At 61.2% G+C, this 57,671-nt stretch carries 48 protein-coding genes and 2 tRNA genes (1 of these 50 running past the window's edge); 40 read left to right on the plus strand and 10 right to left on the minus strand.

Annotated features, from left to right (window positions below):
• The first annotated feature begins 383 nt into the window (after positions 1-383).
• The 11 genes from ACTQXI_RS06200 (at position 384) to ACTQXI_RS06250 (ending at position 12,547) form a co-directional block, all read left to right on the plus strand.
• Positions 384-1,466, plus strand: a complete 1,083-nt coding sequence (locus ACTQXI_RS06200) for a DMT family transporter (protein ID WP_441049008.1) — start codon at positions 384-386, stop codon at positions 1,464-1,466.
• 183 nt (positions 1,467-1,649) lie between these two features.
• Positions 1,650-2,573, plus strand: a complete 924-nt coding sequence (locus tag ACTQXI_RS06205) for a PTS mannose/fructose/sorbose transporter subunit IIAB (protein WP_441049007.1) — start codon at positions 1,650-1,652, stop codon at positions 2,571-2,573.
• 36 nt (positions 2,574-2,609) lie between these two features.
• Positions 2,610-3,404, plus strand: coding sequence for a PTS mannose/fructose/sorbose/N-acetylgalactosamine transporter subunit IIC (locus ACTQXI_RS06210; protein ID WP_154518546.1), 795 nt, complete (start codon positions 2,610-2,612; stop codon positions 3,402-3,404).
• Between the two features lie 13 nt (positions 3,405-3,417).
• Positions 3,418-4,251, plus strand: coding sequence for a PTS system mannose/fructose/sorbose family transporter subunit IID (locus ACTQXI_RS06215; protein ID WP_117855153.1), 834 nt, complete (start codon positions 3,418-3,420; stop codon positions 4,249-4,251).
• Between the two features lie 198 nt (positions 4,252-4,449).
• Positions 4,450-5,433, plus strand: coding sequence for an SIS domain-containing protein (locus tag ACTQXI_RS06220; protein WP_441049006.1), 984 nt, complete (start codon positions 4,450-4,452; stop codon positions 5,431-5,433).
• A gap of 156 nt (positions 5,434-5,589) precedes the next feature.
• The gene (locus ACTQXI_RS06225) at positions 5,590-6,219 is read left to right on the plus strand and encodes an HAD family hydrolase (protein WP_441015582.1); all 630 of its coding nucleotides are present in this window, start codon (positions 5,590-5,592) and stop codon (positions 6,217-6,219) included.
• A 206-nt stretch (positions 6,220-6,425) separates the two neighbouring features.
• The gene (locus tag ACTQXI_RS06230) at positions 6,426-7,433 is read left to right on the plus strand and encodes a YitT family protein (RefSeq protein WP_441049005.1); all 1,008 of its coding nucleotides are present in this window, start codon (positions 6,426-6,428) and stop codon (positions 7,431-7,433) included.
• Positions 7,434-7,575: 142 nt separating this feature from the next.
• A complete protein-coding gene (locus ACTQXI_RS06235; RefSeq protein ID WP_427719478.1) occupies positions 7,576-8,295 on the plus strand; it encodes a GntR family transcriptional regulator in 720 nt (239 codons plus the stop codon).
• 398 nt (positions 8,296-8,693) lie between these two features.
• Complete coding sequence (locus tag ACTQXI_RS06240) at positions 8,694-10,676, plus strand: RecQ family ATP-dependent DNA helicase (RefSeq protein WP_441049004.1); 1,983 nt, start codon at positions 8,694-8,696, stop codon at positions 10,674-10,676.
• 2 nt (positions 10,677-10,678) lie between these two features.
• Complete coding sequence (locus tag ACTQXI_RS06245; RefSeq protein ID WP_441049003.1) at positions 10,679-11,434, plus strand: GntR family transcriptional regulator; 756 nt, start codon at positions 10,679-10,681, stop codon at positions 11,432-11,434.
• Between the two features lie 144 nt (positions 11,435-11,578).
• Entirely contained in the window at positions 11,579-12,547 is a 969-nt protein-coding gene (locus ACTQXI_RS06250; protein WP_427793944.1) for an SIS domain-containing protein, read from the plus strand.
• A 381-nt stretch (positions 12,548-12,928) separates the two neighbouring features.
• Here ACTQXI_RS06250 and ACTQXI_RS06255 read toward each other — a convergent pair whose 3' ends face one another.
• Entirely contained in the window at positions 12,929-13,906 is a 978-nt protein-coding gene (locus ACTQXI_RS06255; protein WP_152067319.1) for an L-lactate dehydrogenase, read from the minus strand.
• Positions 13,907-14,117: 211 nt separating this feature from the next.
• On the opposite strand from ACTQXI_RS06255, the gene metA reads away from it, so the two are divergent.
• Positions 14,118-15,044 carry a homoserine O-acetyltransferase MetA gene (gene metA / locus ACTQXI_RS06260; protein ID WP_427719472.1) on the plus strand — a complete coding sequence of 309 codons (927 nt, stop codon included), beginning with the start codon at positions 14,118-14,120 and terminating at the stop codon, positions 15,042-15,044.
• Positions 15,045-15,135: 91 nt separating this feature from the next.
• On the opposite strand, the gene ACTQXI_RS06265 is transcribed toward metA, so the two are convergent.
• From ACTQXI_RS06265 to ACTQXI_RS06275, 3 genes are all read right to left on the minus strand, one after another.
• Entirely contained in the window at positions 15,136-15,732 is a 597-nt protein-coding gene (locus tag ACTQXI_RS06265) for a 5-formyltetrahydrofolate cyclo-ligase (protein WP_441049002.1), read from the minus strand.
• Between the two features lie 389 nt (positions 15,733-16,121).
• Positions 16,122-19,166, minus strand: a complete 3,045-nt coding sequence (locus ACTQXI_RS06270) for an insulinase family protein (RefSeq protein WP_441049001.1) — start codon at positions 19,164-19,166, stop codon at positions 16,122-16,124.
• 258 nt (positions 19,167-19,424) lie between these two features.
• A complete protein-coding gene (locus tag ACTQXI_RS06275; RefSeq protein ID WP_441049000.1) occupies positions 19,425-19,916 on the minus strand; it encodes a hypothetical protein in 492 nt (163 codons plus the stop codon).
• Positions 19,917-20,131: 215 nt separating this feature from the next.
• Here ACTQXI_RS06275 and ACTQXI_RS06280 point away from each other — a divergent pair, with 215 nt between their 5' ends.
• Entirely contained in the window at positions 20,132-21,214 is a 1,083-nt protein-coding gene (locus tag ACTQXI_RS06280; RefSeq protein ID WP_441038653.1) for an HNH endonuclease, read from the plus strand.
• A 445-nt stretch (positions 21,215-21,659) separates the two neighbouring features.
• Here the strand turns inward: ACTQXI_RS06280 and ACTQXI_RS06285 are convergent, their stop codons facing one another.
• A complete protein-coding gene (locus tag ACTQXI_RS06285) occupies positions 21,660-22,346 on the minus strand; it encodes a DUF5710 domain-containing protein (RefSeq protein ID WP_441048999.1) in 687 nt (228 codons plus the stop codon).
• A gap of 297 nt (positions 22,347-22,643) precedes the next feature.
• On the opposite strand from ACTQXI_RS06285, the gene ACTQXI_RS06290 reads away from it, so the two are divergent.
• Positions 22,644-23,747, plus strand: a complete 1,104-nt coding sequence (locus ACTQXI_RS06290) for a hypothetical protein (protein WP_441548426.1) — start codon at positions 22,644-22,646, stop codon at positions 23,745-23,747.
• A gap of 545 nt (positions 23,748-24,292) precedes the next feature.
• Here the strand turns inward: ACTQXI_RS06290 and ACTQXI_RS06295 are convergent.
• A tRNA-Val gene (locus tag ACTQXI_RS06295) sits at positions 24,293-24,367 on the minus strand.
• 290 nt (positions 24,368-24,657) lie between these two features.
• On the opposite strand from ACTQXI_RS06295, the gene ACTQXI_RS06300 reads away from it, so the two are divergent.
• Both ACTQXI_RS06300 and glmM read left to right on the plus strand, forming a co-directional pair.
• A complete protein-coding gene (locus ACTQXI_RS06300) occupies positions 24,658-25,680 on the plus strand; it encodes a DMT family transporter (RefSeq protein WP_441048998.1) in 1,023 nt (340 codons plus the stop codon).
• A gap of 82 nt (positions 25,681-25,762) precedes the next feature.
• Entirely contained in the window at positions 25,763-27,094 is a 1,332-nt protein-coding gene (gene glmM / locus ACTQXI_RS06305; RefSeq protein ID WP_441048997.1) for a phosphoglucosamine mutase, read from the plus strand.
• A gap of 205 nt (positions 27,095-27,299) precedes the next feature.
• Here glmM and ACTQXI_RS06310 read toward each other — a convergent pair whose 3' ends face one another.
• Positions 27,300-28,874, minus strand: coding sequence for a carboxypeptidase M32 (locus ACTQXI_RS06310; protein ID WP_441048996.1), 1,575 nt, complete (start codon positions 28,872-28,874; stop codon positions 27,300-27,302).
• A gap of 505 nt (positions 28,875-29,379) precedes the next feature.
• On the opposite strand from ACTQXI_RS06310, the gene pheS reads away from it, so the two are divergent.
• The 6 genes from pheS to ACTQXI_RS06340 all read left to right on the plus strand — a co-directional run bounded on the left by pheS (position 29,380) and on the right by ACTQXI_RS06340 (position 36,980).
• Complete coding sequence (pheS, locus tag ACTQXI_RS06315; protein WP_154517607.1) at positions 29,380-30,456, plus strand: phenylalanine--tRNA ligase subunit alpha; 1,077 nt, start codon at positions 29,380-29,382, stop codon at positions 30,454-30,456.
• 181 nt (positions 30,457-30,637) lie between these two features.
• Positions 30,638-33,091, plus strand: coding sequence for a phenylalanine--tRNA ligase subunit beta (gene pheT, locus ACTQXI_RS06320; RefSeq protein ID WP_441048995.1), 2,454 nt, complete (start codon positions 30,638-30,640; stop codon positions 33,089-33,091).
• 246 nt (positions 33,092-33,337) lie between these two features.
• Positions 33,338-34,423, plus strand: a complete 1,086-nt coding sequence (gene cbiM / locus ACTQXI_RS06325) for a cobalt transporter CbiM (RefSeq protein ID WP_441048994.1) — start codon at positions 33,338-33,340, stop codon at positions 34,421-34,423.
• Positions 34,401-35,237 carry an energy-coupling factor transporter transmembrane component T family protein gene (locus tag ACTQXI_RS06330; RefSeq protein ID WP_441548427.1) on the plus strand — a complete coding sequence of 279 codons (837 nt, stop codon included), beginning with the start codon at positions 34,401-34,403 and terminating at the stop codon, positions 35,235-35,237. The genes cbiM and ACTQXI_RS06330 overlap by 23 nt, the downstream gene beginning before the upstream one ends.
• A gap of 44 nt (positions 35,238-35,281) precedes the next feature.
• Positions 35,282-36,052 (plus strand): energy-coupling factor ABC transporter ATP-binding protein, encoded by a 771-nt coding sequence (locus tag ACTQXI_RS06335; RefSeq protein ID WP_441048992.1) that lies wholly within the window; start codon positions 35,282-35,284, stop codon positions 36,050-36,052.
• Between the two features lie 79 nt (positions 36,053-36,131).
• A complete protein-coding gene (locus ACTQXI_RS06340; protein ID WP_441048991.1) occupies positions 36,132-36,980 on the plus strand; it encodes a hypothetical protein in 849 nt (282 codons plus the stop codon).
• Here ACTQXI_RS06340 and ACTQXI_RS06345 read toward each other — a convergent pair.
• Together ACTQXI_RS06345 and pyk are read right to left on the minus strand one after the other, a co-directional pair.
• A complete protein-coding gene (locus ACTQXI_RS06345; RefSeq protein ID WP_427795924.1) occupies positions 36,977-38,050 on the minus strand; it encodes a hypothetical protein in 1,074 nt (357 codons plus the stop codon). The two genes, ACTQXI_RS06340 and ACTQXI_RS06345, sit on opposite strands and share 4 nt — an antisense overlap.
• Before the next feature lie 421 nt (positions 38,051-38,471).
• Positions 38,472-39,932 carry a pyruvate kinase gene (pyk, locus tag ACTQXI_RS06350; protein ID WP_346964805.1) on the minus strand — a complete coding sequence of 487 codons (1,461 nt, stop codon included), beginning with the start codon at positions 39,930-39,932 and terminating at the stop codon, positions 38,472-38,474.
• A 442-nt stretch (positions 39,933-40,374) separates the two neighbouring features.
• Between pyk and ACTQXI_RS06355 the strand changes: the two genes are divergently transcribed.
• Both ACTQXI_RS06355 and rsgA read left to right on the plus strand, forming a co-directional pair.
• Entirely contained in the window at positions 40,375-43,056 is a 2,682-nt protein-coding gene (locus tag ACTQXI_RS06355; protein WP_427728430.1) for a cation-translocating P-type ATPase, read from the plus strand.
• 486 nt (positions 43,057-43,542) lie between these two features.
• The gene (rsgA, locus tag ACTQXI_RS06360; RefSeq protein WP_427795936.1) at positions 43,543-44,496 is read left to right on the plus strand and encodes a ribosome small subunit-dependent GTPase A; all 954 of its coding nucleotides are present in this window, start codon (positions 43,543-43,545) and stop codon (positions 44,494-44,496) included.
• Between the two features lie 67 nt (positions 44,497-44,563).
• Here the strand turns inward: rsgA and ACTQXI_RS06365 are convergent, their stop codons facing one another.
• Entirely contained in the window at positions 44,564-44,767 is a 204-nt protein-coding gene (locus tag ACTQXI_RS06365) for a hypothetical protein (RefSeq protein ID WP_195838599.1), read from the minus strand.
• On the opposite strand from ACTQXI_RS06365, the gene cpaB reads away from it, so the two are divergent.
• From cpaB to metG, 16 genes are all read left to right on the plus strand, one after another.
• On the plus strand, positions 44,754-45,413 hold the full coding sequence (gene cpaB, locus ACTQXI_RS06370; protein ID WP_370450646.1) for a Flp pilus assembly protein CpaB: 660 nt from the start codon (positions 44,754-44,756) through the stop codon (positions 45,411-45,413). The genes ACTQXI_RS06365 and cpaB overlap by 14 nt on opposite strands.
• Positions 45,413-47,050 carry an AAA family ATPase gene (locus ACTQXI_RS06375; protein WP_441048990.1) on the plus strand — a complete coding sequence of 546 codons (1,638 nt, stop codon included), beginning with the start codon at positions 45,413-45,415 and terminating at the stop codon, positions 47,048-47,050. Before cpaB ends, ACTQXI_RS06375 begins: the two co-directional genes overlap by 1 nt.
• Positions 47,047-48,375, plus strand: coding sequence for a CpaF family protein (locus ACTQXI_RS06380; RefSeq protein ID WP_441048989.1), 1,329 nt, complete (start codon positions 47,047-47,049; stop codon positions 48,373-48,375). Before ACTQXI_RS06375 ends, ACTQXI_RS06380 begins: the two co-directional genes overlap by 4 nt.
• Complete coding sequence (locus ACTQXI_RS06385) at positions 48,348-49,274, plus strand: type II secretion system F family protein (RefSeq protein ID WP_441048988.1); 927 nt, start codon at positions 48,348-48,350, stop codon at positions 49,272-49,274. Before ACTQXI_RS06380 ends, ACTQXI_RS06385 begins: the two co-directional genes overlap by 28 nt.
• On the plus strand, positions 49,271-49,912 hold the full coding sequence (locus tag ACTQXI_RS06390) for a type II secretion system F family protein (RefSeq protein WP_441048987.1): 642 nt from the start codon (positions 49,271-49,273) through the stop codon (positions 49,910-49,912). Before ACTQXI_RS06385 ends, ACTQXI_RS06390 begins: the two co-directional genes overlap by 4 nt.
• Positions 49,913-49,979: 67 nt before the next feature.
• Positions 49,980-50,156 (plus strand): hypothetical protein, encoded by a 177-nt coding sequence (locus tag ACTQXI_RS06395; RefSeq protein WP_441044823.1) that lies wholly within the window; start codon positions 49,980-49,982, stop codon positions 50,154-50,156.
• Positions 50,157-50,449: 293 nt separating this feature from the next.
• Entirely contained in the window at positions 50,450-50,680 is a 231-nt protein-coding gene (locus tag ACTQXI_RS06400; RefSeq protein ID WP_154517646.1) for a hypothetical protein, read from the plus strand.
• A 1-nt stretch (position 50,681) separates the two neighbouring features.
• Positions 50,682-50,900, plus strand: coding sequence for a hypothetical protein (locus ACTQXI_RS06405; protein WP_154517649.1), 219 nt, complete (start codon positions 50,682-50,684; stop codon positions 50,898-50,900).
• On the plus strand, positions 50,836-51,372 hold the full coding sequence (locus ACTQXI_RS06410) for a TadE/TadG family type IV pilus assembly protein (protein WP_441548428.1): 537 nt from the start codon (positions 50,836-50,838) through the stop codon (positions 51,370-51,372). Before ACTQXI_RS06405 ends, ACTQXI_RS06410 begins: the two co-directional genes overlap by 65 nt.
• Positions 51,344-53,509 carry a hypothetical protein gene (locus ACTQXI_RS06415; RefSeq protein WP_441548429.1) on the plus strand — a complete coding sequence of 722 codons (2,166 nt, stop codon included), beginning with the start codon at positions 51,344-51,346 and terminating at the stop codon, positions 53,507-53,509. The genes ACTQXI_RS06410 and ACTQXI_RS06415 overlap by 29 nt, the downstream gene beginning before the upstream one ends.
• Positions 53,509-53,985: a hypothetical protein gene (locus ACTQXI_RS06420; protein WP_441048984.1), complete on the plus strand. Its 477-nt coding sequence runs from the start codon at positions 53,509-53,511 to the stop codon at positions 53,983-53,985. Before ACTQXI_RS06415 ends, ACTQXI_RS06420 begins: the two co-directional genes overlap by 1 nt.
• A complete protein-coding gene (locus ACTQXI_RS06425; protein WP_441048983.1) occupies positions 53,982-54,341 on the plus strand; it encodes a DUF192 domain-containing protein in 360 nt (119 codons plus the stop codon). Before ACTQXI_RS06420 ends, ACTQXI_RS06425 begins: the two co-directional genes overlap by 4 nt.
• A 158-nt stretch (positions 54,342-54,499) precedes the next feature.
• A tRNA-Phe gene (locus tag ACTQXI_RS06430) sits at positions 54,500-54,572 on the plus strand.
• A 603-nt stretch (positions 54,573-55,175) separates the two neighbouring features.
• A complete protein-coding gene (locus ACTQXI_RS06435) occupies positions 55,176-56,237 on the plus strand; it encodes a glycoside hydrolase family 5 protein (RefSeq protein WP_441048982.1) in 1,062 nt (353 codons plus the stop codon).
• Between the two features lie 6 nt (positions 56,238-56,243).
• A complete protein-coding gene (gene rsmI / locus ACTQXI_RS06440) occupies positions 56,244-57,122 on the plus strand; it encodes a 16S rRNA (cytidine(1402)-2'-O)-methyltransferase (protein WP_441048981.1) in 879 nt (292 codons plus the stop codon).
• A 69-nt stretch (positions 57,123-57,191) separates the two neighbouring features.
• A protein-coding gene (gene metG / locus ACTQXI_RS06445) for a methionine--tRNA ligase (protein WP_154517665.1) crosses the window boundary here: on the plus strand, positions 57,192-57,671 show its start. It continues 1,122 nt past the right edge of the window; only the first 480 of its 1,602 coding nucleotides appear in the window; it begins with the start codon at positions 57,192-57,194; the stop codon falls past the right edge of the window.

Consider the following 57,671-nt stretch of genomic DNA (forward strand, 5'->3'; position numbering starts at 1 on the left):
GCGGCGCGGCTGCGCCTATGGCACTTCAACATCATTGTCGCAGCCCCGACCCGCGGTCACGAGCGGGGGCTCCTATCTTTTTAGTGCCCTCGGATTGGGTCATAGTGTCTGACGTTGCCAAAGCATCGGCGTCGCCTTGGTCCAGATGTGGCAGTTGAGGACGTTCCCTTTCTGCCGGCAGTTGGGGACAGTCCTAGTCGTTGGGGACGCTCTTAAACGACTAGTCATTCAGGAACGTCCCCAATGACTAGTCGTTTAAGTACGTCCCCAATGAGTATGTAGGGGAGCAGATTTTTCCGTTCGGCGATTTGTGGCTTGAAAAATGTATATAACGACTATAACGTAGTATGAAACATATTGGAAACAATACCGAGGAGGCTGCGTTGAAGAAAAGCAATCTGGGCTATGTGCTGGTGCTGATCGCCGCGCTTATGTGGGGCAGCATCGGAATCTTTGTAAACGGCATCTCGGCCATGGGTGTTTCGTCTCAGAGCATGGCGGCCTTTCGCTTGTTGGTCGGAGCGCTTATCTTGGCGCCGGTCCTGATGTTTATGGGCTGCCGCCCGGGTGAGGGGTCTACCGTGGCTCAGGGTCCGCTGACCCTGTTCAAGGCAAGCCCTAAAGAGCTTGTTCCCTGCGCGCTTGTCGGTATCGTCGGTTTGGCCGCCGCCAACACCTGCTATTACGAGTGCATGGGCGAGGTGGGCATGTCCACGGCCTCGGTGCTGCTCTACACCTCGCCGGTGTTTGGCGTCATGCTCGGCCGCGTGCTTTATCGCGAGGACGTGACCCCTAACAAGCTCGTTGCCATTGTCTTTAACATCGTTGGCTGCGTGCTTGCAGTGACCAATGGCGACCTTTCCGGTTTTCATTTTTCGGTTTGGGGCGTCACGTCGGGTGTGATTGCAGGCCTTTGTGGTGCGTCGCTCGCGGTGTTTAGCCGAATAGCAACCAAGACGGTCCACCCGCTGGCTGTCACGTTTTGGGGCTTTGTTTTTGGCGGTGCGGTTATGGCAGCTATCGCGGCTCCGTGGCCGGATGTCGCCGCGGCAATGTCGCCACAGCTGCTGCTGTTGTTCCTTGGCTTTGGACTCATCCCCACAGCCGTGGCTTACATCTTATATATGCAGGGTCTGTCCATGGGGCTCGAGACGTCGAAAGTTCCCGTCGTAATGTCATTCGAGACAGTTGTCACCGTACTGCTGGGCATTGGTGTCTACGCCGAGCCCGCCGGCGCGATCAAGGTCCTGGGCATCGTGCTGGTGCTCGCGTCCATCCTGATCATGAACACCGACTTCTCCAGGCTGCGCAACAGTGTGTTTGTCGGTCATGTCATTGAGAGCATGACCTTTAAGCCCAACGCGTGGTGGACGGAGAAATCGCAGGACATGGATCTGTTTAAGGAACGCACCGGCATCGCGCTGGAGCCCACCGTACAGGAAAGTCCCTGGTACTTCGTGCGATAGGGAATTGCGTGCGGCATCCGACCTGGGGTTATCCAGCCAGTGCCCGCCTACCCAGCCCCAACGTTTCGAGTACGTTAAACCCGTAAACGGTCGATTTTTAACCGCGAACGGTCTTTATACTAATTATCAATGTAAGTAGCGTATAAGACGTTATAATGACCATAACGAAAAGGAGGAGGCAAGATGAATCAGATCATTCTCGCATCTCATGGCGGCCTGGCCGCAGGCGCCAAAGACACGCTCGAGATGGTTCTCGGCGACGTGTCGAACGTCCACGTCGTGTCGCTTGCTCGTGACGACAAGGAGCCCATCACCAATAAGGTGGACGCCATGATCGCCACGTTCAACGCGGACGACACCGTCTATGTGCTGACCGATATGCTCGGCAGCTCGGTCAACAACAGCATGGTCGAGCTTTCCAAGAACGGCACGAAGTTCACGGTTGTCAGCGGTTTCAACATCCCGCTGGCGCTCACGCTCGCTATGAGCCCCGCCCCCGTCAAGGGCACCGAGCTCGCGGCCCTCATCAACGAGGCCCGCACTGGTCTGACCAACCCCAACGCACCGGTCGAGGCCGTCGCGGCTCCCGCCAAGAAGGCCAAGGCGTCCCATCACAGCTCCGGTCCCGCCAAGATCGTCCTCGCACGTCTTGACTACCGTCTGCTGCACGGTCAGGTCGTCTTTACCTGGACCACCAAGGTTCAGGCCGAGCGCATCATCGTCGTCGACAACGCTGCCGCCAACGATGACATCAAGAAGGGCGCTCTTAAGCTGGCCAAGCCCCAGGGCGTGCGCCTGAACGTCTTCACCGTCGAGCGCGCCCTCGCCAAGATGGACAAGCTCAACACCCTTGGCGAGCGCGTCATGTTCGTCTTTGGCAACACTGCCGAGATGCTGCAGTTCTGCCAGGGCTACAAGCTCGACGCCATCAACCTGGGCGCCACCGCCAACCACGACGGTGCCGATCAGGTCGGCGGCAAGGACAGCTCCGTCTTCTTCGACGCCACGCAGAAGGCCGACATCAACCAGCTGCTCGACATGGGCATCAAGCTCTATGTCCAGCAGACCCCCACGTATCAGAGCGTCGACATCGACGCCAAGCTGTAGTCAACCAGGCTTTTGCCTGACTGAAAGGAGAAGGGTATGAATACGTTCATCAGTGCGGTGCTCGTCGGCCTCGTCGGCGTGTTCTGCATGTGGGACTCCCGCCTGCTCGGTCGTCTTAACTTCGAGCAGCCCCTCGTTGGCGCTACGCTCGTCGGTCTGCTGCTGGGCGATGTGCCCACCGGCCTTGCCGTCGGTGCCGCCGTCGAGCTCGTGTCCATGGGCCTGGTGCAGGTCGGTGCTGCCGTTCCGCCCGATATGGTCCTGGGCGGCATCGTGGCCGCTGCCTTTGCGTGCCTGACCGATGCTTCCGCCGAGACCGCCATGACGATCGCCATCCCGGTCGCCGTCCTGGGTCAGCTCCTCGGCATCGTGTTCCGTTCCATCATCGCCGCCCTCACCCATGTGGCAGATAGCGCGATCGATAACGGAAAGTTCAAGACCGCCTACCGTATGCACATCTGCGTCGGCACTGGTCTGTACGCCGTCATGTACTTCCTGCCGATCTTCCTCGCCGTCTTTGTTGGCACCGACCTGGTTCAGGCCATCGTCAACATGGTTCCCGAGTGGCTGTCCACTGGTCTTAACGTTTCGACCAAGATCATGACCGCCTACGGCTTGGCCCTGCTGCTCACCATGATGATCAAGAAGGGTATGACTCCGTTCCTGTTCATCGGCTTCCTGCTCGCCGCTTACCTCAACCTGTCCGTCATCGCGGTCGCTCTGATCGGTGTGTGCCTGGCTGTCGTCTTCATGGGCTTCAAGTTCAACGGTTCCCATGCAGCCGCCGGTGTCGATTCCGACTACGATCCGCTCGAAGACGACGAAGACTAAGGAGGAACACACTATGGCAACCGCAACCAAGGACGTGTCCCTGAACAAGAAGGTCAGCCAGTTCTTCTGGCGCTCCTGGGCCATCCAGGCCTCTTGGAACTACGAGCGTCAGATGAACATGGGCTTCCTCTATGGCATGGTTCCCACGCTCGATCGCCTCTATCCGGATGAGTCCGACCCCAAGCAGCTCGCTGCCAAGAAAGAGGCTTACCACCGTCACATGGCGTTCTACAACTGCACTCCGCAGACGAGCGCTTTCGTCCTGGGCCTCGCCGCCTCCATGGAGGAGGAGTACGCCAAGGATCCCGAGAACTTCGATCCCGATTCGATCAACGCGGTCAAGACCTCCCTCATGGGCCCGCTTTCCGGTATTGGTGACTCCTTCTTCCAGGGCACCATCCGCGTTATCGCCTTTGGTCTGGGCGTTCAGCTGGCTCAGCAGGGCTCCATCATGGGCCCGATCCTGGCCATGCTCATCTCCATCGTGCCTTCCGTGCTGATCACGTGGTTCGCAGCCAAGATGGGCTATCAGGGCGGCCACGAGTACCTGAGCAAGCTTCAGGGCGGCGACCTCATGGAGAAGCTCATGTATGTCTGCGGCATCGTGGGTCTTATGTCCGTGGGCGGCATGATCGCTACGCTGATCGGCGCCACCACCCCGCTGCAGTTCGCTGACGGCACCGTCGTGATCCAGGACATCCTGGACGGCATGATGCCCCAGATGATTTCCCTTGGCCTCACCGGCCTTATGTACTGGCTCATCAAGAAGAACGTCAACACCGGTTGGCTTCTTGTGATCGCCATCGTGGGCGGCATCGCCCTCTCCGCGGCCGGCATCCTGGCCTAGTCGCGCCCAAGCGTCTAACCGCTTTCCCCGGGGAGCCTGCCTGGCATCCCATACCCCAGGCAGGCTCCCATCCCTAAATGTGTCAAAGGGACAGTCCCTATGTCACATCTTCAATGGGCCGGCGACTCGGTCCAAATCACGGTAATCCTGCGCACGTCCGGCAAAGTGGCGCCGCAAAAATCGAAAGGAATGTGTCAGATGTACGAGATCGACCTTAACCTCCCTAAGCAGATCGTCGCTGATGTCCTGTCCAACCACGAGATCCACAGCGTCGCCTTCGTTGGCTGCGGCGCTTCCATGTCCGACCTTTACCCCGCCAAGTACTTCCTGGCCAACAACACGGACAAGCTGAACGTTCAGATCTTCACCGCAAACGAGTTCAACTACGACACGCCTTCCTGGGTCAACGAGCACACCTTCGTGATCACCTGCTCCCTCGGTGGCTCCACGCCCGAGACCGTCGAGGCCAACAAGACCGCCAAGAAGCACAACTGCCCGGTCGTCTCCCTCACCAACAAGGCCGGCTCCGCTCTGACCGTCGACGCCGACCACGTCATCATCCACGGCTTCCACGCCAACTACGCTGCCAAGTGCGAGAAGCCCGGCTATGCCATCGCTCTTGCTCTCGAGATCCTTCAGCAGACCGAGGGCTATGACCACTACGAGGACATGATCACCGGCCTCACCAACGTCTTCGACCTCTGCGAGAACGCCGCTCAGTCTGCCAAGGGTCTTGCCAAGCAGTTCGCTCAGGACTTCAAGGACGACAAGATGATCTACTTCATGGCTTCCGGTGCCTCCGAGAAGATGGCTTATTCTCACGCCGCCTTCCTGTTCACCGAGATGCAGTGGATCGACGCCGCCGCCTACAACACCGGCGAGTACTTCCACGGCCCGTTCGAGGTTTCCACCGAGGGTAAGCCCTACGTCTTCTTCATGTCCGATGGCGCTACCCGTCCGATGGACGCCCGCGCCCTCACCTTCCTTAAGCGCATGGGCGCCAAGGTCGCTCTGATCGACTCCAAGGACTACGGCCTGGCTGACGCCGTGCCCGCGAGTGTCGTCACCTACTTCAACCCGCTGCTGCACCTCGCCGTGATGCGCGAGTACGGCAACCAGATTGCCGAGGCCCGTCAGCACCCGCTGACCATGCGTCGCTACATGTGGAAGCTTTCCTACTAATCACAAGTAAGTAGACCTTACGGGTTGATTGAGAGGGGATGGGGTTTTCGCCCCGTCCCCTTTTTTGCTTTGGGGGCGTGTTTGTCGCGCCGCAAACCCCAGATAAAACCTACCAAAATAAACCTGTCCCTTTTTGGCAGGTGGAAGGAGATGCGTATGATCAAGGCAGTGCTGTTTGACATGGACGGCGTGCTGGTCGATACCGAGTGGTTCTACAACCGTCGCCGCGTGGCGTTTATGGAAGAGAAGGGGTTCCACTTTGACGAGATCCCCGACCTTTCGGGGTCTAACGAGCCGGCCATTTGGAAGGCGCTGGTGCCCGACGATGTTGAGCTGCGTGAGCGCCTGCGCGTGGAGTACAAGCAGGTCTACAGCCCGCACCACCCCGTTCCGTATGCCGAGCTTCTCAACGAGCAGACGGAGCCGGTGATGCGTGAGCTGCATGAGCGCGGCGTGAAGTGTGCCATCGCGAGCTCGTCCTATCGCGAGCTGATCGACGAGCTGGTGGAGATTGCCGGCATCGCCGACGTGCTGGACTACACCATCAGCGGTCACGAGTGCAGTGCGTTTAAGCCCGACCCCGAGATCTACCAGCGTGCCATGGAGGCGCTGGGGGTGGAGCCTTCCGAGTGCCTGGTTATCGAGGATTCGCCTCTGGGCATCGAGGCTGGCAAGCGCTCTGGCGCCCGCGTCCTGGCGCTGCGTCCGCACGAGGGCGTCAACCTGGACCAGTCTGCCGCCGACGTTGTCATCGACAATCTGTGTGACATCCTACCTGCCATTTAGGGACAGGTTTATTTTGGCAGGTTTTATCTGGGCAAATGCCGAATTCGCCGTGAAGGGATCGCTCTCTTCACGGCGTTTTTCTTTTGAGCGGCCTCACGGTCCTTCTGATGGTTGTCGAGAGAGGGTGAATTGAGGCGCCCCCGCACGCTCCATGCTACAATCGCGGGCATGCCCCACAACTATATCTGCCTTCGAAAGGAGCCTGCGTGGCGGATGCCATCGATCAGCTCACGGACCGCGTGCTCGTACTCGGCCGCCTCACCATCGTCCGCCGTGCCATTACTGCCGTGGCAGTCACGGTCTCTGCCGTTCTCCAGACATTTCTGATCCAGGCGTTCATTCGGCCCGCTGACCTGCTTCCGAGTGGTCTTACCGGCGTCGCGGTCCTTCTCGATCGCGTTACCTCGCTAGGCGGCGTTCACATCGACATCTCGCTCGGTATGCTCGCACTCAACATCCCCGTGGCGCTCCTATGCTGGAGCGGCATTAGCAAGCGCTTCGTCATCTTCTCGATGATGCAGGTCGTGCTCTCGTCGCTGTTCCTCAACGTTTTTCACTTCGCTCCATTTTTGGGCGACAAGATCATGCTCATCATTTTTGGCGGCGTGGTCTCGGGCCTGGGTGCTGCCATCGCGCTTAAGTCCGGCGCATCCACCGGCGGCACCGACTTTATCGCGCTGTGGGTTTCCAACCACACGGGCAAGACCATCTGGGGCGTCATCTTTGGCTTTAACTGCTTTATCCTGGCAATCTTTGGTTTTATGTTTGGCTGGGACAAGGCGGCGTATTCCATTGTGTTCCAGTTTATTTCGACCAAGACCATCGACAGTTTCTATCATCGCTACGATCGTGTGACGCTGCAGATCACGACGCGTAAGGCAGACGAGGTCATGACTGCCTACGTAAACCATTTTCAGCACGGCATTAGCTGCGCCGAGGTCGTCGGCGGATACAGCCGCGAGAAGATGTACCTGCTGCACACCGTTGTCTCGACCTACGAGAGCCAGGACATTATCAGGCTGGTATGCGAGGTTGATCCCGGCGCCGTGATCAACGTGTTCCACACGCTCAACTTTGTGGGCGGTTGGTGGGGTGGTCATGTCGACGAACCCATGCCCACGGCCGTTCCCGATCCCGACAAGCCCGCACGCATGGCCAGCAGGCAGGTGCGCCTCAGCGAACAGGACAGCTTGCAGCAGGACGACGGCAAGTAAGGTATTTGGCATTTTGCCGGCTCTGCTCAATCCTGTCCCTTTTTGGTAGGGAGGGTGTATCGTTTTATCGTTATGAGGTAACATAAAAATAGACGTTATATACGTATTTGTTATTCCGATATTTCGATAAGAGTGATTAGATATGCCTGCACCCAAAAATGCGCCGCTGTACCAGCAGATTTACGACGAAATCAAGGATTCGATCGAGAAGGGTGTTTATGCACCCAAGGAGCGTATCCCGTCCGAGCTTGAGCTTGCCGAGCAGTACGAGGTGAGCCGTATTACGGTGCGCCGCGCCGTAGAGGAGCTGTGTTCCGATGGCTATCTGGTTAAACAGCAAGGCCGTGGCACGTTTGTCTCCACGCCGCACATCAACCGCCAGTTTCATGCCTCGATGCTGCAGACGTTTACCGCGCTGTGTGCCGACAATGGCATGAAGGCCGGCGCGCATGTAATCGATCGCCAGATCGTTCCGGCGCGCCAAAACGAGATGGAGTTCTTTGGCCTGCAGAAGGATGCGCTGCTGCTGCATATCAAGCGCGTGCGTACGGCCGACGGCGAGCCCATCTTTGAGGAGAACATCTTTGTGCCCTTTGACGCCTACCGTGAGCTGTTGACGGCCGATCTTGAGGACAAGTCGATTTTTGCCGAGGTCGAGCGTGTTGGTGGAACGCCGATTGCCTCGGTTGGCTACCGCACGGTCGAGGCCGTTCGCGCCAATGCCGAGCAGGCGGCCGAGCTGGGCATCGCTCCGCACGATCCGCTGCTCAACCTGCGTGCCGGCTTTACCGGTCCCAATGGCGAGCCGGTTTTGCTCGGCAAGCAGTACTACGTGGGCAGCCGCTACGTCATGGTCATATAAGTTACGCGGTTTTACCAAACCGTGTAACGGCTTGACGCTACGCCTTTGGTTCCGCCGTTCTAACGAACGGCGGACCGGTCGACGCTGCAAACGCCCCTAAGCGGCAATCTGACGTTCAATCGTCGGTCGCGTACAAAAGTACGCTTCCCTCCTCTTTCACGTCACCTTGCTCGCTTAGGGGCGTTTTCGCTGACTTATGCTCAACCAGCGACGTTTCCGCGCTTGTCAAGAATGTCCCCAATGACTACCCACCGTTTTTGGCCTGTGTACGGGTTCAAAGTGGGAGATTATCCACGCTCGTTCCCATCGGATTACATTGCCCGTGGCCGGCAGCCGTGCGGCACCGGTCCGCGTGGCGGCGTATAATCGGCGGCAGATGACTTGGACGTTAGGAAACCATGACCGATAGCATGCAGCAGATGGCGCTCGATACGCTCGGCGCCTATTTTGGCTACACCTCGTTTCGCCCGGGGCAGGACCGCATGGTCGATGCGATCCTTGCCGGCCGCGATGCGCTGGGCGTTATGCCCACGGGCGCCGGCAAGTCCATTTGCTACCAGGTGCCCGCGCTCATGCTGCCCGGTATCACCTTTGTGGTGAGTCCGCTGCTGTCGCTTATGGAGGATCAGACCCGTGCATTGCTCGCGGCGGGTGCGCGACCCAGCTATCTCAACTCCAGTCTTACTCCGGCCCAGCAAAACACCGTGCTCAAGCGGGCGCGCGAGGGCCGCTACCAGCTTATGTACGTGGCGCCCGAGCGTCTGCTCGAGCCGCGCTTTTTAGCTTTTGCGCGGGAGGCCGCGGCCGCCGCCGGCATTGGCGTGCCGCTCGTGGCCATTGACGAGGCCCACTGCGTAAGCCAGTGGGGCCAGGATTTCCGTCCCGCCTACCTGCAGATTCGCGAGTTCATCGATTCCCTGCCGCAGCGCCCCATCGTGGCGGCCTTTACCGCTACGGCGACCGAGCGCGTGCGCGCGGACATTCAGCAGATGCTCGGCCTGCAAAACCCCGCGACGGTGGTGACGGGCTTCGATCGCAAGAACCTCTACTTTGGCTGCGAGGAGATGGGCGACAAGGCCAAGGCCGCGTGGGTGCGCGACTATGTGATCGCACATTCGAGTGAAAGCGGCATCGTGTATTGCTCGACTCGCAAGACCGTCGATGCGCTGGCAAGCGGGCTTGCCGAGGCGCTGGGCTCCCGCGGCATTCGCGTTGGCCGCTACCATGCCGGCATGGGCAACGACGCCCGCCGGCAAAGCCAGCGCGCCTTTATCGACGACGATATCCAGGTAATGGTTGCCACCAACGCCTTTGGCATGGGTATCGACAAGCCCAACGTGCGCTACGTGATTCACAACAACGTGCCCGAGAGCATCGAGGCGTACTACCAGGAGGCGGGCCGCGCCGGCCGCGATGGCGACCCAGCCAGCTGCCATTTGCTGTGGAACGGCAATGATTTTCGCATGCGTCGCTTTTTGATCGACCGCGGTGATGCTGCCGACGAGGCGCTCGATGACGAGCAACGCGCGTGGGCGCTCCAGAATCGATACCGCCTGCTCAGCCAGATGGAGGGCTACTGCAATACCACCGGCTGCCTGCGCGAATACATACTGCGCTACTTTGGCGACGAGGCTGCGGCCGAGCATACCGCCGCAGCCGGTGCTAGCGGTGCCGCCACGGACGACGCCGTGGGCTGCGGCAACTGCAGCAACTGCCTCACGCAGTTCGAGGTCGAGGACGTCACCGATATGGCCCGCGCCGCCGTGCGCTATGTGGCTACGCGTCCCATGCGTTTTGGCAAGTCGCTGATCGCCGACGTGCTCCACGGCGGCAACACCGAGCGCATTCGCCAGATGCATCTGGACGAGGACCGCGGCTACGGTGAGCTGTCGAGCGAATCGGTCGGGCGCATCAAGGACATCATCGGGCAGCTGTGCGGCCGCGGTTATTTGGCAACCTCACAGGGACAGTACCCGGTCGTGGGGCTGGGCCCGCGTGCCGGCGAGGTCGAGGACGAGGCGTTTGCCTTTACCGTTAAGCGTCGTGCATCCAAGCGCAAGGCCTCGGCCCGCGCCCGCCGTGCGGTGGATCTGCTGCGCGAGGAGGCCGAGCTGGATCAGCGCCCGCGCGTGGGCGACGATGCCGAGCTGTTCGAGCGCTTGCGGGCACTCCGCAAGGAGATTTCGATCGAGCTGGAGATGGCGCCGTACATGGTCTTCTCCGATAAGGCCCTGCGCGGTCTGTGCCGCCTGCGCCCTCAGACGCGCGACGAGCTTATCCGGGTCAACGGCATTGGCGAGAAAAAAGCCGACGCCTTTGGCGAGCAGTTTATGGCGGCGATTGAAGAGTTTGAATCCGAGCATGCACGGGATGGAGCGTAACGATGGCAGCCGATAGCAGGACCGACCGTACTGACGTGTCCGCCGTGCCGCTGTACCAGCAGGTTATGGACGACCTAAAGGGCGAGATCGCGCGCGGCGTGTACGCTGCCGGCTCGCGCATTCCTTCCGAGATGGAGCTCGCGAAGTCCTACGGCGTGGGGCGCATTACCGTGCGTCGCGCCATTGAGGAGTTGTCGCGCGCGGGATATCTCAACCGTCAGCAGGGGAGGGGCACGTTTGTGTGTGCGCCCAAGCTCAAGCGCAAGATTGTCCAGAAAGGCGACGTCCAGAGTTTTACCGAGGCCTGCGCTGCCAACGACATGGCGGCCGGAGCGCGCCTGGTATCGCGCACGGTGGTTGCGGCGACGCGCAAGGACGCGGCGTTTTTTGGCGTGGAACCCGGCTGCGAGCTCATCGTGGTCGAGCGCGTGCGCACGGCCGATGGCGTGCCCGTCATGCTCGAGAACAACGCCTTTGTGCTGGCCGACCATCCCTATCTGCAGCAGCTTGCCGACGAGGACCTCGCCGACAATTCGATTTTTGCGCTTGTTGCCGTGCATTCGGGCCGCGCACCGCTCAAGTCCGATCCCTGTACCGTGGAGATCGCGCTCGCCGATGCTCAGACGGCCCCGCTGTTGGAGGTGCCGGTCGGCGAGCCGCTCTTTTATATGGAGGCGTACTTTACCGATGCGGACGAGCGGCCCTTGCTGCTCGGGCGCCAAAAGATCGTGGGGTCGCGCTACGTGTTCGACATCTAACGTCCATAGATAGAACAATGCAGAACAAGTTTGGTGAAATGAATTCACCTGCGACAGCTTGCGTGCTATAAATAGGACAACATAGAACGACCGCAGGTACGAGCTTTCGTCGCTCAAAGCCGCCACACAGGGAGGAACGTCACCGTGAACGCACACGATCTGGTTCAGGAAATTATCGAGCGCAAGGGTAAGATCGAGAATGTCTTTTGGATCGCCTGCGGCGGTTCGATGATTGACCTTATGCCGGCCAATGAGCTGCTCAAGCGCGAGGCAACCACGTTTACCTCGACGGTCTACACGGCGCGCGAGTTTTGCCTTATGGCCCCCAAGAGCCTAGGGCCGAAGTCACTCGTCATCGCCTGTAGCCACAGCGGTAACACGCAAGAGGTCGTCGACGGCTGCGAGATGGCGCTGGCCGCCGGTGCCGAGGTCGTGACTATGACTGACTACGCGGGCTCCAAGATCGATAACGGCAAGTGGACCACCTGGGTTTACCCGTGGGGCAAGGGCGAGTCGCAGGCCGAAGTTCCGCAGGGCATCGGCGCTCTGATCGCCGCCGAGCTGCTCGACCAGCAGGAGGGCTACGAGGCGCTCGCCGACATGTACGCAGGCCTTAAGCAGATGGACACACTGCTGCCCGCTGCCCGCGAGAAGGTCAACGCCGAGCTGGGCGATCGCTTTGCCGAGCTCTGCCAGCAGCACAAGTTCTTCTATATCCTGGGCTCCGGCCCCAACTTTAGCCAGACCTACGCCATGGCCATCTGCTCGCTCATGGAGATGCAGTGGCAGCACTGCTGCTACATCCACTCCGGCGAGTATTTCCACGGTCCCTTCGAGGCTACCGAGCCCGGCGTCTTCTACTTTGTGCAGCTTGGCGCTGGCGAGTGCCGCCCCATGGAGGAGCGCGCACTGGCATTTCTCAACACGCACACCGATACAGTCATGGTGCTCGATGCGCTTGAGTACGGCGTGGGCGAGGTGCCTGCCAGCGTGCGTTCGTACCTGGAGCCGATCTTCTTCTATGCGATGAGCTGTGAGCTGCGCGCCGCCCGCGGCAAGGTATTTGACCACAGCCCCGAGGTTCGCCGCTACATGGGCGTCGAGCGGTACTAGGTAACGGGGAACGCGATTTTCATGACGGGGCCTTCGCCAAGCGCGGGCCCCGTTTGCGTCACGGCGCCCCTTTCTGTTTGTCGAAAAACGAAGTCAAATACTTTTCTCGAGAAGTGAACGACCTATTTTTGACCCCCGAAGCATCGACATTTTTTGACGCCAAAACAGCAGGAAAATCTTAATGAAACTGCAGGAAATGGTCCCCACAAAGTGCCGATGCTTCGGGGGCTCGTTTTTGCTCGTTCACTTTTCGGGAAAAGTATTAGACCTAAATCTGCAAGCGTGTCGCGTGAGTCAAAAAGCGGGCCGCGCCGGTGGGTTTCCGGCGCGGCCCGCTTTACATTGTGTCCGTATGAGTGAGTTGTCGCATCAACCGGCGGACTACTTGGCGTCGTAGGCCTCGGCGTCCCACCAGTCGAGCTGGGCGATGTTGTCGCGAATATGCTGACAGCTCTTGTGGAAGCCCTCGAGCTCGTGCTCGGAAAGGTCGAGCGTGTAGACCTCCTCGACGCCCTCGGCGCCGATCACGCACGGCAGGGAGGTAAAGATGCCCTCCTCGCCATACTGGCCGGTCATAAGCGTAGAGGCCGAAAGCACGGCGTGCTCGTTGTGCAGCACGGCGGCGCAGACGCGCGCGGCGGAGTTGGCAACGGCGTACTCGGTGCACTGCTTGCCGGCGTAAGTCACATAACCGCCCTTACGTGCGAGCTCCTCGACTTCCATGTGGTCGAAGGCGTACTTGTCGGGGTTCTCGGCCTGAAGCTCGTTGAGGCTCTTGCCGGCGATGGTTGCGGCCTTAAAGGCGGCCAGCTGGCTAAAGCCATGCTCGCCGATCATGTAGGCGTCGATGGACTTGGGGCTCACCCCGACCTTCTTGGAGATCTCGGTGCGCAGGCGGGCAGAGTCCAGGCCACAGCCCGAGCCGATGATCTTCTTGGGATCGTAGCCGGTCAGGTGCCACAGCTCGGTGCACACGACGTCGCAGGGGTTGGAGATGCTCACGAAGATGCCGTCGAAGCCGGCATCGACGATGCGCTTGGCAAAGGTGCGGGCGGCGTCGGTGGTAAAGAACAGCTCGCCGTCGCGGTTGCCGGCGGCCAGTGCGACCTTGCCGGCGGCGTTGACGATGACGTCGCAGCAGGCCAGCTCCTCGTAGTGGTCGTAGCAGTTGACGATCTTGGTGTTGTACGGGACAAACGAAAGGGAGTCGCGCAGGTCTTGGACCTCGGACGTCACCTTTGCCTCGTTGATATCGCAGAGGTACAGCTCATCGGCAATGCCCTGCATGAGCAGGCTGTTGGCGACATGTGCTCCTACGTGGCCCTGGCCGACCACACCGATCTTACGCGTCTGGTACATATTCATATCCTTTCGGCCGAGTTTTTCGCATCGAACCATTGTAGCGTCCTGCTGCCACTTTGCTAGGCTAAAGCGCCGTAGATTTTTGGGACATGCCTTAATCTCTACTTTTGGAGTGATTTGGGCCGCTGACGGTGTCTCGGGGCGATGCACTCGCGCGGATGGGGCCGCTCGTTGTACCATAGCTGCAACTGACTCGTAAGGAGCATCCATGCCCATTCGCATCCCCGACGCCCTCCCTGCCGCCGCGCAGCTCGAGAGCGAGAACATCTTTGTCATGACCGAGTACCGCGCGCTGCACCAGGACATCCGTCCGCTGCGCGTGCTCATCCTCAACCTCATGCCAACCAAGATCGCCACCGAGACGCAGATCATGCGCAAGCTCTCCAACACGCCGCTGCAGGTAGAGGTGGACCTGCTACGCACCAAGACGCACGAGGCCACGCACGTGAGTGCCGGCCACCTGGAGACGTTCTACCGTACGTTCGACGACATCCGCGATATCCACTACGACGGCCTGATCATCACGGGCGCGCCGGTGGAGCAGATGCCGTTCGAGGAGGTCGACTACTGGCCCGAGCTCTGCCAGATCATGGATTGGTCCACCACGCACGTGCACTCTACGCTGCATATTTGCTGGGGTGCACAGGCAGGGCTCTACCATCATTACGGTATCCAGAAGTGCGACCTGCCGGCCAAGGCGAGCGGCGTGTTTGAGCATTATCTGGTGAAGCCGCAAAGCCCGCTGGTCCGCGGCTTTGACGACCGCTTCTATGCCGTGCATTCACGCAATACCGATGTGCGCCGCGAGGACGTGGAGGCCGAGCCGCAGCTTGAGGTCGTGGCCGTATCAGACGAGGTGGGCCTGTACATCGTCAAGTCGACCGACAGTCGCCGCTTCTTTGTCTTTGGCCATCCCGAGTACGATACCGACACGCTGCGCCTGGAGTACGAGCGCGACGTGAAGCGCGGGCTCAACCCCCAGGTGCCGGCGCATTACTTCCCAGGTGACGACCCCACCGCCGAGCCGCGCAACGTCTGGCGCAGCCAGGCCCAGCTGCTCTACACCAACTGGCTCAACTACTACGTCTACCAGACCACGCCCTACGACCTGGCCCGCGCCGGCGAGGAGCACTAGGCTACGGCTGCGGTTGCGGTTGTGGCTGCGGCTGCGGCGTGACGGGCGTGGATTTTCGGATGCCCATCTTGCGGGTGCGATACAACGGCGGTTAGGCGCTGATGATGTGGGGTAGCGGCAGGTCGTGGGTGTCGGTGGGAACGTGGTCGACACGCTGCTCGTCAAAGGCGATGCCGATGATTTGGCATGCGGGCGAGAGCGTGGGCAGGTAGCGGTCGTAGCAGCCGCCGCCGTAGCCCAGGCGCGCGCCGGTGTGATCGAAGGCTACGAGCGGCACGACGATCATATCGAGCGCCTCGGCAGGCACGATAGGAAAGCGGCTGCTGTCGACGTCCGTGGCTGCGAAGGCCCGCGTAGGGCGGGCGATAAACGGGGCCTCGGACGCATCGCCGGCAGCAACTGCCCGCATGCACATGCGCTGGCCACAAGCCACGGTGTCAGCTGCCGAGAACATGCACGGATAGGCCACGCGCCAGCCGTGTTTTGCGGCCGCTGCGGCAAACGCGGCAGGATCTGCCTCGGAGCCCATGGCGGCATAGACGGCAACGGTGCGCGGGGCCACGGGACCCGAGCCGCCCAGCAACTCAACGAGCCGCGCGCATACAGCAGCAGACTTTGCCGCCCGCATATCCAAATCTAGAGCGTCGCGCCGGGCAATTACCGCCCGCCGCAACTCGGCCTTATCCATCCCGGCCCCTCTCTCAAACCTGCCAAAAAGGGACAGGTTTATTTTGGTAGGTTTTATCTGGTCAAATGACGAAACCACCACGCAAACCATCGCAAGGGGAGCAGTTCATGGACACCTTCGTGGGTTTTGACGAAGAGTGGGTGTTCGCGGCGGTGTGTCTCGATCTGTAACAGTAACTCGGCAAAATCGGGCCTAGATGTTACAGATTTAGACAAAGGGCCGGCGTCATCCGAAAACGTCTCGATTTGTAACATCTGGAGCCAATATTCCCGCCTAGATGTTACAGATTTAGACAAACTGGTGTGACGGGCTGAGCTGCCCCGCCCAAGCAGCGGCAAAAGAAAAGGTAGATTTTCAGGCATGTCCCAAAAATCTACCTTTGCTGTGCGTTAGCCCAGCAGGTCGATGACGTTGAAGCCGGCGTTGCTCTTGGCGATGACGTCTCGGCCGCCAAAGACGCAGGTGGGCGAGACGGCTGCGATGCGCGTCACGTCGGCGCCGAGCGAGCGCAGCTCACCGGGCGTGGCGGCGAGCATCTGGGCGCGGCGCTCCTCGCGTGCATGCGGATCGAGTCCGGCCAAGTAGGTCGTGTTGCGGCGTTTGGTGAGCGCGTACGGCTTCACCGGCGCGTCCATGCCGCTCACGCAGCTCACGATAAAGCCCTCAAAGGCGGCCACGTCGGGCTCAAAACTGCCGAGCCATTCGCCTGCGCGCGCCACGCGCTCAATCGAGGGGTCGATTGCCGGGTCGCGGTAGGTGTAGAACGCCGCCTGACGCTCACCTGCCGCGCGGAATCCGCAGCCGTACGCCCCGCCCTTCACGCGGATCTCATTCCACAGGTAGTCGTAGGAGAGCGCGTTGGCGGCAACCGCCCAGGCGCCCGTCACGTCAATGCCCAGGCGACGCGGGTCGCATGCGCTTGCCGCAAAGCAGATGTCGCTGGGGATGACAAAAGCCTCGTGGCGGTCACACGGCGTCGGCACCACGAGCGCGTCGCGGCCGGCAACAGCACCGTCGCCCGCGCCCAACCCCAGGTCGCCCGCGGCGGCCCAGTACGCGTCAAAGTCCTCATCGCTGCCGGTAAAGCTCGCCAGACAGCCATCGGACACAAAGATGCGGCCTGCCAGCTCGGCAAGCTTGGCGCGCAGGTCGTCCAGGCGCTCGTCAAAGTGGTCGAGCAGATCGCGCAGGAACAGGTAGAAGTCCACGCCCGAAAGCTGCTCGCGCACCACGGCCGAAGGCGAGCTGTAGCTCATCGCGCGACCGAGCGCCGCCGAGTGTCCGTTGTTAATAAAGCCCTGCTCAAGCCCAATGCGAATCTGCGTGAGCACGTCGCGCACGCGGTCGGCTTCGGCATCGAGCAACAGCGTGCTCGACCACACCTCGCGCGGCAGGCTCGCCAGCGCATCAATCTTCTCGGACAGGGCGCCGGCGCTCACCAGCAGGTAGGGGCGCACGCCGTCCACGTCGGGCTGGGTCATGACCTCGGTCGTAAAGCTCAAAAAGCCCAGCCTGCCAGCGATGAGGTTGTCGAGCTCCTCGGCCGAGTGTTCGCTCGTGGGTAGCTGTTTGAGCAGGCGGCAGAGAAGGGTCACATAGGGCAGGTCTTCAAACGCGACGCAGCTCAGGTCGAAATACTGCATGGCGTAGGCCAAGCGGTTGGTGGGGATGCCGTGGCGCAGGCAGGGGATGGGCGCGGTCGTGTTCACGACCAGCGGCGGCTCGGGGCGCGCCTCGCCAATGTCGGACACGCGCAGGCGTGGCAGCGTGGCCTTGGCCTCGGGCGCGTCATCCGCCTCCTGCGCGGCGCGCAGCGCAGCCGTGCGCTCGACCACATCGGCCAGCTCGGCATCGGTCATGGTATCGCGCTTGGCTGCCAGCTCGGCGGCCTCGGCACTCTCCGCACCCTCGGCGGCATCCACCGGCACCAGCTCGACCAGCGCCATGTGGTCATTCTCCAGCACCAGCTCGCGCAGCAGGTCCTCAAAATAGCTGCCGTCCAGCTCGCCGCGCAGCTCCTCGTACACCGGGCCGTACTTGAGCGCCAGCGTCGCGGCGTCGTCATCGTAGAGCCAGGTGCTCAGCGCGTCGCACGCAATGGCCACGCCGTCGGCGATACCGTAGTCGCGCTGGCGCAGGTCGTATTCGTTGCTGCTGATGATGGCCTCCAGGCGCTCGCGCGGAACGCCGTGCTCGCACAGGTCGCGGCAGGCGTCCTGGAACACGCGGCGCAGCTCGCGCGCCACGCCGGGCTGAGCGTTTTGCAGCATGATGAGCTCGTAGGGCTGCAGGCTCTCGGCCGCGGTGTAGCTCACCACGTTGCCGCCCAGGCCGGCGGCCAGAATGGCCTTCTTAGCCGGCGCCTCATTGGAACCCAGCAGTGCCTCGAACAGGATGTCCGCCGCGATCGTGCGCTTGCGGTCGAGCGCGCTGCCCAGCACAAGACCCAGGCCCACCAGGGCATTCTCGGGTGTGGTGGCCATCTCGACGCGCTTGTACTCGCAGGTCACGGGCGCCTGCACGACCAGCGGATTGGGCGCCAGCGTGGACGGGTCCTCGCCGGCGGCGACGGCTGCGTCCATGCGGCGGCTCGCGGCACTCGGCTGCGACAGATAGCGCTCGTCCAAAAAGGCCAGTGCACGGTCCACGTCCAGGTCGCCGTAGAGCGTGATGTAGGAGTTGGAAGGATTGTAGTGGCGCGCGTGCGTGTCCAGGAACTGCTCGTAGGTGAGCGCAGGGATCGCGCGTGGGTCGCCGCCGCTCTCGTGCGCATAGGCGGTGTCGGGATGAAGCGCGGCGTTGACGGCGTCGTCCAGCACGCTCATGGGGTCGGACAGCGCGCCCTTCATCTCATTGAAAACCACGCCGTTATAGCGTAGCGTGCCCTCGCGCAGGCTTGCGGAACTGCCGTTACCCTCGCCCTCGGCGCCCTCCGGCAGGTCCAGCTCGTAGTGCCAGCCCTCCTGCTCAAAAATGGTGGGCTTGGTATAGATGGCCGGGTTGAACACCGCGTCCAGGTACACGTCCATCAGGTTGTACAGATCCTGCTCGTTGGTGGTGGCGACGGGGTAGATGGTCTTGTCGGGGTAGGTCATGGCGTTGAGGAACGTCTGCATGGAGCTCTTGATCAGGTCGACGAACGGCTCCTTGACGGGAAACTTGGCCGATCCGCACAGCACCGAGTGCTCGAGGATATGGAACACGCCGGTGGAATCAGCCGGCGGCGTCTTAAAGCCAATGGCAAAAGCCTTGTTTTCGTCGTCGCACGCCAGGTACAGCAGGCGAGCGCCCGAGGCGGTGTGGCGCAGCACGTAGGCGTCCGAGTCGAGCTCGGGCACGGTCTCGCAGCGCTCGACGGCAAAACCGTGGCAGGCGGTGCCAGGCACCAGCAGCGCGGCGGCAGCGGTGCGCGGGTCGGTTGAGGTGGTGGGCATATGCAGTCTCCTTTGACGCCCCAGCGGGGGCGAATCGAGTCGAATCCTCGTGAGTATACCCATATGGGGCCGCGGCTCTGCGGCGAACTGGAGACGATGCCGGCGGAATGGACAAAGGCCCTGCGTGACCGCCGCGCGATCGTGGATATTCGGACACACGAGCGCGGATTTTCGGACCGTCCAATAATTCTCACTCACGTAGCGGCAACCAAGATAAGGCGGCCAGCGCCGGCTTGATGAATAGTGCCGAAAGACGTCCTATGCCTGCGCGTCCGCGTGTCCATCCATCAGGAACAGCCTAAGAACCAGCTTGATGGCATATCCCGGTTTGATTTCTGCCGCGTCAAAGACGTGGCGCTCGGCGAGCTCGCTGCAGTATGCGTAGATGTCGCGGATAAGGTCCGCGCCCGAAAGCGTAAACATGTAGCCCGCGTCCGAAAGCGCATTGGGCGCGGCGGGCAACTTGGCCATGTGGCAGAACGTTTGCAGGTCGGGCGCCATAACATTCTGGTAGTCGAGGTGGCCGCTGGCATCCTGTGCGGCAAGCTCCAATTGGCGCACAAAATCCAGCGCCGCCGCTAACACAAAGCTCGGCGTAGGCGCATTGACGTCCTGAGTGGTCGCCACAAGCCTGCCCGCCGCCTGCGTGACAAGCCAAGCGACCTCGCGCTGGCAACGCACGGCCTTGCGCGTCACCGGCTTGATGGACGAAGAAGAAACGCTTCCCTTAGGCGGATTCGAAGCAGCCATAAGACCCTCCCATGAACAATCCGGCCCAATAAGCCCGGATGAAACACGTGCTACATCAGTATACAGGGGAGTGGGATGGCGGGGTATGAGCGCGACAGCGGCAAACCGAGAGCATCAACGATGTGCCGATCGCGGAATGAGATCTCGTAATAATTGACTCTCGGCCATATTATTGAGGGGCATGACTCGCGTTCGTATGGTTGTAGGTGCTGGCGATGAACGACATTGACCTTGCTGTTCCGTTGATGGATGGACCAAGCTATGACCGTGCCTGCAGTCTCGTGCCTTCCGAATACGTTGAGGCATGGGAGTGGTTTCTGGGTGAGGAACAGCGCGGCGGCGTTTGGACCAGCCTTCCGCACCGCACCAAGGAAGATAGCCCTCAGTATCAGTATCGTTTGAGAATTGGCGCGGACTTCTTTCCCGTAACGCGGGATTCAGGGATCTTCTGGCCGGGCCAGGATCGGGTGAAGCAAGATCCCAATAAGATCTTTGCGCTTTCGGTCCATAACTCTAAAAAGAGCTTCTACACCGATGTTCCTCCGCTCTATTTGGATGACGGTACGTGGGTCATTAAGTATTCGGTTCAAGCGCCAGGTGTCGTTGGTTCTCGAGACCAGAATTACAACCGTAAAATGCTCAACTGCATGGAATATGGCGTTCCAGTTGGAGTCATATTTGCAACCGAGGTGGGCTATAAGGTGCTCGGCCTTGCGTTTGTTGAACGGTTTGAGCCCGAAAACGGCTGGTTTGTTCTGCATGGTCCCGTTCATAAAGGTGGACCGGACCCTCGTTTTGCGTCCGACATGAGCTATCTGAAGCACATGTCAGCCGACATTGAGTTTGCCGGACAGAGTGCGACCGATGACGAAAAAGCTCGCTATGCGTTGAGACGCGAGCGATTGGGGCAGCAATGGTTCCGCAAGCAGCTCATTGCCGCCTATGATGGTCGCTGCGCGGTGTCGGGTTGTGGGGTTAACGAGGCACTGGAGGCTGCACATATCGAGAATTACTCGGGACCCAAATCGCAGGTTGCCAGCAACGGCATTCTGCTTCGGCGCGACTTTCATGCTCTATTCGATGCTCATCTGATTTCGTTTGAGCCTGTTTGCGGCGAATATCGGCTGTGCGGATCGTACCTGCTGGATAAGACCGACTACGCTTCCTTTGCAGGTGCGACGCTAAGGCAGCCGAATGAGCGTCAGTGGCGACCCAATGCGGTGTTTCTTGAGGCCCATCGCATTGAGTTCGATCGCTCGGAAAAGAAGCGTGAAAAGGCGGGGCTTCTGCCGTATTAGCGTATTTGGCTTTGGCGGTCTTTTACGATCGTGTTGTTTGATCGGATCGCGTGGCGATGCAATCTCGTGCACGCCCGCCGGTGCATGCTCTTCCTGATTTGGATAGCGAGAGAGGAGCGCGTGTGAGCTGGCGAGGCGATATTGCGATGGGGAAGTACGGAAAACTGCCGTGTGCCCTTATAGACAACAATATGTTTCCGGGCGTAGAGGTTGATTGCGGGTCGTTTGCCGTCGCCTGTCCTTATTGCGGCTCACAAATATCGTGTCTCGATATTCGGTTCATCGATGCGCGCGACAGACTCAGCGACGAAGTGAGAAAACGGACGGGCGTTCATATGCCGGTGTATCCGGAGAAATGCCCTGTTTGCGGCCTCGATATCGTGTATGACGTTTGCGACGGGGGATAGGTGATGCGGAGGAGCTGGCTGTGAAGGCCTCTCCGTCTCTACAAATAAATTCCCTCACCGAGTTGCTTGTGGAACTCGGCGTGATGGTCGCGTGCCCAGGTAAAGAGTGCCTGGTCAAAATTGGTATGCGTGGCCGGGACGCCAAAGACGCCGGCAACTTCGACGCGCACAAACTCCAGTGCCGGCAGCTTGTTGATGGCAGTGAGGGCAAACGGGGACGAGGGTTCTTCGAACAGATAGCGGCTGCCTTGCAGCGCGTCGCAACAGTTGCACGTGTTGCCGAGTGACGGGGCTTTGGAGGCTCGCGCGCCTACGGGCTTGTAGCCACAGCGCTTAGAAAGATAGTCGCGGATCTCGCCCGGGACGCAGCCAAGAGCGGGAACAATGGCGAGCGCGTTGGCATTGGTCGTGTCGATGGCAATGTGCCCGGCCTTGTTGGGTGCGTGCGCGATGGCGATGCCCTCGCCGTCATCGGCTCGATAGGGAATGCCGAAGGCCGCGACCGAGGTCTCTTTGTGACACTTCCAGCACTCGCGCTTGCCTAGTACTAGATATATATACGGCGCAGAGGGGTCGGATCGGTCAACACCGGGCAGCCACTCGGCAAAGGGCTCGGGGTTGACGCCGCTGGGTACATACCAGATCTTCTTGGTCCGGTCCCATTTGGCGCCCAGCGCCTTGGCTTCTTCTTTGCGCGAAAAGGGAACATCGAGCTCGGTGCGCATGGTGGCTCCTTGGTGCTGCAGGTGTAAGTGGCTCAAGGATACCGCAGGGTGTGGACGTTGTGGCGTTTTGCCGAGAAGCCGCGGTGCGGACTGGTTGGTTACGCCTTGGATAAACTGGCAAGTAGATGGTCGACTTTTGGCCAGTTGAGCGGCAACCTTGCCAAAAGCTTGACGGATTGCGGTTTGGGCATCGTCGAATGAACACTTTGGCGCACCTCGGCGAAAAAACCGCCGGTCGTTTACCGGAAACTTAACAGGACCGCCAGCCGCCGCCGGCGTGCGTGCTATCTTCGCGCCATGAGGTACTTTATCGTTTCACATAACGCCGCATTGGCGCTGTTGGCGCACATGCCGAACCCTCGCTTTGGGGATTCGGAGCCAGAGGTCGTGTCGATTGCAGGTGCCTGTGCGCTCTTGGACCAAGAAGCGCAGGAGGTTATCGATCGCTATGACCTGGGAATCGAAACGCTGGATTTGCTGGTGCCGTCGCGCGCCGGCCGTCGGCAGAGCAAGCATGTTAAGACGCATCTGTGCACCAACGAGCTCCCGGCGGGTTCGTTTATCTCGCTGGGCCACTGGATGGGCGACCTTGATGCGTATGTGTGCTCTCCCGAGCTGGCGTTTTTGCAGGCTGTGCACGATGGCGATATGGCAGCGGCCGTCTATGCCGGCTATGCGATGACATCGGATTACCGGCTGGATAACCTTGCTCCCGGTGGGGTAACAGGCAGGGATGCGGGCATGCGCGATAGCAGGCTCACGACTAAGGAGCTCATCGCGGCGTATATCGAGAAGTCACCCAAGGTGAGGGGTATCGCGAAGGCAAAGGCGCTGCTTGCATATGTGATCGAGGGGTCGCGCTCTCCGAGGGAGTCGGGGCTCTGCATGTTTATGTCGCTGCCTGCGCGCTACGGCGGGTATGCATTGGGCAAGGCCGAACTTAACAAGAAGGTCTTCATTCGCGATGGATACAATGACGGACGTGATCACAAGCTTCGCGTGTTGGAGCGCACACCCGACATAACGCTTACGGCTAAAGTCGAGGTGGGCATGGATAAAGTAAAGGCCGGACTGCTGCCAGAGGTGCTGACCGCGATGGTCGATTACGATAGCGATGCCATTCATGACGGACGCGAGAAGATTTACAAGGATGCCGAGCGCCGCAACGAGTTGGAGCTGTTGAGCGGCGTGGCACACTTCACCGTGACGACTGAGCAGGCAAATGACTACGACAAGCTCATCCGGCTGTGCGAACGCATCCGACGGAAGCTGCACCGGAACAAGCGACCCATTTTTAACAAGCCCATGAGCGAGGAGCAGCGATACTTTGCCCTCAAGCGCGTCGAAGCGAAGCGGTTTAAGCTTTGGCAGGCCGTAATCGAGGCGCGTCAACATTGGTAGGGGCGGTTGCTGGGCATGGGACCAAGGGCCTCATTGTCAGGTCTAATACTTTTCCCGAGAAGTGAACGAGTCAAAACGGACCCCCGAAACATCGACACTTTTGGTGGCTTATTTCCTGCGGTTTTATCATTGGAATCCTGCGGTTTTGGCTGTAAAAAGTGTGGATGCTTCGGGGGTCCAAATAAGGTCGTTCACTTCTCGGGAAAAGTATTAGACCTGATTATGGGAAGGCTGTCCGGATGTGGCCGCGAGGCTTGCGAAGGCCAGATCGGGGCAGTCGCCAAGGCTGTTTGGGTAATTTTGGGGCTGATTGGGGCGATCGCCGGGGTTGTCTGGGCGACTTTGGGTGTGGCAGGGGTAATTGCCGGCGATACCGAAGCAACTTGGGGTCTGCCGGGATGATTACCGGTTATGTAGAGGCGGTATCAGCCTCGATTGGGATAGTTATTGGAGCTGCCGAAGCGGTTTTGGGTGCCACGGCGCCCTTTTGGCTTAGCACATAAAACAAAACAGCCCAGAGGCATAGCCTCTGGGCTGCGAACATTTGGTGGGCGTTAGAAGATTTGAACTTCTGACCTCTTCCGTGTCAGGGAAGCGCTCTCCCCCTGAGCTAAACGCCCGATCAAGGGTGCGCAAGTGCGCAAGGGATAATATAACGGAGCTTGAACTCGGTGGCAAGAATATTTTTTAAAATCGCTAACGTTGTGGAATCAAAGGGCTTTGTCGCGCCCATTTTAAAAGAGCTCGCTGCCGTGATTTGGCTGTCGCATAATGCAAAGCCGTTGCGATGCCGAGCCATGGAAGAGACGTCTGCGGAATTGTCCTACCGATAAGCGGACAAGCCCCCAGCTGGTGCCTTCGCCGTGGTAAGGTAAGCCGAATTGTTTCCAGGCTGTTTCGGGGGAGCGGGATGAGCAAAGAGCGTGTCGAGCAGGTCGAAGGCGCAGGGACTTCGGTGCCGATGACCGATATATCGAACATTGATGTGCCCGAGGGCACCGATGAGCTCAGCCGCAGCACCCGCCGTGCATGGCGCGACCGCCTCAACGACGCCCAGACGCGCAAGATGATCGTGGGCATGTTGGCTACGCTCGTGGGCGGCTCGTTTTGGGGCTTCTCGGGCACCAGCGCGAGTTTTTTGTTCGATACCTACCATGTCGATACGCTGTGGCTTATGAGCATACGACAGATTCTCGCCGGCCTGCTCTTTATGGCTGTGGTTGTCACGCGCGACCGCGCACGCCTGGTTAAGCTTTGGACGACGCCGACCGACCGCAAGCAGCTGTTGCTCTTTACCGCCTTTGGCCTGCTGTTCAACCAGTTTTGCTATCTTTCGGCCGTGCGCCTGACCAACGCCGGAACCGCGACGGTCCTTCAGTGCCTGCAGCTGGTCATCATCATGGGATATACCTGCATCACCGATCGCCGCAAACCGCGCATGCGCGAGGTTATCGGTATTGGCCTGGCCCTTGGCGGCACGTTTTTGATCGCCACCGGCGGCGACCCCACGAGCCTGAGCATCTCGCCGCTCGGTCTGGTGGCGGGTCTTATGTGCGCGGTGAGCGCCACCTGCATGGCGGTGATTCCCGCCAAAATTCTGCCAGAATACGGCAGCCCCATCGTTACGGGTTCAGCCATGCTCACGGCTGGTATCGTCACCTGCACTATCGTGCAGCCTTGGGCCCATATGCCGGCGCTCGATGCCGCCGGCGTCGAGGCGCTCGCGGTGTTTGTGGTCGTGGGCTCGTTTTTGGCGTACATGCTCTATATGCAGGGCGTCAAGGACATCGGCTCGGTGCGTGCGAGCCTCATCGGGACCGTGGAGCCGGTCTCGGCAACCATTACCAGCGCCGTTATGCTGGGCACGGTATTTTTGCCGACCGACCTTATCGGCTTTGCCATGATTATCGTAATGATGTTTTTAACGGTGTAGCCCCCGCGGTTGCTATTAAAGGATAATGGGCTGGCGGCGCGTTGCTTTGGCGGCGCGCCTTTGTCTATAGAGAGGACCTCTTATGAAGTACTTTGGCACCGACGGATTTCGCGGCGAGGCCAACGTTGGGCTGACCGTAGAGCATGCGTACAAGATCGGCCGTTTTGTGGGTTGGTATTACGGCGCCAACCGCGAGCGCAAAGCACGCGTGATCGTGGGCAAGGACACGCGTCGTTCGAGCTACATGTTCGAGGCGGCGCTGGTGAGTGGCCTGGTCGCGAGCGGTGCAGACGCCTATATGCTGCATGTGATTCCTACGCCGGGCGTGGCGCACCAGACCGTGGAGGGCTGCTTCGATTGCGGCATCATGATCAGTGCGAGCCACAACCCGTTTTGCGATAACGGCATTAAGTTGGTTAACAGCGACGGCTTTAAGATGGACGAGGACGTGCTGGAGCTCATCGAGGACTACATCGATGGCAAGAGCGAGGTGCCGCTGGCCACGGGCAACCACATTGGCGCCACGGTTGACTACATGCAGGGCCGCAACCGCTACATTGCCTCGCTCATTGCAAGCGCGAACTTTTCGCTGCAGGGCGTCAAGATTGGCATTGACTGCGCCAACGGCTCGGCGTCCTCTGTCGCCAAGCCGGTGTTCGATGCGCTCGGCGCCGATGTGCGCGTGATTAACGCCGCACCCGACGGCTTTAACATTAACGTCGACTGCGGCTCTACGCATATGGAGCGCCTGCAGCGCCATGTGGTGGAGCAAGGCTTGGACGTGGGCTTTGCCTACGACGGCGATGCCGACCGCTGCCTGGCCGTGGACGAGCGCGGCCGCGTGGTCGACGGCGACCAGATTCTGTACGTGTGCGGCGTGTATCTTAACAAGCACGGGCGCCTCTCGGGCGGTACCGTGGTGCCGACGATCGCCAGCAACTTTGGCCTGATTAAGTCGCTGGAGCTTGCCGGCCTGAGTGCCGTGACCAGCGGCGTGGGCGACCGCCACGTGTATGCCAAGATGCGCGAGGGCGGCTACAGCCTGGGTGGCGAGCAGACGGGCCATACGATCTTTGGCGATATCGAGCGTACGGGCGACGGCATAATGACCTCGCTGCGCGTAATGGAAGTGATTCGTGCCGAACGCGAGACGCTTTCGCAGCTCGCGGTGCCGTGCAAGCTGCTGCCGCAGGCGCAGGTTGCCGTACGCGTGGCGGACAAGGATGCTGCGCTGGGTAGCATGGGCGTGCAGGCCGCCATCGCCGAGGCCGAGGCGTTGCTGGCAGGCGAGGGCCGCGTGCTGGTGCGCAAGAGCGGAACCGAGTCGGTGATTCGCGTGCTGGCCGAGGCTCCGGACCAATCAGCCGCCGACGCCGCCATGAAGCGCATCGCCGCCGCGCTGGAGGCTCTGTAGTTACGCAGTTTTACCAAACCGCGTAACCGCTCGACGCTACAAACGGCCCCAAGCGGCAATCTGGCGTTCAATTTCAAGGGCGCGACCAGAAGGTCAGCGCCCTTTCATTTCACGTCACCTTGCTCGCTTGGGGCCGTTTTCGCTGACGTTGCCAAGACATCGACGTCAACATGGTTGGCGTTGGCGATGGCGTGCTGGTCAATCCTTACAGCTGGTACAGCGTGGTGAACTTGTCCTGCAGGTAGCTGCAGTAGTAGCGGGCATCGAATGCCATACCGCACGCGCCCTTGATGAGCTCCGGCGCGTCCTTGGCGCGGCCCCACTGCCAAATGTGCTCGCCCAGCCAAGCGCGGACGGGTGTCAGGTCGCCGCTCGCACAGGCGCCGTTAAGGTCGACACCGTCGCGGCACATGGCCGGCACAAACATGGCATCGTAGGCGCTGCCCAGCGCATACGTGGGGAAGTAGCCAAACGAGCCGCCGCTCCAGTGCGTATCCTGCAGGCAGCCGCGCGTGTCGTCGGGAACGGGAATGCCCAGGTACTCGCCCATAAAGCGATTCCAAAGCGCGGGGATGTCCTTGGCCGTGGCCTCGCCGGCAAACAGCATGCGCTCAATCTCGTAGCGCACCATAATATGCAGCGGGTAGGTGAGCTCGTCGGCCTCGGTACGGATCAGCGACGGCTGAGCGATGTTCACGGCGTGGTAGAGCGTGTCCTCGTCCACGTTGCCGTAGACCTCGGGCGCGTGACGGCGCAGCACTTCGAGCAGCGGGCCCATAAAAGCGCGACTGCGGCCTACGGTGTTCTCGAAAAAGCGGCTCTGGCTCTCGTGAATGCCCATGGAGGTGCCGCCCTCCAGACACGTACGTGCGTAAGCGGGGTTCACGCCCAGCTCGTACATGGCGTGCCCCGCCTCGTGGATGATGCTATAGACGTTGGAGATGCAGTCGTTCTCGTAGATGTGCGTGGCGATGCGCGCATCGCCCACCGAGAAGCCCTCGCTAAACGGGTGCTCGGTAAAGGCGAGCGTGGTGTCGTCCAGGTTAAGGCCGACGAGCTTCATCAGGTCGAAGCTCATGGCGCGCTGGGCGGCCTCGGGCACATGCGCGTGCAAAAAGTCGGCAGTAGGCTGCTGCCCGCGCTCGCCGATGGCGTGAACGAGCGGCACGACGGTGGCCTTGACCTCGTCACAAAACTTATCGAAGCTCTTGGCGGAAAGGCCGCGTTCGTACTGGTCGAGCCAAACATCGTATGGGTCGCGCTTGGGGTCCATGAGCTGGGCCTGATGCTTAAGTTGGGCGACGATTCTATCCACGTAGGGCTCAAAGCTCGCCCAGTCGTTGGCCGTCTTGGCCTTGTGCCACACGGCGTCGGCCTCGCAGGTGAGCCTGGTCCAGGCTTCGGCTTCTTCGGTGGGAATGGCGCTTGCCTCGCGCTGGTCGCGGCCGAGCACGCGGATCTCGTCGAGCAGCTGCGGGTCGTTGATCTTGCCGCCGGCGACGGTCTCGTGTGCCAGCGAGCCTACAAGCTCGACGGACTTTTTGCTGGTCAGGAGCTTGTGATGTTCGCCGGCAAGGGTGCCCATAGCATCGGCGCGGGCCGCAGCGCCGTTGGCGGGGGCAATCGTCGCGCCATCGAACTCGGCAATCTTGAGCAGGTACTCGCGGGTCCATAGTTTGCCTTCGAGCTTGCGGAGCTTCTTGATGCCCTTGCCCGCCTTGGCGTTCTTAGAGGCCTTGGCCACGGCGGCCTTGGCCTTCTTATCGAGTTTCTTTCCCATACCTATATCCTTGATCTCGCAGACCGGACGCCACGGGTGGGCGTGCGGCCAGTTTGCACAGCTATCTGCCTTGTACCCAGTGCGAACAAAACGGAACGCGGCGATATGCTCGCAGAATGTGTTATCCTATAGCCCAATGCGTTGACGGAGAGGGTTTTGCCCGCCGCGTCGCCGGCAAGAGAGGGAAGGTCATGGGCTGCAAGCCTTCCTGCGGTGGCAAGGGCCAAGCGTTCACTCCCGAGCAGCAACCTCAACGGGCGCGCGGCCAGCGGCGGCGAAGCCCCAGTAGGGAAGCCGTGAGCCTCGCGATAAGGGGCACAGAGTGGGCACGGCGGGCCAGACATCCGCCGGGTCAAACAAGGTGGTACCGCGGAATTCAACCGTCCTTGGGCAATGCACATGCCCGAGGACGGTTTTTTGTTACCGAACCGGGCCGCGTTTTTGCAACGCCAGACGGCGGCAGTCGTCCTGGCGAGCGGGGAACGCGAGAGACGAAAGGGAAGACATGAGTCTGATTGATGATCTGGTCAAACTCGAGGAAGAGGCCAAGGAGCTCGTCGCAGGCGCCGACGACGCCGCCAAGCTCGAGGCTGCGCGCGTTGAGCTGCTCGGCCGCAAGGGTCGTATTACCGGCCTGATGCGCATGATGGGCAAGCTCGCCCCCGAGGATCGCCCCGTGATGGGCAAGCGCGCCAACGAGATGCGCCAGCTGATCGAGGGCATGCTCGACGAGCGCACCACCGAGATGAAGGCCGCCGCCCTCAAGCACGCGCTGGAGCACGAGGCCGTCGACATCACGCTGCCGGGCATCCGTCCGCAGATCGGCCACCAGCACCTGATCAAGCAGATCATCGAGGAGGCCGAGGACATCTTTAGCGGTATCGGCTACACCGTCGAGTCCGGTCCCATGGTCGACACCTCCTACTACAACTTCACCGCGCTCAACGCCCCCATGGATCACCCGAGCCGCTCGGCCCGCGACACCTTCTATGTGGTCGACAACAACCCCGGCAGCGTCGCGCACCCCGAGGCGCATGCCCACGGCGAGTCCGACGTGCTGCTGCGCACCCAGACCTCGGGCGTGCAGATTCACACCATGGAGTCGCAGAAGCCGCCCATCTACATGATCTGCCCGGGCACCGTCTACCGTCCCGACACGGCCGACGCCTGTCACCTGCCGCAGTTCAACCAGATCGAGGGCCTGGTCGTCGACGAGGGCATCACCTTTGGCGATCTTAAGGGCACGCTCGACTACTTTGTTAAGTGCATGTTTGGCGAGGACCGCAAGACGCGTTACCGCCCGCATTTCTTCCCCTTCACCGAGCCTTCCTGCGAGGTGGACGTGAGCTGCCACGTCTGCGGCGGCAAGGGCTGCAACTTCTGCAAGCACAGCGGCTGGATCGAGATCTTGGGCTGCGGCATGGTCGACCCCAACGTCCTGATCAATTGCGGCATCGACCCCGAGAAGTACACCGGCTTCGCCTTTGGCATTGGCGCCGAGCGCGTCGCGGCCCTGCGCTACGACCTGCCCGACCTCAGAACGCTCATGACGGGCGATATGCGTTTCCTGAATCAGTTTTAAGTTGACCTGTCCCGGCGGCTTCCCGAGCCACCGCACCTTGCCCCTCAAACCGTCGCTTGCGTACCCAAGTACGCGGCGCTCCTCTTTCGGGGCAATCTGCGGCACCTCGGAAACCCGTCTCCGTAGCTGGAGTTTTCCGTCTGTTTATTGCAGACGTTACAGATGAAAGGAGACCAGTTAGATGCGTGTTTCTTACGACTGGCTCAAGACCATGATCGATATTCCGGAGGATCCCAAGACCCTTTCGGACGAATATATCCGTACCGGCACCGAGGTCGAGGCGATCGACACCGTGGGCGAGTCCTTCGACCACGTGGTGACCGCCAAGGTGCTTACCAAGACCCCGCACCCCGATAGCGACCATATGTATGTGTGCTCGGTCGATGTGGGAGACAAGAATCTCGACGCCGACGGCAACCCCGCTCCGCTGCAGATCGTCTGCGGCGCGCAGAACTTCGAGGCCGGCGACCACATCGTCACGGCCATGATCGGCGCCGTGCTTCCCGGCGACGTCAAGATCAAGAAGAGCAAGCTTCGCGGCGTCGTGTCCATGGGCATGAACTGCTCCGCGCGCGAGCTCGGCCTGGGTGGCGACCACTCCGGCATCATGATCCTGCCCGAGGATACGCCCTGCGGCATGCCGTTTGCCGAGTACGTGGGCTCGAGTGATACCGTGCTCGACTGCGAGATCACGCCCAACCGCCCCGACTGCCTGTCCATGATCGGCATGGCCCGCGAAACCGGTGCCATTTTCGATCGCGATTTCCACGTTGAGCTGCCCGCCATCAAGGCGGAGACCGGCCGCGCGACCGACGACGAGCTTTCGGTCGAGATCGCCGACGAGGACCTGTGCGACCGCTATGTCGCCCGCATCGTGCGCAACGTGAAGGTCGGCCCCTCGCCCGACTGGATGGTCAAGCGTCTTAACGCTCTGGGCGTGCGTCCGCACAACAACATCGTCGACATCACCAACTACGTGATGATGCTCACCGGTCAGCCGCTGCACGCTTTTGACCTGGACACCTTTGCCGAGCGCGAGGGCAGGCGCCGCGTGGTGGTTCGCGCCGCCCAGCAGGACGAGAAATTTACGACCCTCGACGGCGAGGAGCGCACGCTCGACGCCGGCATGGGCCTCATTACCGACGGCGAGCGCCCCGTGGCGCTGGCCGGCGTTATGGGCGGCATGGATTCCGAGATCGAGGACGACACCGTCGACGTGATGCTCGAGAGCGCCTGCTTCGACGCCGGCCGTACCTCGCACACCAGCCGCGACCTGTCGTTGATCTCCGACGCCTCCATCCGCTTTGAGCGCCAGGTCGATGAGACCGGCTGCGTGGATGTGGCCAATGTTGCCTGCGCGCTCATCGAGGAGATCGCCGGCGGCGAGGTCGCTCCCGGCTACGTAGATGTGTTCCCCGCGCCCAAGACCATCGACAGCATAAAGCTGCGCCTGGCCCGCGTGCACGCCATCTGCGGCGCCGACATCGAGCCCGATTTTATCGAGCGCTCGCTCACCCGCCTGGGCTGCACCGTCGAGCGCGACGGCGAGGACTTTATGGTTACCCCGCCGAGCTTCCGCCCCGACCTGCCGCGCGAAATCGACCTGATCGAGGAGGTCCTGCGCCTGTGGGGCATGGGCCGCGTGACGGCGACCATCCCGGCTGCCAAGAACCACATCGGTGGCCTGACCCGCGAGCAGAAGCTCACCCGCAAGGTCGGCGAGATCCTGCGCGCCTGCGGCCTCAACGAGACCACGACCTTTGGCTTTGCCGCGCCGGGCGACCTGGAGAAGATCGGCATGTCCACCGAGGGCCGCGGCTGCCCCGTGGTACTTATGAACCCGCTGGTGGCCGAGCAGACCGAGATGCGCCGCTCGCTGCTGCCGGGCCTGCTGCAGTCTGTGGCCTATAACGAGGCCCATGGCACGCCCAACGTGCACCTGTACGAGGTCGGCAGCCTGTTCCACGGCCGCGAGAACGCCAGCCTGCCCAAGGAGACTAAGTCCGTGGCGGGCGTGCTCTCGGGCCAGTGGAGCGAGCAGTCTTGGAACATGAAGTACCGCAAGCTGCGTTTCTTCTTTGGCAAGGGCATTGTCGAGGAGTTGCTCGCCCAGCTGCGCATCGAGAAGGTTCGCTTCCGTCCCGTCGAGGGCGAGGGCTATGCCTTCTTGCAGCCGGGCCGTGCCGCCGAGGTTCTGTCTGGCGGCACCGTGCTGGGCTGGGTCGGCGAGATCCACCCCGAGGCGCGCGAAGCCATGGGTATCGACGAGGTCGTCGTTGCCTTTGAGCTCGACCTGGACAAGCTGATCAAGGGCGCCCGCAACCAGGAGAACTACCGCGAGTTCTCGCAGTACCCGGCTGTTGAGCACGATCTTGCTATCGTGGTCGACAACTCCGTGACTTGCGAGGACCTTGAGCGCCGCATTACCAGCGCCGGCGGCAAGCTGCTCGAGGGTGTGCGTCTGTTCGACGTCTACCGCGATCCGGTCCGCGTGGGCGTGGGCAAGAAGTCCATGGCCTTTGCGCTTACGTATCGCTCCGACGACCACACGCTTACCAGCGAAGAGGTCGAAAAAGCGCACCAGAAGATCGTCACCAAGGTGTGCAAGGGCGTAAACGGCGAGGTCCGCGGCTAGGTCCTGCACTGGGGTATGGGTCAGCGGTGGCTGCTGCCGAGCCTTACGTGACTGCTATCCTCGGTATAAGGCACTGCTGAGCCTGCATATATGACACGCGCATTGCATAACGGCGTGCTGCTTTGTCGGCAGTGCGCCGTTTTGCTATGATAGACAGCGGCGTGTTACGAATCTGACAATACGTAACACTGGCAAGGTGATTTAAGCGGCGTTGTAATTCTGTGCGCCGATAACCGGGAGGCGTACATGCACATTCCAGATAATTATCTGTCCCCGCAGACCGATGCCGTCATGGCAGTGGTGATGGTCCCTGTGTGGGTTCGCTGCATCAAAAAGGTGCGCGCCACGCTCGACCGCGAGCATATGGCGTTTCTGGGTATCTGCGCCGCGTTCTCCTTCTTGCTCATGATGTTCAATGTGCCGCTGCCCGGCGGTACCACGGGTCACGCCGTCGGCGGTGCGCTCATCGCGCTGCTGCTGGGCCCGGAGGCCGCGGCCATCGCGGTTTCGGTCGCGCTGGCGCTGCAGGCGCTGCTGTTTGGCGACGGCGGCATCCTGTCCTTTGGCGCCAACTGCTTTAACATGGCCTTCGTGCTGCCGTTTGCCGCCGCTATCGTGTTCCGTGCGCTCAACAGCCGTTTGCACGACAAGAGCTGGGGCACCTCGGTTTCGGCCGTCGTAAGCGGTTGGGTCGGCCTGTGCCTGGCGGCCCTGTGCACGGCGATCGAGTTTGGTATTCAGCCGATGTTCTTTACCAACGCTTCGGGCGCTCCGCTGTACTGCCCCTTCCCGCTCTCTATTGCCATTCCGGCCATGATGATTCCGCACATGTTGGTAGCCGGCGTGGTCGAGGGCGTGGCGACGGCCGCCATCTACGGTTTCATTAAGAAGACGGCGCCGAGCGTTATCGTCGGGCCCGAGGCCGCCGATGGCCAGCTTGCTGCCGAGGGCGCTGCTGCCAAGAAGACCTCGCTGGTCCCCACGCTCATCCTGGTCGCCGTGCTTGTCGTGGCCACGCCGCTCGGCTTGCTTGCCACGGGTGACGCCTGGGGCGAGTGGGACGCCGATGGCGCCGCGACCGCCGTTCAGGAGGCTGGTGACGACAGTCTGCAGACTTCGGTCGGTCTCGATACCCCGACCTTTGCCGATGCCCTGCCCACGGGCGATTATCTGCAGGCCTATTCCGAGGAGCAGGGCCTTGGCTTTGCCGGCCAGGCCGCGATGTATATTCTTTCGGGCGTGATTGGCGTGGCGGTGCTCACCATCGCCTTTCGCCTAGTCTCGCTGACGGTCAAGGAAAGCGGAGCCCATGGCGACGGTCGAGCTGCCTAGCTGGCTTGCGGCCGAGCAGCGTTATGAGCCCGCGGGGGCTCGGCATCGTGTGATGCAAAAGAATGTCCTGCACCTGGCGAGCCTGCTTGAGCGGGTTCGTCTAGGCGGCGGCGCACATAAGGGCGGGTCGATTATCGACCGCGCCCTTTCTTCCGTTTCGGCGCCAGTGCGTTTGGTGGGGATGTTCGTCTGCGTCCTGTGCGTATGCCTGACGCAGAGCCCGCTGTACTTGATGCTGATGACAGCGATCGCGTTGGTGCTCGTTGCGGTGCGCCCCGTACGCGGGCTGCGCGCGACCTTTGTGCCGGCGTTGGCTGCAGCGGGGTTTACCGTGGTTTTGGCGCTGCCGGCCCTGCTGCTGGGTGCTTCTGCCACGGGCGCCATGCTCAAGATTGCGCTCAAGACCTTTGTTAATGTGTCATTGGTGTTGGGCGTTTCGTGGACGCTTACCTGGAGTCGCATGTCGGCGGCGCTTAAGATGCTGCACCTGCCCGACGAGGTTATCTTTACGTTTGATATGGCGCTCAAACACATCGAGGTGCTGGGACGCACGGCGCACGACCTGTGCGAATCGGTCATGCTTCGCAGTGTGGGCCGCGCGCCTGCAGGATTTTCGCGTACCGATTCGATCGCGGGTATCATGGGCATGACCTTTATCAAGGCGATGGAATGCAGCCGCGCGATGGACGAGGCTATGCTTTGCCGCGGTTTTGCCGGCGCATATCCGGCGCCTGCACGGAACGGATTTGGCTGGCACGACGCGGTCTATGCGGCCGTTGTGGTGCTGCTCGCCGTGTTGTGCGCGGTGCTGTAGCGCGGGCGGTCAAGCCGTCGATGTGAATAGGGAAGGGCGACGTTTTGGCAAACGATACAAATGGTGCGATGGGTGCGAGCGGTGCTGCCGGCGCCAAGGCCACGCCGCTCATCGAGTTTCGCAACGTGGTGTTTTCCTATGCGGGCCATACGGTGGTCGATAGCGTGTCGCTGCAGGTTAATCGCGGTGAGCTGGTTGCGCTGCTTGGACCCAACGGCTGCGGCAAGACGACGATCATGCGGCTTATCAACGGGCTTGAGCTTGCGGATGCGGGTACGTACCTGTTTGATGGACATGTGGTCGATGCGGCATATCTCAAGGATTCCGCGACGGCCCAGCGGTTCCATCAGCACGTGGGCTTCGTGTTCCAAAACGCCGATGCACAGCTCTTTTGCGCCACGGTCGGCGAGGAGGTCGCGTTTGGCCCGGCTCAAATGGGGCTTTCGGCGGACGAGCTTGGGCGCCGCGTCCGTGATGCCATGGAGCTGTTTCAGGTTGCCGATCTGGTCGATGCCTCGCCCTATCAGCTTTCGGGCGGGCAAAAGAAGCGTGTGGCGCTGGCTGCCGTCGTGTCGATGAACCCCGATATTCTGGTGCTCGACGAGCCTACCAACGGACTTGACGAGGACTCTTGCGACATCGTGGTCAACTTTCTACTGGCCTATGTTGCTGCCGGTAAGACGGTCTTGATGAGCACGCATCATCAGGATTTAGTACGACGTCTTGGGGCCCGTGCGATTTATATCGATCGATATCACCACGTGGTCGAGGCTCCCGTGCCGTCATATGGAACCGAAAACGGTGCAGCAGAATAGTTGCCGCATAGTGGGGTTGCGGCCGCGCACGTGACTTGCTGCGAATGGTATAGTTATCCGGGTTTTTACGGGGGTAGCTATGCCAAGCTGGAATATTCATATCGCTCAGACGGAACGACTTCTGGCGCGTGCCGGCGCGCTTGCCGATAACGTGCGCGACCGCAATGCCTTTTTGTTTGGCAGCGTGGTTCCGGACATTTTTGTGGGGTACATGGTTCCCGGTATTGCCGACCCCATCCCGTATCGCATCACGCACTTTGCCAAGCCCGAGCCCATTCCTAAGCCACGCGAGCATGAGTTTTGGGACACCTATGTCGCGCCTTTGCTTAAAGGTGCGCCGGCGGGTGCGCCGGCTGCAGCGACCTCGATTGGCGAAGAGCGTGAAAGGCTCAATCGGGTGCACTATCCGCAGCGCTACAAAGACGCCGAGCCGGTTGACGGCCCCGGCGCCGCCGAGTTTTCGCTCGCGCCCGATGACGTAGCGCAGTCGCTGCTCGATTTGACGCTGGGCGTTTGGTCGCATCTGGTGGCCGATACCGTGTGGAACACGCGAGTGAACCAATATCTCGAGGCGCGCGGCGGCAAGCCGTGCGAGGAGTTCCGCATTAAGAAGCAGGGAGACTTTGACTGGTTTGGCAAGACGCTCGGCATCGTTTCTATCCCGCGTGCGACCGATCGCCTCTATACCGCGGCGGCCCAGTTTGGTCAGTATTCGATTCCACAAGAGTATGTGCTCAAGACCATTGGCGTTATGCACGAGATTGTGCGCGAAAACCCCGGCGATCCGGATCATCCGCCGTACCGTCTGCTGACCGAAGGGTTCTTTGACGCAACGTTTACCGAGGTCGTCGAGCTAACCGAGGCGGGTTTTGCCGCCCGCGTTGCCGCTTCTGACGTCCCCGCAGTCCCTCTGATCGCTAGCTGCTAGCCGGCTGACTTCGCGGTGAACAGTTCATCCCAATTGACCAATAGCTCCCGCCGAAGGGTTTCTGCGGCAGTGAGTTCCAGCTTAGATTTTGGAACGTAAGGGAGCCCCGCCTTTTTATGAATTAGCTCGGCGATGCTGTTAAAGCTCTTCGTGTCCTTGATTTGATCATAGGTTATCTGGATAGCGTCATAGCCCATGCTTGTGAGGGCGGTGGTGCGCTCGGCATCGGAGAGGCTCGCGGCTTCGCTGTCATGGGCGGAGCGGCCTTGGCATTCCAGAATGACGCCCATGCTGTCGGTGCTGCTCTCTATGAGGATATCGGCGTAGCAGCAGGTTTTGTCATACAGTGAGCGCGCGGCGTCGCTGAGTGGGATGCGCACGTTGTTTGCGATATTGATGCCCATGCCGCCCTCGTTGCGGGGGAGCGAGACAAGCATGGAGGTCTGTACTTCGAAGGGCGAGGCGGTCTGTCCCGTCATGTGCTCGGCCGCCCAGCGCAGTTGTTTAACGCCGCGCAGGCCTGCGGCCTGCTTGGCGAACGCGGCGATATCCGCTGCGGAAAGAAGCGGCGTGCGCTTCCACAAGTTGGTGTCATTGCCCTTGGTGTCGACAACACGTTTCCAACCACAGTCGGGCGGAATGAGCTTAAGCGAAATTGCTTCATCGAGCTGCTGCTGCGCCCGTTTACAAGGCGTGAACACTGCAAAGGAGCCGCACATCTCGTAGCAAGCCATGAGTAACTGGTTGCGTGAGACCTGCGTAGCAAGGTTGAGCAGCGTAAACTCGGGCGACGTGACATCAAATCCATGCTCAGTCTGCCTAAACGACCCAGGAGGCGGCTCTTGGGTTAGCAGACGGCTATGAAATAGCTTTCCGTTCGCGCGCTGTTTTCTTTCGCCCACGAATCTCCAGACTGGTGTGCCGAGCAAGTCTTTAAATACTGGTTGTTTTGAGTAATGCACCAAGCGATGGTCATGGTCGGGCGGCAGGATTGCCGGATAGAGTCCCAGTATCTGGGGCGGTATGCGATAGTACTGAAAAGCCGTGGGTCCGCAGGCAAGAAATGACATAGCGATCCGATCGTTTGAGCGTAGTTTGGGCTAGAAAAGCTATCGGTTTCGGAAGTGCGGGGAAAAAGACAAACAGGTCAACCACAAGCGGTATTTAAGCCAACTTTATCAGGGGTTTTGTTGAAATAAAAGGGCTTGTGCTCGGGGGTAGGCAATTTTTCCCCGCACTTCCGAAAACGTGGTCGATTTAGACCTTGCTAAAACGATTTATCAGCCCTGTGTGAGGTGTGGGTTTGCCACCGGGCGAACACTTTTAGCGCTTGGGGCTTTATTTTTTGGGCCTCGGAGGGCGGATTTCGCGCTTTTGGTAAAGAAATGGGTGCGTGTCATGCCGTGCGGTAGGCATCGGCGCACAGAAAAAGGGCCCGGAAGGCAAAGCCTTCCGGGCCCTTTGCAATGCAAATGTGCTTGCAAGTGCGATTTAGCGCACCTGAGCGACGTAGGCGACGTTGGTCGAGGAGACCTTGTCCTCAAGCTGGACGCTCATACGGGGATCGCCGGCGGTAGCGACGGTCAAATCACCGGTCTCGACGTAGCCGAGCTCCTTAGCGGTCTCGATCGCCTTGACGATCGTGCCGTTGACGGTGCCCTGGGTAATCTCGGCCTGGTGCGGGATAACGCCCCAGTACATGATCATCTGCTGGACGGCCCACTCGTGGCGGGAGAACGCGCAGATCGGCATGTTGGGACGGAAGTGCGAGATCAGGCGAGCGGTACGACCGGTGGTCGTCGGCACGGTGATGCACTTGGCGCCAACGGTGGTGGCCATGTTCACAGCGGACATACCCACAACGTTGTTGACGACGCGGGTGCCGTGAGCATCGGCCGGAACCTCGAGCGGAGCGTGGGCCGGGAGGTACTTCTCGGTCTCGAGAGCGATGCTGGCCTGCATCTTGACGGCCTCGACCGGGTACTTACCGGCAGCGGACTCGCCGGACAGCATGACGGCGTCGGTACCGTCGTAAATGGCGTTAGCAACGTCGGCAACCTCGGCGCGCGTCGGGCGCGGGTTCTGCTGCATGGAGTCGAGCATCTGCGTAGCGGTGATAACGGGCTTGTAGGCCGCGTTGCACTTGGCGATGATCTCCTTCTGGATGTGCGGAACGAGCTCGGGCTTGATCTCGATGCCCAGGTCGCCACGGGCGACCATGATGCCGTCGGAAGCCTCGAGGATCTCATCGAAGTTCTCGACGCCCAGGGCGCACTCGATCTTCGGGAAGATCGTCACGTGCTCGCCGCCGTTCTCGCGGCAAAGCTCACGGATGCCGCGGACAGACTCGCCGTCACGGATGAAGGAAGCGGCGATGTAGTCGATGTTCTCGGTCAGGCCAAAGAGGATGTCCTGACGATCGCGCTCGGTGATGGCGGGCAGCGAGATGTTGACGTTGGGCATGTTGACGCCCTTGCGCTCGCCGATCAGGCCGTCGTTCTTGACGACGCAGGTCATGTCCTGGCCGTCGACGGACTCGACCTCGAGAGCAACCAGGCCGTCATCGATCAGGATGAGGGAGCCCTTCTCGACCTCGGAGGGCAGAGCCAGGTAGTCGAGGGAGATGTGCTCAGCGGTGCCGTGGAAATCCTCGGACGTGGGCTGAGCGGTGACGACGATCTTGTCGCCGGTCTTGACGGCAACCTTCTTGCCGTCGACCAGAAGACCGGTGCGGACCTCGGGGCCCTTGGTGTCGAGCAGGATGCCGACGGGCATACCGAGCTCCTTGGAAATACGACGGACGCGCTCGATGCGACCGTGGTGCTCGTCGTAGGAGCCGTGCGAGAAGTTAAAACGGGCGACGTTCATGCCCGCCTTGATCATCTCGCGGATGGTCTCGTCGCTATCGCAGGCGGGACCCATGGTGCATACAATCTTAGTGCGCTTGTACATTCAGACCTCCATCTGACATCGTCTTGCGCTGATAGATAAACCATAAGAAATAAAACTGAGTTGATTATAACGAAATACCGGCCGAATACCCCAAAAAATCGACCGTATGCCGAATTAGAAGTTCATTTTTTACGGGAAAAACGGTATATGAAAAAACTTTACCAACCGCTCTAACCGCTGCTATCTGGGCGATATTTTAGTTTGGCGACGCGCCTAAGAAAAAACGTTTTATCAGTATTGAGCATCACACGGTCCGCATCGTTGCATACGGACCATATTTCCAAATGGATTGTTTTGGCTAGACGCGTCGCTTTGGGGTACCATAGCTCCACTATCAACTGCCGCTCAGCACGGCAGCCTTGATGAGCCCTTGCCCTTCTCCTGGGAATTATGATCGGGCATCAATCTGCTGAGTGGCCCGAATCCCAGGAGGGGACTCTATATGCAAAAGGAATACCTGTCCGCCGCGGCGGAGGTGCTCAGCGACCAAGGTGTCGATGAGAACCTCGGCCTGAGCAACGACGAGGCGTCGTCGCGCCTCGCCAAGACAGGCCCTAACAAGCTTGAGGAAGCCGAGAAGACGCCGCTGTGGAAGCGTTTCTTTGAGCAGATGGCCGACCCCATGGTCATCATGTTGATCGTTGCCGCCGTTATCAGCGCGCTCACGGGCATGGTTAAGGGCGAGGCGGACTTTGCCGATGTCGCCATCATCATGTTCGTCGTTATCGTCAACTCGGTGCTGGGCGTGGTCCAGGAAGCCAAGAGCGAGGAGGCCCTCGAGGCCCTTCAGGAGATGAGCGCGGCGCAGTCCAAGGTTCTACGCGACGGCAAACTCGTGCACCTGCCGAGCGCCGAGCTCGTACCCGGTGACGTGATCATGCTCGAGGCGGGCGACTCCGTCCCGGCCGACTGCCGCGTGCTCGAGAGCGCCACGATGAAAATCGAAGAGGCCGCGCTCACCGGCGAGTCCGTGCCGGTCGAGAAGCACGCCAATGTGATCGAGCTTGCCGCGGGCACCGATGACGTGCCGCTCGGCGACCGCAAGAACATGTGCTACATGGGCTCCACCGTCGTGTACGGCCGTGGCCGCGCCGTCGTGGTCGGCACCGGCATGGATACCGAGATGGGCAAGATCGCCGGTGCCCTGGCCGAGGCCAAGGAAGAGCTCACGCCGCTGCAGGTGAAGCTCGCCGAGCTCAGCCGTATCCTCACCATTATGGTGATCGTCATCTGCGTCGTGATCTTTGGCGTCGACATCGTCCGCCACGGCGTGGGCAACGTCCTTACCGACCCGACTGCCCTGCTCGACACCTTTATGGTCGCCGTCTCGCTCGCCGTCGCTGCCATCCCCGAGGGCCTGGTCGCCGTCGTGACCATCGTGCTGTCGCTTGGCGTGACCAAGATGGCCAAGCGCCAGGCAATTATCCGCAAGCTCTCTGCCGTCGAGACTCTCGGCTGCACGCAGACCATCTGCTCCGACAAGACCGGTACCCTTACCCAAAACAAGATGACCGTCGTCAAGCACGAGCTCGCTGCGCCTAAGGAGAAGTTCCTGGCAGGTATGGCGCTGTGCTCCGATGCCCAGTGGGACGAGGAACTGGGCGAGGCCGTGGGCGAGCCGACCGAGTGCGCGCTCGTCAACGATGCCGGAAAGGCGGGCCTCACTGGTCTGACTGCCGAGCACCCGCGCGTGGGCGAGGCCCCGTTTGACTCGGGCCGCAAGATGATGTCCGTGGTCGTTGAGACCCTGGACGGCGAGTACGAGCAATACACCAAGGGCGCGCCCGACGTGGTGATCGGCCTGTGCACCCACATCTACGAGGGCGATAAGGTCGTCCCCCTGACCGAGGAGCGTCGTGCCGAGCTCGTGGCCGCCAACAAGGCCATGGCCGACGAGGCCCTGCGCGTGCTGGCGCTGGCAAGCCGCACCTACACCGAGGTCCCAAGCGACTGCAGCCCCGCCGCGCTCGAGCACGACCTGGTCTTCTGCGGCCTGTCCGGCATGATTGACCCGGTCCGCCCCGAGGTCGCCGACGCCATCCGCGAGGCCCACGATGCCGGTATCCGCACCGTCATGATCACGGGCGACCACATCGACACCGCCGTGGCCATTGCCAAGCAGCTGGGTATCGTCACCGATCGCAGCCATGCCATCACCGGTGCCGACCTCGATCGCATGAGCGACGAGGAGCTCGACGCGCACATCGAGGACTACGGCGTGTACGCCCGCGTCCAGCCCGAGCACAAGACCCGTATCGTCGAGGCTTGGAAGTCGCGCGACCAGATCGTGGCCATGACGGGTGACGGCGTCAACGACGCCCCGTCCATCAAGCGCGCCGACATCGGCGTCGGCATGGGCATCACCGGTACCGACGTTACCAAGAACGTTGCCGACATGGTGCTTGCCGACGACAACTTCGCCACCATCATCGGTGCCTGCGAAGAGGGCCGTCGCATCTACGACAACATCCGCAAGGTCATCCAGTTCCTGCTTTCGGCCAACCTTGCCGAGGTGTTCTCGGTGTTTATCGCCACGCTCATCGGCTTTACCATCTTCCAGCCGGTGCAGCTGCTGTGGGTGAACCTGGTCACCGACTGCTTCCCCGCGCTCGCGCTGGGCATGGAGGATGCCGAGGGCGACATCATGAAGCGCAAGCCGCGCAACGCCAAGGACGGCGTCTTTGCCGGCAATATGGGCCTGGACTGCGTGGTCCAGGGCTTGATCATTGCCGCGCTGGTGCTGGCGAGCTTCTTTGTGGGCGTGTACTTTGACATGGGCTACATCCACATCTCCGATATGATCGCCGGCGTCGCCGACGAGGAAGGCGTGATGATGGCCTTCATCACGCTCAACATGGTCGAGATCTTCCACTGCTTTAACATGCGCAGCCGCCGCACGTCGCTGTTTAAGATGAAGAAGCAGAACAAGTGGCTGTGGGCCTCTGCCGCGCTGGCGCTGGTGCTGACGGTGATCGTAACCGTGCAGCCGACGCTTGCCGAGATGTTCTTTGGCCCCGTGACGCTTGAGCTCAAGGGCGTTATCGCCGCGCTGGGCCTTGCCTTCCTGATCATTCCGCTGATGGAGATCTACAAGGCGATCATGCGCGCAGTCGAGAAAGAGTAGGTCGAAAGGCCATCCTTCCCACCGGCCCGACCGCCTGCGGGGTTTCTTCTTCGCTGGTCCTCGCGCTTCGCGCTGCGGGATCGTTCGGGAGAAAGGGCTTCCGGGGCGGGCCCTGCGGTATCCTTGCTGGCTTTTCTCCCGCGCGGATGATAAAGGGCTGAGGGAAAGTATGTGAGCTGGTCGGGCTTTGCCCGGCCAGCTCTTTTTGATTTAAAATACCTGCTCAGTTGTGATTTGTGGTGCTGGGAGGCGCTTGTGGGTAAAGCTAGGGCTAAGGCGAAGAAAAAGACGACGGGGGCGCGAGCCAAGCGTGATCGTCGTCGGAAGCTTGCGACCGAAGCCCCCGCGTCTGCCGAGGAGCTGCTGGCGAGCGTGCCGGGACTCGATGCGCTGCAGGATGTTCCGGCGTTTGGCGATCTGCCGGTCGCCGCGGCTCAGCAGGCAGCATTTGACGATTTTTGCGCCCAAGCCGAGGAGCCCGAGCAGATGCAGCTGGGTGCCGTGGTGCGCTTAGATCGCGGGTTTCCGCTGGTGGCGACGGCCGACGATACCTTTCGTGCCGAGCATGCCGTGGGGTTTGCCAAGTCGCGCGGCGAGGACGAGGTGCTGCTGCCGGCTGTGGGTGACCGCGTGGCGGTGCGTCGTGCACCCGGGCACGACATGGGCGTAATCGAATGCGTCCTGCCGCGACGCACGAGTTTTGAGCGTTGGCGTGGCCGCGCCCGCGGCGAGCGTCAGGTGCTTTGTTCCAACGTGGATAGCGTGCTGATCGTGCAGGCACTTGGCGCCGGCGAGGTGCTGCTCGACCGCGTGGCGCGCTCGCTGGTTTTGGCGCTCGACTGCGATGCCGAGCCGGTGGTGGTGCTTACCAAGGCCGACCGCTGCGAGGCCGCGGAACTCGAGCGCGATCTGGATCGCGTGCGCCGTCTGGTGGGCCCGGACGTGCGCGTGATCGTGACGTCCTCTGCCGAAGGCCGTGGTTTGGATGAGGTGCGCGCCTGTGTTCCGGCGGGAACGTGCGCCATGATCCTGGGTGAGTCGGGGGCCGGAAAGTCGACGCTGCTCAATGCGCTGCTGGGCCACGATGCGCTGGCTACCGGTGGTGTGCGCGAGCGCGACGACCAAGGCCGCCATACCACGGTCGCGCGCGTGATGGTGGCGCTGCCGGGCGATGCCGGCGTCATTGCCGACGCTCCGGGCCTGCGCAGTTTGCCACTCGTTGGTCACGAGCGGGGCCTAGCGCGTGCCTTCCCCGAGATCGTCGAGGCGTCGCGTGCGTGTCGGTTTGGCGACTGCACGCATACCCACGAACCGGGCTGCGCCGTTCGCGAGGCCGCCGATGCCGGGCAGATCGATGGCCTGCGCCTGGAAACGTTCCAAAACTTGGCGTCATCCATGCGTGTGAGTGCCCAAATGCTCGATCCCGATGTCCATCTGTAATTGAATTTATCTATGACAGCCGTCTTCCAACTGTGCGGGAGGCGGCTTTTTTACTGGCGATGCGCCCTTAAATGAGCGTTTTGCCGACGCGCTGACCAAAACCTTGCCGCGGGCTTGACGGGTTGGTCAGCTCTTGGCTGGTAATTGGTTTGACACTTAAAACCAAGATGGTGATCGCGCTGTTTTGTTGCTTGGCCGCTCGGACAATAGTGGTACGGGCATCCCATCCGCCCAGTGCTGTCTTGAGAGGAGCTGCCGTGAACAAGAGCAAGCGCATCGCCATCAGTCTGGCAGCGGGCGTGCTCGCCGCGGCACTCTGCATGGTTTACGGGTCATCGGTTCGTTCGCGGGCTGAGCAGGCCCAGGCCAAAACCTTGGCCAAATACGGCGGCGATCGCGTCGAAGTTTGCGTTGCCGCGCGTGATATCGATGTGGGTGAGACCCTCGACGAGACCAATGTCGTAACCCAAGAGTGGCTCGCGAGCCTGCTGCCGCGCGATGCGGCGACCGAGCTGCGCCAGGTGCGAGGCGACGTGACGACCTCGCGTATTCCCAAAAATGCCGTGGTCTGCGATGTCTACACCAAAGCCGAGAGCCATACGCTCGAGGTGCCCAAGGGCAAGGTTGCCGTTTCGGTGGCGGTCGATGCCGAGCATTCGGTGGGCGGAGCCGCAGGCGTGGGCAGCTACGTGGATGTGTACGTGCAAAAAGACGGCGTGACCGACCGGCTGTGCGGCGCGTATGTGATCGATACCAGCGACGAGGCCGGTGCCACGCGCGAAGGCAAGGTCGAGTGGGTGACGCTGGCGGCCGACCCCAAAGACGTCAAGGAATTGCTGGGAGCCTCGGGCAAGGGAACGGTCAGCTTGACGATTCCCGCCACGGCACGCGGCAAAAAGAGCGGAGGCGACGAGTGATGAAGGCGATCTGGCTTGCGTGCTGCGCGTGTGGAGATTACGGACTGCTGCAGCAGGAAGTCGAGGGCCGCGATGCGGGCGCGCAGGTGCTTCGCGTGGGCGACCTAGACGGGTTGGTGTCTATGGCTCGGGCGTTTCCTTCGCGCCGTGGCGCTGCCATTATCGCGGCATCCCTGTTTGATACTAAAGATGTGCGAGAGGCCGTCGCGCGCCTGACTGCCGAAGGACGCGTGAGCCGCGTCGTCGTGTTGATAGAGGCGCTCGATCCGTCGGATATCGAGGGGCTGTTTCGCGCGGGGGCGACCGAGGTCATCGCTGCGCACAGCATATGCGGCAGCGGACATGTGGGCGAGGGAGCGGTTGATTCCGATTGGGGCGTGTCGCCTGAGCCCGATGTTTTTGTTGATAGGGAACCCGGGGCGCCTCGCGCTACAAGAGGCCCGCGTGTTGATGACTATGGGAAAGCGGAAGCCGAGCATGTTCGGCGCCCCCCGGGCCCCCTTGCATGTGGTGACGTCGGAGCGTCGGTGCCGTATGGCGAAGACCTCCTGGCCGTAGATATGGGATACGTGCACGGCGTGAGCCTGGCCGATGGACTCGATGAGGTCGAGGGCCTTGTCGCGGGTGATGGCCCGCACGTCGACGTGACAGCGGAATCCCCAGTTCCGCCCCTACCGTTTGAGCAGCCTGCCGTGCCGGCGTGGACGCAGCACTTGGGTGCGGCTGGCGAGACGGGGACGTTGCCGCCCACGTCGTCAGCCCCTGCACCGCTGGCAGACACTGCGTCGACGTCGCATCGAGCTCCGGTCATCTGCGCCATTTCGGGTTCGGGCGGCTGTGGCAAATCGACGATTGTCGCCACGATGGCGCATGCCGCTTCGTTGCTGGGTCTGCGAGCTGCCGTACTCGATTTGGACCTAATGTTTGGAAATCTCTACGACTTGCTGGGCGCCGATGCCCCGCATGACATGGCGACACTTATCGAGCCGTCGGTCGCGGGCGCACTTGCGGAGCAAGACGTGGTCGCTGCATCGATGCGCGTTGCCCCAGGCGTTACGCTTTGGGGGCCTGTCGCAGCGCCCGAGCGCGCCGAGCTCATGGCGCGTCCGGTAGAGCTGCTGCTCGACATCTTGCGTCGTGAGTCCGACGTGGTCCTTATCGATACCTCGGTCTTTTGGGGCGATGCGGTGGCGGCTGCGGTGGCGGCGTGCGACCGTTGCCTTGTCGTGGGTGATGCGGCAGTTTCTTCCGCGACGTCTGCAGCGCGCGTCATTGAGCTGGCGAGCCGTGTGGGCGTGCCGCGCACGCGCATGAGCGCCGTATTCAACCGATTTGGCGCGCGTGGGGCGGACGAGGATGTCGCCATGCGCTTTGAGATTGCCTGTGCGTTGAGCTCCAAGATTCGTATCGCCGATGGCGGGCAGGATCTCGCCGCGCTCATGGCGTTTGGGCGCGCTGACGAGGCAGTGGGGCAGACCAGCGCTTTTGCGACCAGCGTGCGCGAGGCCACGCGTGAGATGCTCGTGGAACTGGGGTGCGCCGTCGGCCCTTGGAGCGATATGGTCGCCGACCGTGCAACGCGCACCGAACGCCCGCGCATCCGCCTTCCCTGGTCGCGTGAGGGTGATTGCCGATGAGCCTGCAAACGAGAATTAAAGCAGCCGGTGCGGCAGCGGCGACGGCACCTGTCGATGTGGGACGGCACCGTGCGGTCAAGCGCCGCACCAAGCGGGCCGTGATGGACCGCGTGGGCTACGACGAGGTGGCACGCATCAGTGCCTACGTCGATCCGGTTCTTGCCCGTTCGGAATTGCGTCCTGCGGTGGAGGCGGCACTCAACGTGGAAGAACCGACCGACCTGGCGACGCCCGAGCGTGAGACCATCATCAACGAGATCTTGGATGACGTGGTGGGCTTGGGCCCGCTGCAGCCGCTCATCGAGGACGACACCGTCACCGAGATTATGGTCAACGGTTGCCGCTCGGCGTTCTTTGAGCGCGGCGGGGTCTTATACCCCATCGAGCATGCGTTTGAGGATGACGAGCAGATCCGCGTGCTCATCGACCGCATCATCTCACCGCTGGGCAGGCGTATCGACGAGCGCAGTCCCATCGTCAACGCCCGCCTCAAGACGGGTTATCGCGTCAACGCGGTGATTCCGCCCGTGGCGATCGATGGGCCGATCCTCACCATCCGCAAGTTCTCGGATCGCATCTGTTCGTTGGACGAGCTTGTGGGCCTGGGGTCGCTGCCGCTTTGGTATGCGCAACTGCTTTCGTGTGCGGTGTCGCTGCGCCAAGATTTGGCGGTTGCGGGCGGTACGGGGTCGGGCAAGACTACGCTGCTCAACGCGCTATCGTGCGAGATATCTACCGGCGAGCGCATCGTGACGATCGAGGATTCCGCCGAGCTCAAGTTCGCGCATCACCCGCATGTGGTTCGCCTGGAGGCGCGCGAGGCTTCAATTGAGGGTGAGGGTGCGGTGACAATCCGCGACCTGGTGACCAACGCCCTGCGTATGCGTCCCGACCGTATTGTGGTGGGTGAGGTACGCGGTGCGGAATGTTGCGACATGCTGCAGGCCATGAACACCGGGCACGATGGGTCGCTCACCACGCTTCATGCGGGCACCGAGCAAGAGACCGTGGTGCGTTTGACGCTGCTTGCGCGCTATGGCATCGATCTGCCGAGCGAGCTTATCGAGGAACAAATCGCTATGGCGCTCGACGGCATCGTGATGTCCGAGCGCCATGCGGACGGCCGGCGTTTTGTGTCCTCCTACTCGGGGGTGCGACGCGGCGCGTCGGGTGGCGTGGAACTCGAGCGCTACGTGACCTTCGATGCCGCCGAGCGCACCTGGACCCTCAACCGCGAGCCGCCGTTTATCGCAGAGGGCTTGCGCTCGGGAACGCTTACGCAGGAGGAGGTGGAGGAATGGAGGTCGTTGTGCCCCTCGTCGTAGGGGGCCTTGCCGGGTTTTCGGTCGCGACGGTATGCGGAGTGGAGCCTCATGTGCCGAGGGTGCCGCCGGCGGAGCTGGTGCGCCAGACGCTCGAGACGGCGGCAGAGAAGCTGCCGCGTGAGCTGGTGGAAAACGATCTGCTAAAAAAGATCGCCCGCTCCTGGGTATCGTTGGTTCCCGTGCGCCGCATCGGTCTTGTCGTTGAGGATGATGCTTCACGCTTGGCGTTCCTGTTGCTATCGAGTGGCGTCTGCTGCCTTGCGCTTGCCGTGGTGTCGCTATCGCCCATCGGCTTTGTTTTGGGGGCGGTTGCGCCCTTTGCCGCCGGCGCCGCACGCGACGTCTTTGACCACCGACGCGAGCAGCGCGATGTGGAGGAAGCCATGCCCGAGGCCTTTACGGCACTTTCCATGTCGCTTGCCTCGGGACATTCGCTGGCCCAGGGCATGCGGTTTGTGGGCGCTCACGCGCAAGAGCCGGTGCATACCGAGTTTCTGCGGGTAGCGGCGGCGATCGACTGTGGCATTTCGGCTGCCGATGCGCTCGACGACCTGCTTGTCCGCATCGACGCCCCCGGGCTTTCGCTTGTCACGTTGGCGCTCAAGGTGTCGCAGCGGACCGGTGCCCCGCTTGCCGATCTGCTGTCCGAGGCGTCGAGCATGGTGGGGGAGCGTATCGAGCTCAAGCGCCGCCTGGATGTCAAAACGTCGCAGGCGCGCATGTCGGCGCATATGGTCGCGGCGATGCCGGCGGGTATGTGCGCGGTGCTGGCCCTGCTTTCGGCAGATTTTCGCTACGGTCTCGCAACGCCGGTAGGCGCCGGCGCCGTGGTTCTGGGGCTTGCCCTTAACGGCGTCGCCCTAATGGTTATCCGACGCATTATGCGGGTGGAGCTGTGAGCGCCCTGGTTGCCGCCACGGCTTGCCTGTGCGCCTTCGGCGTATTTGTCGCGACGGGCCTGGAGCGCTCGGATGTGCGCAAGACCATGGAGATTTTCAGGGGCGAGGCGGTGCTGGTCGTTGCTGCGGCCCATTCGGTGATCGATGCCGCTATTGCGCGGGTGAGGGGCGCATTTGGCGTGGACAACTCAGCGCAGGTTTCGCTCGGCGAGGTGTCCGAGATGATTGATGTGGTGCGCCTGGGGCTTTCCGCCGGCCTTTCGTTCGATGCGGCGCTCGAGATCTTTTGCGCCAATCGTCGATCGGCGCTGACTGTTCGGCTTGAACGGGCATGCATGGCGTGGCAGGTGGGCGTGGGAGCGCGCGAGGACGAGTTGTTGGCGGCCGCGCAGGACCTGGACGTGCGGGCGCTCGAGACCTTTGCCATTACGGTGGGTCAAGCGCTCGCCCTGGGTGCCCCGCTTGCCGAGACCCTTGCTGTCCAAAGTCGCGAGATCCGCGCCGCCCATCGTGCCGCGGTCGAGCGCGAGATTGAACGAGCGCCCGTCAAGCTGCTGATTCCCACCGGCACGCTCATCTTGCCGGCACTGCTGTTATCCATATTGGGCCCGCTGCTGGGAGCAGGCGGGATGATGTAGGGAGGAATACATGAACAAAATGGCTGACGTTATGGGTAGGGTTTGGAGCCGGACGCTTTACCGTGCAATGCGTTCCTGTCAACGTGCCAAGGCGCTGGTGCAGGAGGAAAGCGCGCAGGGTACCACCGAGTACGCCATCTTGGTCGGCGTGCTCGTGGTAATCGCGATCATTGCCATCGTTGCATTTAAGGGCAACGTCGAAAAGCTATGGAACGCGATCAAAGACGGCATCAACAGCCTGTAGAAGGCGGGCATTCTGTTGGCGTGCTGCTGGTGCTCGCTTGCCTGATTGTGGCGATAGCGGCGACGCTCTGGGGGCTGAATGTCGTGCGACAGCAGCGTTCTGGGGCCGTCGCGGATGGGAGCTCGGGCGCGGTGGCGCCTCCCGATGACAAAGCGCGGGACACGGCCGACAGGGATGCCGCCGTCACGGCACAAACTTTTCTGCGCGCCCTCGACGAACGGGTGGATGCTGCGGTGGGTCCATCTGCGGACAACGCAGTCGCAGCCCGGCTGACATGGGCCGAGGAGCGACCGATGACCGAGGCTGCCGCGGACCTGTTGCGTGTTTATCGCGAGGTGCCCACAGCCCAGCTCGCTCTAAGCGGTTACCTCGACATCAAGGGCAACGTATGGGGCGCCATCGTGCGCGATGGGCGCGGCTGGGTCGACATGGTGACGGTTGCCGCGGATGCCGGCGACGCCTCGTGCCGCTTACGCGCGGTGCGCTTGGTTCCGCAAGCATCGGGGTCAAAGGAGGGATCGTGAAATGCTTGACGTTTTGCGCGAGGAGTCTGCCCAATCGACCGTTGAGTACGCCATCGTCACCATGGCGCTGCTTTCCATCGTGCTGGCGATTGCGGGGCTTTGGCGCGCCGGCACCGACGGACGCTTGGCGGCGTTGGCTGCACGGGCGGCGTCCCATGGCGTCGCCTCGACATCGGTTATCGACGCCGCCGCAGGCGCCAAAGACATCGCGCTCTATTGATATCGCGCGCGAGGATTGGGCGCAGTCCACGGTCGAGGCCGCTTTTTTGCTGCCGACGTTTTTGACGCTCATCCTGCTTGCGCTGCAGCCGGTGTGCCTGCTCTATACGCGCGCGGTCATGGAGTCTGCCGCCGCCGAGACGGCGCGGCTCATGACCACGACGACGGCGGAGGACGACGACCTCAAGGAGTTTGCCCGTCGCCGTCTCGCCGCGGTGCCCGATGTCTCGATCTTTCACGCCGGCGGACCGCTGTCGTGGGATATCGAGCTTGGCCGGGCGGGCGCAGGGGGCGTTTCGTCTGTATCTATCGCGGGCGATGTAAAGCCGCTGCCCGTGATCGGCGCGTTCGTGCAGGCCATGGGCAATGTGGGGGGAGGAGGGAATGTTGAGTTGAAAGTCGACGTTTCGTATCGATCGCGTCCCGGATGGCTGGAGGGAGACTATGATTCGTGGATTGCCGCGTGGGATTAGGCGTCGCCTGCTGCGAATGATGCGAGGGCTCGTGTGCCGTTGCCGGTCGAATGCCCGCCGCAAGCGGGGCGGCTTCATGGGCCGCTCCGGTATCGACTTGTTTATCGAGGACGGTGCCTACACTACGCTTTCTTCGGCGGTCGTCATACTTGTGGTGCTTACGCTGCTGTTTTCGTCGACGGCGGCGATATGGAGTATGTCGCGTGCCGGGGATACCCAGGTGGCGGCCGATAGCGGTGCTCTGGCGGGTGCCAACGTGATATCGTCCTACCATACAGCAGCCACGGTGGTGGATGCGAGCATTTTGAGCTTGGGCCTGGCGGGGTTTGCCACAATCGGCACCGGCTTGGTTGCCATGCTGGTGCCGGGTGGGAAAATAGCCGCAAGCGATATGGTCGATACCGGGATTGAGATTATTAAAACGCGCAATAGGTTTGCCAAAAGTGCGTCGGAGGGTTTGCAAAAAGTCGAAACGGCTCTGCCATATCTGGTTGCCGCGCGAGCTACGCAGGCTGTTTCGGCGCAGGATACCGATAACGTGACCTATACCGGCACAGCGCTCGCCGTGCCCAGGACATCGGAGTCGGACTTTGTTGCGCTCGAGGGGTCAGAAATCTCGACCGATGCCATCGAGAGCACCTCAAAAGACCTTGACTATGCTGCCAAGGAACTGAAGAAAGCGTCCGAGAAAACGTCAAAGGCCAAGGAACGCGCCTGGCTTGCGGACTGTGGCGGATCGGATGAGAATGCGATTGGCAAGTACTCATGTATGTGGGAGCGTGCGGGGAGCTTGGCAAAGCTATCGGGTGAACAAAACCGCCGCTATACTTCGAGTATCGATTGGGAGCCGCAAATCGCCCTAAATCGTGCGAAGAACTATTACCGCCGGCGCCTGGCGAATGAAAGGCCGCTTGGTGGGGGTGTAGAGATGGAAGCGGAGTCTGTCGCGCGCAAAGCGTTTTACGCTTATGCAATCGAAGAACTCGATCACTCGTATATTAAAGATGATGGTGAAAAAATCTTATCCCAGATTCCATTCCTGCCACGCACTCCAGATGAGGTGAAGGGAACCCAGCTCTACACCGATGCCATGTGGCCTACGAGTGATATTGGTGGCAAGACATACCTGCACTATGGGACCGGATGCCCCAACTATAAGAATGGGTCGCCGGGCGGGTTGGCATCCGTCGTCGATTACGATGGCCACGATGTGTGCGAGGAGTGCCAATTTGACGTCGTTGACCTGGGTCGCGCCCTCATGCCTCCATCATTTATCGAAAACGGCTTCGAATACCACTTTGACAAGTTCAAAGACGCCCTGGAAGACTACGTCGAATGTCGCAACAAAGAGCTCGAGCTTATGCGTCAGACCGAGGACGAAGCCGATCGCGCGGGCAATGCGTTTGACCAGGCCATCAAGGCGCTTTCGGGCGAGCGGCCGCGTATCGCCCCGCCCGGCCGAAACGGCGTGGTCTCCTTTGCGGTCTCGGGCGATATGACCAGTCCCGGTAAGCTCAACTCTTCATTCAATAAGCCGGTTACGCTCGGCAGTCGCGGTGCAATCTCTGCCGCGGTCTTGGCTCCCGACAACGCGACGGCGCAAAACAACGTGCTCTCGCGGTTTTTCTCGACACTGGAAGAGCGCTCGGGCGGCGTTGCCGGCGTACTCGATGGCGTCATGGATGTTTGGGGACGCCTGCTTGTGGGATACGGAGACATCCAAGGTTCGGCCGACGAACTTATGGACGAGATGATTAAAGACCTAGGAGGGGGCAGCGGCGCGTTGGGCTCCATTGCATCGTGGCTCGGCGATACCGTTTCGGCGTCCGTGGCGGCGCTGGGTTTGGAACCGTGCGACTTGCGCCTGCGAAAGCCGGTGCTGACCGATTCCGCTAACGTCATTAAGAGTCCGGGGTCTGACATTGCCGGTCTCTCTCAAGCGCAAGACAAACTGCGAAGTATTCCGTTGGGCGTGACCGATCCCAAGGCGCTTTGCGAGGCGTTGGAATATCAAGTCGAACGCACGATCGGCGATGTGGTGTTCACACTTGCGGAGATTCCTCTGCCCGGCGACGGCTCCATCCCGCTCACCGTCGATGTCGCCACGCTGGTTGGCGCTCTGGGCGGTGGATCGTAATGGGCGTTGGTGCAGTCTTGTACGAGGAGCGCGCCCAAGCGACGGTCGAGATGGCCGTGGTCGCTCCCGTTTTGCTGGCGCTTGCGCTCATTGTGTACAACGTCATGGTCTTTGCCGGCGCTGCTGCGCGCTTCGATCGCGTGGTGCCCGATATCGTGCTGGCGCACGCTGTGGCGCCGGAAGGGGAGGGCGACAAGAGCTCTGTCGATGCCTCGGTGCGTGTCCAGTCCGAGATTCAGGCGGCTATGCAGGGCTATAATCTGCAGGTCGAGGTCTCGAGCGAGCAGAGCTCGGCGTCGTCTGACGGCGGCTTGCTCTCTCTGTCCGGGACGTTTAGGACCTATGCCTGCGTCATGTACTATGAGCCGTGGCCTAGATTGCTTAGCATTGCCGGCGTTTCTCTGGGGACGCCGGCGAAGCTGTCGCACGAGCGCGCGGTTACGGTCGATCCGTGGCGACCGGGGGTGGTCATGTGAGCGCCGTCTTGTCTTATATCGCCTACGCGCGTGCGCTCAATAGGCTCGGTTGGTCGCCGGCAGAGTTTATGGTGGCAGAATCGTTTGGCGCACGCTTGCGCGGCATGCTGGGCCGCGTGCCGATTACGGCTGACGGACTGCCGCTCGTCATGGCGTTTCCGTCCTGCTCTTCGGTCCACACCTGTTTTATGGCTTATCCCATCGACATTGCCTTTATTGATTGCAGCGGCAATATCCTTGCACGCTACGAAAATGTCCGCCCCTGGCGCATGTGCTCCTGTCCCGGTGCTTGGGCGGTGCTGGAACGCCTTTCAATCCTTGTATCGCCCACTGTCTTGCAACGAGTGCAGGCTTGAAGGCCCTGGGCGAAAAACTTCTTGCGGCCGGTTGATGTCTCTGACGTGCTGCTTTACAGAACCGAGGCGGTGTCCAAAAACTTTTTTCAAATTCTCGGTTGACCGGAGCGCGTCCTTGGTTATACTAATCAAGCCTTGAAACAAGGCACACCTCAAATGGCTGGGTAGCTCAGTTGGTAGAGCAGAGGACTGAAAATCCTCGTGTCAGGGGTTCGATTCCCTTCCCCGCCACCTTGAATTGACTAGGACCTCTGCGAAGGGGTCCTTTTCTTTTATGTAGCCCCCGCACGGAATCGAACCCCGCGAGGGCGCGGAGCTGAGGAAACGCGATAGCGTTTGCCAGCGTAGCTCGCAAGGCGCGCAAGCGCCGCAGCGGTCCGTCCGCGCAGCGCGCGGACGCGATTCCCTTCCCCGCCACCTTGAATTGACTAGGACCTCTGCAAAGAGGTCCTTTTCTTTTATGTGGACCCGCGGAAAACGCATCCCAGAATTTCAATCCTGAGCGGGATGCGCTTTCCGCTTTAGGGGCGCTTGGGAAAATGCGACCCGGAATGACGTGAAATTACGGGACATGCTTTCCGGTTGGGCCTGCTGGCGGAAAATGCATTCCATTATTGAGCAAAAAAACGGGATGCTCCTTCCGGCGCCTGCCTTCGGCGTGCGTGCACATCTTGGCGTACCATCTCGGGTGTGCCCGCCCAGATATTACTCCTACTTTTGCGCCACTTTGCAGACCGTTCGATCGGCTGTCCGTGTGCGCGGGTATACTCAAAACGATACTTTTCCTATGCAATACGATGCGGGTTCGCCCTGCACGATTCGAAGGGGGCCGTGATGGAGAGGATACTCGGCGTTAATCTCTCTGGCTGGTTTATTCCCGAGCCTTGGGTGACCCCGTCGCTGTACGCGGCGACAGGTGCGTCCAATGCGGCGGAACTGCAAGAAGCCATGGGCACTGCTGCCTATAACGAGCGCATGCGTCGCCATTATGAGACATTCGTAAGCGAAGATGATTTTCGCCGTATGGCGCAGATTGGTCTCAATGCCGTGCGTTTGCCGGTGCCCTGGTATGCCTTTGGCTCGCAGGAGTCCGATGCGTCCTACATTTCGGTTATCGACTACATTGACCGTGCAATTGAGTGGGCTGCCAAGTACGACATTCGCGTGCTGCTCGATCTAGCGACTGTGCCCGGTGGCCAGGGCGATTCCAACGATTCGCCCACCACGCCGGAGGCTGTTGCCGAGTGGCATTCGTCCACCAACGGTCGTCACGTTGCGCTCGACGTGCTGGAGCGTTTGGCCGATCGCTACGGCGAAGCCGAAAGCCTTCTGGGCATTGAGCTGCTGGATACGCCGCAGATGAGTGTCCGCAAGAGTCTCTTTACCATGACGGATGGCATTCCGGCCCACTACCTGCGCAATTTCTATCGCGATGCCTACGAGCTCGTCCGTTCGTATATGCCCGAGGATAAGATCGTCGTCTTTTCGTCCTCAGGACATCCCAGCGAGTGGAAGCATTTTATGCGCGGCGCCAAGTACAAGAACGTCTACATGGACCTTCACCTGTACCATTACCGCGACGAGTATGCGCTCGACATCACGAGCCCCTGCGGGCTGACGACGGCGATTTCGCGTAACAAGCGCGAGCTTAAAGAAGCGATTTCGACAGGGTTCCCCGTGCTGGTGGGCGAATGGTCGGGCGCGGCGATCTTTGCCAACTCGTCGGTTACGCCCGAGGGCCGCAATGCCTACGAGCGCGTGTTTATCGCCAATCAGCTGGCTTCGTTTGCGCCGGCTGCCGGTTGGTTCTTCCAAACGTGGAAGACCGAGAAACGCATCGCAGCATGGGACGCCCGCGCGGCGCTCGGTACGCTCGAGCGCGGCATGATTGAATAGGTTGATATGACGCAAAACAGAGCCCATACGGGCAAACTCTATGTGGTCGGAACACCCATCGGCAACCTGGGCGACCTGTCTCCGCGCGTTGGCGAGGCGTTTGCCGCCGCCGATGCGATCTGCTGCGAGGACACGCGCGTGACCTCAAAGCTACTGATGCACCTGGGCATTTCCAAGCCGCTTGTCCGTTGCGACGAGAATGTGATCGCCAGCCGCGCCACCGGTCTGGTCGACCGCCTGCTGGCGGGTGAGACCCTTGCCTTTGCCTCGGATGCCGGCATGCCGAGCGTGTCCGATCCCGGCCAGGCGCTGGTCGAGGCGGCGCGTGAGGCCGATGTGCCCGTCGAAGTTATTCCCGGGCCCTCTGCTTGCGTCACAGCGCTCGTTTCGTCCGGCATTCCCTGCGAGCATTTTTTCTTCGAGGGCTTTTTGGGCCGAAAGCACGGCGACCGCGTGCGCCGTTTGCAGCGCCTTGCCGTGGTGCCCGGCGCGCTCATCTTCTACGAGTCTCCACATCGCATCGTGGCGACGCTCGAGGCCGTGGCAGAGGTCTTTCCCCAGCGTGAGGTTGCCGTCTGCCGCGAACTCACCAAGCTGCACGAGGAGGTCTTGCGCGGGCCCGCCGCCCAGCTTGCCGAGGGGCTGCGTGCCCGTGGCGAAGTAAAGGGCGAGATTGCGCTGGTCATTGCGCCACCGAGCGAAGACGAGGAGGCCGGCATCGTGCCGGTTGGCGCAGCGGCAGCGGATCCCGATGAGGCCCTGCGCGCGGATATCCGTGTCGCGCTCGAGGAGGGGGAGCCCGCCTCTGCGGTGGCCAAGCGTCTGTCTCAGAAGTATTCACGCCGCAAGCGCGATGTCTATGCCATGGTGCTCAATATGCAATAGATGGAGGATATCCAGCCCTTGCGTTAGAATCATCCCCTGTATGCAACGTTTTTCTGGAGGACAAACCCCATGGATCAAAGCAAGCCTTCGTTCTTTATCACGACGCCCATCTACTACGTCAATGCCGATCCGCATCTGGGCACGGCTTATTCCACTATCATCGCCGACGTCCAGGCTCGCTATCGCCGCTCCGCCGGCTATAACGTCAAGTTCCTGACCGGCATGGACGAGCACGGCGAGAAGGTCGCCGAGGCCGCAGCCAAGCATGGCATGACGCCGCAGGAGTGGACCGACAGCCAGGCTCCGCACTTCAAGGAGCTTTGGAGCAAACTCGAGATCTCCAACGACGACTTCATCCGCACCACCGAGCCGCGCCAGCATCATGCGGTGCAGTATCTGTGGGAGCGCATGAAGGAGTCTGGCTACCTGTATAAGGGCAGCTACGACGGTTGGTACTGTGTGCCCGACGAGACTTACTTTACCGACACGCAGGTCCAGAAGGGTGACGAGGAATACGGCAGCGTCGGCCAGCACCTGTGTCCCGACTGT

The organism is Collinsella sp. LCP19S3_C9 (assembly GCF_052121575.1).
Classification (GTDB): domain Bacteria; phylum Actinomycetota; class Coriobacteriia; order Coriobacteriales; family Coriobacteriaceae; genus Collinsella.

Coding starts and splice junctions, on each gene's coding strand:
- ACTQXI_RS06205 (WP_441049007.1), top strand. CDS start 1,650: ATGAATCAGATCATTCTCGCATCTCATGGCGGCCTGGCCGCAGGCGCC.
- ACTQXI_RS06210 (WP_154518546.1), top strand. CDS start 2,610: ATGAATACGTTCATCAGTGCGGTGCTCGTCGGCCTCGTCGGCGTGTTC.
- ACTQXI_RS06215 (WP_117855153.1), top strand. CDS start 3,418: ATGGCAACCGCAACCAAGGACGTGTCCCTGAACAAGAAGGTCAGCCAG.
- ACTQXI_RS06220 (WP_441049006.1), top strand. CDS start 4,450: ATGTACGAGATCGACCTTAACCTCCCTAAGCAGATCGTCGCTGATGTC.
- ACTQXI_RS06225 (WP_441015582.1), top strand. CDS start 5,590: ATGATCAAGGCAGTGCTGTTTGACATGGACGGCGTGCTGGTCGATACC.
- ACTQXI_RS06235 (WP_427719478.1), top strand. CDS start 7,576: ATGCCTGCACCCAAAAATGCGCCGCTGTACCAGCAGATTTACGACGAA.
- ACTQXI_RS06240 (WP_441049004.1), top strand. CDS start 8,694: ATGACCGATAGCATGCAGCAGATGGCGCTCGATACGCTCGGCGCCTAT.
- ACTQXI_RS06245 (WP_441049003.1), top strand. CDS start 10,679: ATGGCAGCCGATAGCAGGACCGACCGTACTGACGTGTCCGCCGTGCCG.
- ACTQXI_RS06255 (WP_152067319.1), bottom strand. CDS start 13,906: ATGTACCAGACGCGTAAGATCGGTGTGGTCGGCCAGGGCCACGTAGGA.
- metA (WP_427719472.1), top strand. CDS start 14,118: ATGCCCATTCGCATCCCCGACGCCCTCCCTGCCGCCGCGCAGCTCGAG.
- ACTQXI_RS06265 (WP_441049002.1), bottom strand. CDS start 15,732: ATGGATAAGGCCGAGTTGCGGCGGGCGGTAATTGCCCGGCGCGACGCT.
- ACTQXI_RS06270 (WP_441049001.1), bottom strand. CDS start 19,166: ATGCCCACCACCTCAACCGACCCGCGCACCGCTGCCGCCGCGCTGCTG.
- ACTQXI_RS06275 (WP_441049000.1), bottom strand. CDS start 19,916: ATGGCTGCTTCGAATCCGCCTAAGGGAAGCGTTTCTTCTTCGTCCATC.
- ACTQXI_RS06280 (WP_441038653.1), top strand. CDS start 20,132: ATGAACGACATTGACCTTGCTGTTCCGTTGATGGATGGACCAAGCTAT.
- ACTQXI_RS06285 (WP_441048999.1), bottom strand. CDS start 22,346: ATGCGCACCGAGCTCGATGTTCCCTTTTCGCGCAAAGAAGAAGCCAAG.
- ACTQXI_RS06290 (WP_441548426.1), top strand. CDS start 22,644: ATGAGGTACTTTATCGTTTCACATAACGCCGCATTGGCGCTGTTGGCG.
- ACTQXI_RS06300 (WP_441048998.1), top strand. CDS start 24,658: ATGAGCAAAGAGCGTGTCGAGCAGGTCGAAGGCGCAGGGACTTCGGTG.
- glmM (WP_441048997.1), top strand. CDS start 25,763: ATGAAGTACTTTGGCACCGACGGATTTCGCGGCGAGGCCAACGTTGGG.
- ACTQXI_RS06310 (WP_441048996.1), bottom strand. CDS start 28,874: ATGGGAAAGAAACTCGATAAGAAGGCCAAGGCCGCCGTGGCCAAGGCC.
- pheS (WP_154517607.1), top strand. CDS start 29,380: ATGAGTCTGATTGATGATCTGGTCAAACTCGAGGAAGAGGCCAAGGAG.
- pheT (WP_441048995.1), top strand. CDS start 30,638: ATGCGTGTTTCTTACGACTGGCTCAAGACCATGATCGATATTCCGGAG.
- cbiM (WP_441048994.1), top strand. CDS start 33,338: ATGCACATTCCAGATAATTATCTGTCCCCGCAGACCGATGCCGTCATG.
- ACTQXI_RS06330 (WP_441548427.1), top strand. CDS start 34,401: ATGGCGACGGTCGAGCTGCCTAGCTGGCTTGCGGCCGAGCAGCGTTAT.
- ACTQXI_RS06340 (WP_441048991.1), top strand. CDS start 36,132: ATGCCAAGCTGGAATATTCATATCGCTCAGACGGAACGACTTCTGGCG.
- ACTQXI_RS06345 (WP_427795924.1), bottom strand. CDS start 38,050: ATGTCATTTCTTGCCTGCGGACCCACGGCTTTTCAGTACTATCGCATA.
- pyk (WP_346964805.1), bottom strand. CDS start 39,932: ATGTACAAGCGCACTAAGATTGTATGCACCATGGGTCCCGCCTGCGAT.
- ACTQXI_RS06355 (WP_427728430.1), top strand. CDS start 40,375: ATGCAAAAGGAATACCTGTCCGCCGCGGCGGAGGTGCTCAGCGACCAA.
- rsgA (WP_427795936.1), top strand. CDS start 43,543: ATGCAGCTGGGTGCCGTGGTGCGCTTAGATCGCGGGTTTCCGCTGGTG.
- ACTQXI_RS06375 (WP_441048990.1), top strand. CDS start 45,413: ATGAAGGCGATCTGGCTTGCGTGCTGCGCGTGTGGAGATTACGGACTG.
- ACTQXI_RS06380 (WP_441048989.1), top strand. CDS start 47,047: ATGAGCCTGCAAACGAGAATTAAAGCAGCCGGTGCGGCAGCGGCGACG.
- ACTQXI_RS06385 (WP_441048988.1), top strand. CDS start 48,348: ATGGAGGTCGTTGTGCCCCTCGTCGTAGGGGGCCTTGCCGGGTTTTCG.
- ACTQXI_RS06395 (WP_441044823.1), top strand. CDS start 49,980: ATGCGTTCCTGTCAACGTGCCAAGGCGCTGGTGCAGGAGGAAAGCGCG.
- ACTQXI_RS06400 (WP_154517646.1), top strand. CDS start 50,450: ATGACCGAGGCTGCCGCGGACCTGTTGCGTGTTTATCGCGAGGTGCCC.
- ACTQXI_RS06405 (WP_154517649.1), top strand. CDS start 50,682: ATGCTTGACGTTTTGCGCGAGGAGTCTGCCCAATCGACCGTTGAGTAC.
- ACTQXI_RS06410 (WP_441548428.1), top strand. CDS start 50,836: ATGGCGTCGCCTCGACATCGGTTATCGACGCCGCCGCAGGCGCCAAAG.
- ACTQXI_RS06415 (WP_441548429.1), top strand. CDS start 51,344: ATGATTCGTGGATTGCCGCGTGGGATTAGGCGTCGCCTGCTGCGAATG.
- ACTQXI_RS06420 (WP_441048984.1), top strand. CDS start 53,509: ATGGGCGTTGGTGCAGTCTTGTACGAGGAGCGCGCCCAAGCGACGGTC.
- ACTQXI_RS06435 (WP_441048982.1), top strand. CDS start 55,176: ATGGAGAGGATACTCGGCGTTAATCTCTCTGGCTGGTTTATTCCCGAG.
- rsmI (WP_441048981.1), top strand. CDS start 56,244: ATGACGCAAAACAGAGCCCATACGGGCAAACTCTATGTGGTCGGAACA.